Annotated in this window: 61 protein-coding genes (1 of these 61 running past the window's edge); 20 read left to right on the plus strand and 41 right to left on the minus strand. The window is 62.7% G+C overall.

Annotated elements, in window-relative coordinates; genetic code table 11:
* Both FJ941_RS29205 and FJ941_RS12515 read right to left on the minus strand, forming a co-directional pair.
* Positions 1-208: hypothetical protein (locus FJ941_RS29205; RefSeq protein ID WP_210242220.1), on the minus strand; the 208-nt coding region annotated here is incomplete at its 3' end.
* Positions 174-1,037, minus strand: a complete 864-nt coding sequence (locus tag FJ941_RS12515; RefSeq protein ID WP_140505921.1) for a LysR substrate-binding domain-containing protein — start codon at positions 1,035-1,037, stop codon at positions 174-176. The genes FJ941_RS12515 and FJ941_RS29205, both read right to left, overlap by 35 nt.
* Positions 1,038-1,148: 111 nt before the next feature.
* Between FJ941_RS12515 and FJ941_RS12520 the strand changes: the two genes are divergently transcribed.
* The 4 genes from FJ941_RS12520 to FJ941_RS12535 all read left to right on the plus strand — a co-directional run bounded on the left by FJ941_RS12520 (position 1,149) and on the right by FJ941_RS12535 (position 5,559).
* Positions 1,149-1,556, plus strand: a complete 408-nt coding sequence (locus FJ941_RS12520; RefSeq protein ID WP_140505923.1) for a 4-oxalocrotonate tautomerase family protein — start codon at positions 1,149-1,151, stop codon at positions 1,554-1,556.
* A gap of 103 nt (positions 1,557-1,659) precedes the next feature.
* Positions 1,660-3,882: an AMP-binding protein gene (locus FJ941_RS12525; protein ID WP_140505925.1), complete on the plus strand. Its 2,223-nt coding sequence runs from the start codon at positions 1,660-1,662 to the stop codon at positions 3,880-3,882.
* A 204-nt stretch (positions 3,883-4,086) separates the two neighbouring features.
* Entirely contained in the window at positions 4,087-4,887 is an 801-nt protein-coding gene (locus tag FJ941_RS12530; protein ID WP_140505927.1) for an NAD(P)H-binding protein, read from the plus strand.
* Between the two features lie 78 nt (positions 4,888-4,965).
* Positions 4,966-5,559, plus strand: coding sequence for a TetR/AcrR family transcriptional regulator (locus FJ941_RS12535; RefSeq protein ID WP_140505929.1), 594 nt, complete (start codon positions 4,966-4,968; stop codon positions 5,557-5,559).
* Here FJ941_RS12535 and FJ941_RS12540 read toward each other — a convergent pair.
* The 4 genes from FJ941_RS12540 to FJ941_RS12555 all read right to left on the minus strand — a co-directional run bounded on the left by FJ941_RS12540 (position 5,556) and on the right by FJ941_RS12555 (position 8,515).
* Positions 5,556-6,374, minus strand: a complete 819-nt coding sequence (locus tag FJ941_RS12540) for a phosphatidylcholine/phosphatidylserine synthase (RefSeq protein WP_027144146.1) — start codon at positions 6,372-6,374, stop codon at positions 5,556-5,558. The genes FJ941_RS12535 and FJ941_RS12540 overlap by 4 nt on opposite strands.
* 2 nt (positions 6,375-6,376) lie before the next feature.
* Positions 6,377-7,075 carry a phosphatidylserine decarboxylase gene (locus FJ941_RS12545; protein ID WP_140505931.1) on the minus strand — a complete coding sequence of 233 codons (699 nt, stop codon included), beginning with the start codon at positions 7,073-7,075 and terminating at the stop codon, positions 6,377-6,379.
* A gap of 170 nt (positions 7,076-7,245) precedes the next feature.
* A complete protein-coding gene (locus tag FJ941_RS12550; RefSeq protein ID WP_140749396.1) occupies positions 7,246-8,124 on the minus strand; it encodes a hypothetical protein in 879 nt (292 codons plus the stop codon).
* Complete coding sequence (locus tag FJ941_RS12555; RefSeq protein ID WP_140505935.1) at positions 8,090-8,515, minus strand: DUF4375 domain-containing protein; 426 nt, start codon at positions 8,513-8,515, stop codon at positions 8,090-8,092. Before FJ941_RS12555 ends, FJ941_RS12550 begins: the two co-directional genes overlap by 35 nt.
* A 237-nt stretch (positions 8,516-8,752) precedes the next feature.
* Here FJ941_RS12555 and FJ941_RS12560 point away from each other — a divergent pair, with 237 nt between their 5' ends.
* Positions 8,753-9,619 carry an SMP-30/gluconolactonase/LRE family protein gene (locus tag FJ941_RS12560; RefSeq protein WP_140505937.1) on the plus strand — a complete coding sequence of 289 codons (867 nt, stop codon included), beginning with the start codon at positions 8,753-8,755 and terminating at the stop codon, positions 9,617-9,619.
* On the opposite strand, the gene FJ941_RS12565 is transcribed toward FJ941_RS12560, so the two are convergent.
* From FJ941_RS12565 to FJ941_RS12580, 4 genes are all read right to left on the minus strand, one after another.
* A complete protein-coding gene (locus tag FJ941_RS12565) occupies positions 9,616-9,969 on the minus strand; it encodes an antibiotic biosynthesis monooxygenase (protein ID WP_181169772.1) in 354 nt (117 codons plus the stop codon). The genes FJ941_RS12560 and FJ941_RS12565 overlap by 4 nt on opposite strands.
* A gap of 90 nt (positions 9,970-10,059) precedes the next feature.
* Positions 10,060-11,943, minus strand: coding sequence for an ABC transporter ATP-binding protein/permease (locus tag FJ941_RS12570; protein ID WP_140505939.1), 1,884 nt, complete (start codon positions 11,941-11,943; stop codon positions 10,060-10,062).
* 25 nt (positions 11,944-11,968) lie between these two features.
* On the minus strand, positions 11,969-12,316 hold the full coding sequence (locus tag FJ941_RS12575; protein ID WP_181165971.1) for a metalloregulator ArsR/SmtB family transcription factor: 348 nt from the start codon (positions 12,314-12,316) through the stop codon (positions 11,969-11,971).
* Between the two features lie 77 nt (positions 12,317-12,393).
* Entirely contained in the window at positions 12,394-13,866 is a 1,473-nt protein-coding gene (locus FJ941_RS12580; RefSeq protein ID WP_140505941.1) for a LysM peptidoglycan-binding domain-containing protein, read from the minus strand.
* 126 nt (positions 13,867-13,992) lie between these two features.
* Between FJ941_RS12580 and FJ941_RS12585 the strand changes: the two genes are divergently transcribed.
* The 4 genes from FJ941_RS12585 to FJ941_RS12595 all read left to right on the plus strand — a co-directional run bounded on the left by FJ941_RS12585 (position 13,993) and on the right by FJ941_RS12595 (position 16,968).
* Positions 13,993-14,604 (plus strand): TIGR00730 family Rossman fold protein, encoded by a 612-nt coding sequence (locus tag FJ941_RS12585; protein ID WP_140505943.1) that lies wholly within the window; start codon positions 13,993-13,995, stop codon positions 14,602-14,604.
* A 154-nt stretch (positions 14,605-14,758) separates the two neighbouring features.
* Positions 14,759-14,926, plus strand: coding sequence for a hypothetical protein (locus tag FJ941_RS28950; protein ID WP_181165906.1), 168 nt, complete (start codon positions 14,759-14,761; stop codon positions 14,924-14,926).
* 153 nt (positions 14,927-15,079) lie between these two features.
* Positions 15,080-15,862: a glucose 1-dehydrogenase gene (locus tag FJ941_RS12590; RefSeq protein WP_140505945.1), complete on the plus strand. Its 783-nt coding sequence runs from the start codon at positions 15,080-15,082 to the stop codon at positions 15,860-15,862.
* A gap of 107 nt (positions 15,863-15,969) precedes the next feature.
* Positions 15,970-16,968: a transporter gene (locus tag FJ941_RS12595; protein WP_140505947.1), complete on the plus strand. Its 999-nt coding sequence runs from the start codon at positions 15,970-15,972 to the stop codon at positions 16,966-16,968.
* On the opposite strand, the gene rarD is transcribed toward FJ941_RS12595, so the two are convergent.
* The 8 genes from rarD to cysS all read right to left on the minus strand — a co-directional run bounded on the left by rarD (position 16,946) and on the right by cysS (position 23,755).
* On the minus strand, positions 16,946-17,872 hold the full coding sequence (gene rarD / locus FJ941_RS12600) for an EamA family transporter RarD (RefSeq protein ID WP_140505949.1): 927 nt from the start codon (positions 17,870-17,872) through the stop codon (positions 16,946-16,948). The genes FJ941_RS12595 and rarD overlap by 23 nt on opposite strands.
* An 83-nt stretch (positions 17,873-17,955) precedes the next feature.
* Complete coding sequence (cimA, locus tag FJ941_RS12605; RefSeq protein WP_181169774.1) at positions 17,956-19,578, minus strand: citramalate synthase; 1,623 nt, start codon at positions 19,576-19,578, stop codon at positions 17,956-17,958.
* Positions 19,575-20,525, minus strand: a complete 951-nt coding sequence (pip, locus tag FJ941_RS12610) for a prolyl aminopeptidase (RefSeq protein WP_140505953.1) — start codon at positions 20,523-20,525, stop codon at positions 19,575-19,577. The genes cimA and pip overlap by 4 nt, the downstream gene beginning before the upstream one ends.
* Complete coding sequence (locus tag FJ941_RS12615) at positions 20,522-20,998, minus strand: GFA family protein (protein WP_027144160.1); 477 nt, start codon at positions 20,996-20,998, stop codon at positions 20,522-20,524. Before FJ941_RS12615 ends, pip begins: the two co-directional genes overlap by 4 nt.
* Positions 20,995-21,486: a GFA family protein gene (locus FJ941_RS12620; protein ID WP_027144161.1), complete on the minus strand. Its 492-nt coding sequence runs from the start codon at positions 21,484-21,486 to the stop codon at positions 20,995-20,997. Before FJ941_RS12620 ends, FJ941_RS12615 begins: the two co-directional genes overlap by 4 nt.
* Positions 21,487-21,492: 6 nt before the next feature.
* A complete protein-coding gene (locus tag FJ941_RS12625; RefSeq protein WP_140505955.1) occupies positions 21,493-21,879 on the minus strand; it encodes a VOC family protein in 387 nt (128 codons plus the stop codon).
* Positions 21,876-22,289 (minus strand): endonuclease domain-containing protein, encoded by a 414-nt coding sequence (locus tag FJ941_RS12630; RefSeq protein ID WP_246673795.1) that lies wholly within the window; start codon positions 22,287-22,289, stop codon positions 21,876-21,878. Before FJ941_RS12630 ends, FJ941_RS12625 begins: the two co-directional genes overlap by 4 nt.
* 14 nt (positions 22,290-22,303) lie before the next feature.
* Positions 22,304-23,755, minus strand: coding sequence for a cysteine--tRNA ligase (cysS, locus tag FJ941_RS12635; protein ID WP_140505957.1), 1,452 nt, complete (start codon positions 23,753-23,755; stop codon positions 22,304-22,306).
* A gap of 167 nt (positions 23,756-23,922) precedes the next feature.
* On the opposite strand from cysS, the gene FJ941_RS28955 reads away from it, so the two are divergent.
* Together FJ941_RS28955 and FJ941_RS12640 are read left to right on the plus strand one after the other, a co-directional pair.
* On the plus strand, positions 23,923-24,063 hold the full coding sequence (locus FJ941_RS28955) for a hypothetical protein (RefSeq protein WP_181167474.1): 141 nt from the start codon (positions 23,923-23,925) through the stop codon (positions 24,061-24,063).
* A 111-nt stretch (positions 24,064-24,174) separates the two neighbouring features.
* Complete coding sequence (locus FJ941_RS12640; protein WP_140505959.1) at positions 24,175-24,330, plus strand: hypothetical protein; 156 nt, start codon at positions 24,175-24,177, stop codon at positions 24,328-24,330.
* A 79-nt stretch (positions 24,331-24,409) separates the two neighbouring features.
* On the opposite strand, the gene FJ941_RS12645 is transcribed toward FJ941_RS12640, so the two are convergent.
* Positions 24,410-25,171, minus strand: a complete 762-nt coding sequence (locus FJ941_RS12645; RefSeq protein ID WP_140505961.1) for an SOS response-associated peptidase — start codon at positions 25,169-25,171, stop codon at positions 24,410-24,412.
* Positions 25,172-25,290: 119 nt separating this feature from the next.
* Between FJ941_RS12645 and FJ941_RS12650 the strand changes: the two genes are divergently transcribed.
* From FJ941_RS12650 to FJ941_RS12665, 4 genes are all read left to right on the plus strand, one after another.
* Positions 25,291-25,713, plus strand: a complete 423-nt coding sequence (locus FJ941_RS12650) for an NUDIX hydrolase (RefSeq protein WP_140505963.1) — start codon at positions 25,291-25,293, stop codon at positions 25,711-25,713.
* 111 nt (positions 25,714-25,824) lie between these two features.
* Positions 25,825-26,202 (plus strand): TIGR02301 family protein, encoded by a 378-nt coding sequence (locus FJ941_RS12655; protein WP_027144167.1) that lies wholly within the window; start codon positions 25,825-25,827, stop codon positions 26,200-26,202.
* A 353-nt stretch (positions 26,203-26,555) separates the two neighbouring features.
* The gene (locus FJ941_RS12660) at positions 26,556-26,813 is read left to right on the plus strand and encodes a hypothetical protein (RefSeq protein WP_140505965.1); all 258 of its coding nucleotides are present in this window, start codon (positions 26,556-26,558) and stop codon (positions 26,811-26,813) included.
* Between the two features lie 70 nt (positions 26,814-26,883).
* A complete protein-coding gene (locus FJ941_RS12665; protein ID WP_181169776.1) occupies positions 26,884-27,672 on the plus strand; it encodes a hypothetical protein in 789 nt (262 codons plus the stop codon).
* A 71-nt stretch (positions 27,673-27,743) separates the two neighbouring features.
* Here FJ941_RS12665 and FJ941_RS12670 read toward each other — a convergent pair whose 3' ends face one another.
* Together FJ941_RS12670 and FJ941_RS12675 are read right to left on the minus strand one after the other, a co-directional pair.
* On the minus strand, positions 27,744-28,175 hold the full coding sequence (locus tag FJ941_RS12670; RefSeq protein ID WP_246673796.1) for a nucleotidyl transferase AbiEii/AbiGii toxin family protein: 432 nt from the start codon (positions 28,173-28,175) through the stop codon (positions 27,744-27,746).
* 100 nt (positions 28,176-28,275) lie between these two features.
* Complete coding sequence (locus tag FJ941_RS12675; RefSeq protein WP_181169792.1) at positions 28,276-29,607, minus strand: dihydroorotase; 1,332 nt, start codon at positions 29,605-29,607, stop codon at positions 28,276-28,278.
* A 75-nt stretch (positions 29,608-29,682) separates the two neighbouring features.
* Between FJ941_RS12675 and FJ941_RS12680 the strand changes: the two genes are divergently transcribed.
* The 3 genes from FJ941_RS12680 to FJ941_RS12690 all read left to right on the plus strand — a co-directional run bounded on the left by FJ941_RS12680 (position 29,683) and on the right by FJ941_RS12690 (position 33,379).
* A complete protein-coding gene (locus tag FJ941_RS12680; protein ID WP_140505971.1) occupies positions 29,683-30,543 on the plus strand; it encodes a folate-binding protein YgfZ in 861 nt (286 codons plus the stop codon).
* Entirely contained in the window at positions 30,543-31,178 is a 636-nt protein-coding gene (locus FJ941_RS12685; protein WP_140505973.1) for an HD family hydrolase, read from the plus strand. Before FJ941_RS12680 ends, FJ941_RS12685 begins: the two co-directional genes overlap by 1 nt.
* A 65-nt stretch (positions 31,179-31,243) precedes the next feature.
* A complete protein-coding gene (locus tag FJ941_RS12690; RefSeq protein ID WP_140505975.1) occupies positions 31,244-33,379 on the plus strand; it encodes an EAL domain-containing protein in 2,136 nt (711 codons plus the stop codon).
* A 15-nt stretch (positions 33,380-33,394) separates the two neighbouring features.
* Here the strand turns inward: FJ941_RS12690 and FJ941_RS12695 are convergent, their stop codons facing one another.
* Positions 33,395-34,285: a fatty acid desaturase family protein gene (locus FJ941_RS12695; protein ID WP_140506239.1), complete on the minus strand. Its 891-nt coding sequence runs from the start codon at positions 34,283-34,285 to the stop codon at positions 33,395-33,397.
* A gap of 113 nt (positions 34,286-34,398) precedes the next feature.
* On the opposite strand from FJ941_RS12695, the gene FJ941_RS12700 reads away from it, so the two are divergent.
* Entirely contained in the window at positions 34,399-35,316 is a 918-nt protein-coding gene (locus FJ941_RS12700; protein WP_140505977.1) for a LysR substrate-binding domain-containing protein, read from the plus strand.
* Positions 35,317-35,332: 16 nt separating this feature from the next.
* Here FJ941_RS12700 and FJ941_RS12705 read toward each other — a convergent pair whose 3' ends face one another.
* From FJ941_RS12705 to rpoZ, 19 genes are all read right to left on the minus strand, one after another.
* On the minus strand, positions 35,333-35,605 hold the full coding sequence (locus FJ941_RS12705; protein ID WP_027144175.1) for a DUF3303 family protein: 273 nt from the start codon (positions 35,603-35,605) through the stop codon (positions 35,333-35,335).
* 16 nt (positions 35,606-35,621) lie between these two features.
* Complete coding sequence (locus FJ941_RS12710) at positions 35,622-37,085, minus strand: RimK family protein (protein ID WP_140505979.1); 1,464 nt, start codon at positions 37,083-37,085, stop codon at positions 35,622-35,624.
* A complete protein-coding gene (locus FJ941_RS12715; RefSeq protein WP_140505981.1) occupies positions 37,085-38,182 on the minus strand; it encodes a GNAT family N-acetyltransferase/peptidase C39 family protein in 1,098 nt (365 codons plus the stop codon). Before FJ941_RS12715 ends, FJ941_RS12710 begins: the two co-directional genes overlap by 1 nt.
* Before the next feature lie 208 nt (positions 38,183-38,390).
* A complete protein-coding gene (locus FJ941_RS12720) occupies positions 38,391-39,182 on the minus strand; it encodes an anti-sigma factor (protein ID WP_140505983.1) in 792 nt (263 codons plus the stop codon).
* Positions 39,179-39,697: an RNA polymerase sigma factor gene (locus tag FJ941_RS12725; RefSeq protein ID WP_140505985.1), complete on the minus strand. Its 519-nt coding sequence runs from the start codon at positions 39,695-39,697 to the stop codon at positions 39,179-39,181. The genes FJ941_RS12720 and FJ941_RS12725 overlap by 4 nt, the downstream gene beginning before the upstream one ends.
* A 172-nt stretch (positions 39,698-39,869) precedes the next feature.
* Positions 39,870-42,608 carry a DUF2339 domain-containing protein gene (locus FJ941_RS12730; RefSeq protein WP_140505987.1) on the minus strand — a complete coding sequence of 913 codons (2,739 nt, stop codon included), beginning with the start codon at positions 42,606-42,608 and terminating at the stop codon, positions 39,870-39,872.
* An 82-nt stretch (positions 42,609-42,690) separates the two neighbouring features.
* Positions 42,691-43,209: a PaaI family thioesterase gene (locus FJ941_RS12735; protein WP_140505989.1), complete on the minus strand. Its 519-nt coding sequence runs from the start codon at positions 43,207-43,209 to the stop codon at positions 42,691-42,693.
* Complete coding sequence (recO, locus tag FJ941_RS12740) at positions 43,206-43,982, minus strand: DNA repair protein RecO (RefSeq protein ID WP_140505991.1); 777 nt, start codon at positions 43,980-43,982, stop codon at positions 43,206-43,208. Before recO ends, FJ941_RS12735 begins: the two co-directional genes overlap by 4 nt.
* A 134-nt stretch (positions 43,983-44,116) precedes the next feature.
* Complete coding sequence (locus FJ941_RS12745; protein WP_140505993.1) at positions 44,117-45,289, minus strand: porin; 1,173 nt, start codon at positions 45,287-45,289, stop codon at positions 44,117-44,119.
* Between the two features lie 511 nt (positions 45,290-45,800).
* Positions 45,801-46,691: an aminoglycoside phosphotransferase family protein gene (locus tag FJ941_RS12750; RefSeq protein WP_181169778.1), complete on the minus strand. Its 891-nt coding sequence runs from the start codon at positions 46,689-46,691 to the stop codon at positions 45,801-45,803.
* A gap of 40 nt (positions 46,692-46,731) precedes the next feature.
* Positions 46,732-47,652, minus strand: coding sequence for a GTPase Era (gene era / locus FJ941_RS12755; RefSeq protein ID WP_027144185.1), 921 nt, complete (start codon positions 47,650-47,652; stop codon positions 46,732-46,734).
* A complete protein-coding gene (gene rnc, locus FJ941_RS12760) occupies positions 47,649-48,374 on the minus strand; it encodes a ribonuclease III (protein WP_140505997.1) in 726 nt (241 codons plus the stop codon). Before rnc ends, era begins: the two co-directional genes overlap by 4 nt.
* Before the next feature lie 4 nt (positions 48,375-48,378).
* The gene (gene lepB / locus FJ941_RS12765; protein WP_027144187.1) at positions 48,379-49,128 is read right to left on the minus strand and encodes a signal peptidase I; all 750 of its coding nucleotides are present in this window, start codon (positions 49,126-49,128) and stop codon (positions 48,379-48,381) included.
* Between the two features lie 78 nt (positions 49,129-49,206).
* Entirely contained in the window at positions 49,207-49,620 is a 414-nt protein-coding gene (acpS, locus tag FJ941_RS12770; RefSeq protein ID WP_015318576.1) for a holo-ACP synthase, read from the minus strand.
* On the minus strand, positions 49,617-50,216 hold the full coding sequence (locus FJ941_RS12775) for a DUF2062 domain-containing protein (protein ID WP_140505999.1): 600 nt from the start codon (positions 50,214-50,216) through the stop codon (positions 49,617-49,619). The genes acpS and FJ941_RS12775 overlap by 4 nt, the downstream gene beginning before the upstream one ends.
* A 261-nt stretch (positions 50,217-50,477) precedes the next feature.
* Positions 50,478-50,858, minus strand: a complete 381-nt coding sequence (locus FJ941_RS12780) for a VOC family protein (RefSeq protein ID WP_181165874.1) — start codon at positions 50,856-50,858, stop codon at positions 50,478-50,480.
* A 10-nt stretch (positions 50,859-50,868) separates the two neighbouring features.
* Entirely contained in the window at positions 50,869-51,447 is a 579-nt protein-coding gene (pyrE, locus tag FJ941_RS12785; RefSeq protein WP_140506003.1) for an orotate phosphoribosyltransferase, read from the minus strand.
* 24 nt (positions 51,448-51,471) lie between these two features.
* Entirely contained in the window at positions 51,472-53,700 is a 2,229-nt protein-coding gene (locus FJ941_RS12790) for a bifunctional (p)ppGpp synthetase/guanosine-3',5'-bis(diphosphate) 3'-pyrophosphohydrolase (protein WP_027144191.1), read from the minus strand.
* 133 nt (positions 53,701-53,833) lie between these two features.
* Entirely contained in the window at positions 53,834-54,235 is a 402-nt protein-coding gene (rpoZ, locus tag FJ941_RS12795) for a DNA-directed RNA polymerase subunit omega (RefSeq protein ID WP_027144192.1), read from the minus strand.
* 282 nt (positions 54,236-54,517) lie between these two features.
* Here rpoZ and FJ941_RS12800 point away from each other — a divergent pair, with 282 nt between their 5' ends.
* A protein-coding gene (locus tag FJ941_RS12800; protein WP_140506005.1) for an NYN domain-containing protein crosses the window boundary here: on the plus strand, positions 54,518-55,019 show its 5' portion. Its footprint extends 80 nt past the window's final position; the window shows 502 of its 582 coding nt (coding positions 1-502); it begins with the start codon at positions 54,518-54,520; its stop codon lies beyond the right edge, outside the window.

Genomic DNA, 55,019 nt, shown 5'->3' on the forward strand with positions numbered 1-55,019 from the left:
CCCCAAACCCCTCGGCCCGTCTCACTCCCAAGCCGACCGCAAGGTCGGCTTTTTCTTTGCAATAGACCGGCCCGACCGCAAGGTCGGCTTTTTCTTTGCAAAAGACCGGCCCGACCGCAAGGTCGGCTTTTTCTTTGCCAACAGGCTGATGACGGAATGTGGCCTCGTTGAATTCAACCAGGCGATCCGGAGAGAGCCAGGTTGGCACCCAGCAACGCCGCCAGATCGCTCGCGGACGCATCGGCGCCGGCGCGCAGCCGGATCGCGAACTCAGCCATCGGCACCTGCGGCAGGCCAAGCTCGCGCGGTGCTTCGACAATGCCGGAATGGGCAAAGCGTGAAGTTCGCAAGGTCAGCGCCACGCCGGCATTCACCGCGGTACGCAGGCCGGCCAGGCTGGCGCTGCCGGCAGCGATGCGGTAGTGGCGGCCGGCGGCATCGAGCGCGGCGAGTGCCGCCTCGCGAAACCCGCAATAGGGATCAAGCAGCGCCAGCGGCAATTCTTCCTGCCGCGAGGCCAGCCCCTTGCTCGAACACAGCCATATCATCGGCTCACACAGGACCCCGACCTCGTCTGGTGCCGCCGTCTGGCGCATGACGATCGCCAGATCGAGGCTGCCGGCCTGCAGCGCCTGCGCCAGCTCGGCGGAGCGGCCGACACGCAGTTCGATCCTGACGCGCGGATGGCTGGAGGCGAAGGCACGCAGCAGGTCCGGCAGGCCGCTATCGGCGAAATCCTGTGTCGTGCCGATGGCGACGCGCCCGGCAGCGCGTGCGCCTTTCAGCGCCAGCCACGCTTCGCGATGCACGGCAAGAATGCGCCTGGCATGGCCGACGAGGTCCTCGCCTGCCAGGGTCAGACCGCGACCTCTGCCCTGCGGCGCCAGAAGCAGCTCGCCTACAATCTCTTCCAGACGCTGCATCTGGGCCGTTACCGCGGACGGCGAGCGGCCGACACTGGCCGCCGCCCGCGCCAGCGAACCGCTGTCGACGAACGCAAGGAAGGTTCTGAGCAGGTCGGGATCGAGCGTTTCCATAATTCGATATTATCGAATCTTAAGTTGAAAACAATTCGTTTTTTTTGATTCTAGAATGATGGCACGGTCTCTCCAACGGCGACCGACGCCGGTCAAATCAGGAGAAGAAAAATGCCCATCGTCAATGTCAGCGTCACCGGCAAGCCAGACGCCACCCTGTCCGCCGAGATCGCCAGGGAAATAACCGAAATCACCGCCGCGCACCTGCGCAAGGACCCGACGATCACCGCGGTGGCCGTGTCCTATCTCGATCCGCAGCACTGGTTCGCCGGCGGCAAGTCGCTCGCCGAGCACGGCACCAACACGTTCTGGCTCGACATCAAGGTGGTCGACGGCACCAACACCAAGCTCGAACTGGAAGCGTATCTCAAAGCGATCTTCGACGCCTTTGGCCGCCTGTTGGGCGGCGTGCACCAGGAAAGCTATGCTTTCGTGCACGAGGTTCCGGCAGCCGCCTACGGCTATGGCGGCAAGACGCAGGAGTTCCGTTTCATCAGCGGACGGCTGAAGCCGGCGTGAGGGCGCCCCTTTCGCATTGACCTTGCCCCGACTTCCGTTAGGCTCTGCTCCCGAAGCGGCCGTACAAGAGCCGCAATGACAAAATCGTTGGGAGAGACGCGGCATGGTCCTGACACTGGCGCTGCTTGCGGGTCTGGTTGTGGCCTGGCTGCTGATCGGCGTGATGGAGAAATTCCGCCTCGGCCTGCGCTTCACCCAGACGCTGCTTTACGTGCCGTTCAAGCTCGCCTACCGGATCAGCGACAATCGCATCAGGCTCGCCCGCAGGGCGCAGGTGCCGGTCATCTATGTCATCTCGCACCAGTCGCGCTTCGAGCCGGCGCTGATGCTGTCGCTGCTGCCCGACGACACGCTGCATATACTCGACGAGGTTTCGGCGCGCTCGCCATGGCTCGAGCCATGGCGCGAACTCGGCCGCACCATTGCCTTCAACGCTGAACATGTCTTCGTCAGCCGCCGGCTGGTACGCGTGCTGAAGGGCAAGGGCCGGCTAGCCGTCTATCTGCCGGACGCGGTCGAGCCCGACGTCAAGACGTTTCGGCTGTTTCGCGCCGTTACCCGCATCGCCATGCAGGCCGATGCCCGCATCGTGCCGATCTTCGTCGCTGGCGCACGCAACCTGCCGGTCTCGTTGACGCCTAAGGACAAGGCACCCCGTCACTGGTTCCCACGGCTGTCGATCAGTGTTCTGGAGCCGATGACGATCGCCGAACTGGTGGCGCGCAATCCAGACCAGGCCTCGAACACCAACGCGCTGTTCGACCGGGTTGCCGAAGCCCGGCTTTTCGGCACCGACCTCGACCGAGGCCTGTTCCTGGCCATGCGCGATGCCGCTGATCATGTCGGCGCCTCGCATACCATCATCGAAGATGTCATCTCGGGGGCCCTGAGCTACCGCAAGATGTTCATCGGCGCCCGCGTGCTGGGCAGGCGCTTCGAGGCGGTGACGGCGCCGGGAGAGGCTGTTGGACTGATGCTGCCCAACGCCAATGGTGTCGTGCTGTCATTCGTCGGCCTTCTCTCGGCGAGCCGGGTGGCGGCGATGATCAATTACACGGCCGGGCCGGCAAGCGTCACCGCAGCGGTGCGCACGGCCGTCATCCGCACCGTTGTTTCTTCGCGCGCCTTCGTCGAGAAGGCCGATCTCGCCGATATCGTCGCCGCGGCCGAAAAGGGCGGCGCCAGGCTGCTGTGGCTGGAAGACGTACGCCAGAGCGTCACCGCGCTGGACAAGCTTGCAGCCGCCTTGCTGTGGCGTCTGCCGCTGCAGCGACAGGATGCGGCCAAGCCGGGCGTGATCCTGTTCACCTCGGGTTCGGAAGGCACGCCGAAGGCGGTCGTCCTGTCGCAGAAGAACCTTTTCGCCAATGCCATGCAGGCCGAGGCGCGGATCACCATCTCGCCGGCGGACATCCTGCTCAACGTGCTGCCGGTGTTCCATTCGTTCGGCCTGACGGGCGGCACCATTCTACCGCTGGTCACCGGGGTGAAGCTGTTCCTCTATCCCTCGCCTCTCCACTACAAGATCATCCCCGAGATTGCGCGCAAGGTGAAACCGACCATCATGTTCGGCACCGATACGTTCCTCGCCAACTATGCCCGCACCGCCAAGGACGGAGATTTTTCCAGCCTGCGCTTCATCGTCGCCGGCGCAGAGGCGGTGAAGCAGGATACCCGCCGCGTCTATCGCGAACGCTTCCAGGCCGAGATCATCGAAGGTTTCGGGCTTACCGAGGCGGCGCCCGTGGTTGCCGTCAACACCGCGATCCACGGCCGCGACGGCACGGTCGGGCGGCTGCTGCCGGCCATGCGCATGAAGCTGGAGCCGGTCGAAGGCATCGATGATGCCGGCCAGTTGTGGCTCGACGGGCCGAACATGATGATGGGCTACATGACCGCGGACCGACCCGGCGAGCTACAGCCGCTGACCGGCTGGCATGACACCGGCGACATCGTCGCCGTCGACCGCGAAGGCTTCATCACCATTCGCGGCCGCGCCAAGCGCTTCGCCAAGATCGCCGGCGAGATGGTGTCGCTGGGCGCGGTCGAGATGCTGGTGCAGTCGCTTTGGCCGGAAGAACGCCATGCGGCGGTAGCGGTGCCGGACAAGAGGCGCGGCGAGCGCATCGTACTGGTCACCACCGCAGACGAGGCAAGCGCCGAGGAGCTGCGACAGTTCGGCAAAAAGGCTGGAGCGGCCGAACTGATGGTGCCCAACGACATCGTCAAGGTCGAAGAAATCCCGGTGCTCGGTTCGGGCAAGACCGATTATGTATCGACCAGGAAGCTGGCGATCGACCGGCTGGGGCTTGGCGTGGCGGCTTAGAGCCGTTCAGAGTTTGATACAATCGCTGAATAAACTACTCCTTTCGAGATCGCCCGACCCATGATTGCGCCGTCGTGCCGCAGCGATTCAGATGGACAAATCATAGGTGAGAGAGTATTCACTCACGATGGAAAGAGACGCTGAGCATGCCTGTTTCCAGCCAGCGCGATATGACACCTCCTTTGCACGGCAAGGAGATCCTGAATGGCAAAAATCCTCGTCACCGGCGGCACCGGACATCTCGGACGCGATCTCGTGCCGGCACTGACCGCTTCCGGGCACGCCGTCACGTTGCTGGCCAGGAAAGCTGGGCTGGACCGCTCCGTGGAATGGGCGCTCGGCGATCTCGCAATGGGCGAAGGCATCGATGAAGCCCTTGGCGGCATCGATACGGTCATCCATGCGGCGACGCTGTCGCCGATCGCCAGGCGCGGTATGCGGCCGATCGATTTCTTCTCCAGTCCATCCGATGTCGACGTCGAGGGCACGCGGCGGCTGCTTGCCGCATCGCAGCGCGCAGATGTCTCGCATTTCATTTTCGTGTCGATCGTCGGCCTCGACTTCAGCACCCTGCCCTATAGCCGCGTGAAGCTGGCCGGCGAGCAGCTTGTGCGGACGTCGCCGCTTTCGTGGTCGGTCATCCGCGCGACGCCATTCTTTTACCTTCTGGCGCAGATGCTGGCCGGGCTGAAATGGCTGCCGGTCTGGCCGCTGCCGACCTCGCCCTCAAATCCCGTCGATACGCGCGACGTCGCCAGCTATCTGGCCCAGGCTGTCAGCGATGGGGAACGCGGCGTCCGCCCGCAGATCGGCGGACCCGAGGTGATGCCGTTCTCGACATTCGCTAGACAGTACCGCGATGCGCTCGGGCTGCGGCGTCTCATTCTGCCGTTGCCAGTCAGTCAAAAGATAAGCCTTGGCCTGGGTCTGGTTGAAACCAGCGAGCGGCTGGGAGAAAGAACATGGAAGGCATGGCTTTCCGAGCAGGGTGGAAGCGCGCGGTGAGCGAGCCCTGATTTCGCACCGGGATGGTGTTGTCGAGCGCTAACCCCCGCCGCCAGGATCGGGTGAACAGGAATAGCCATGAGGCCGCCATCCGCAGGACGCGAGCGCATTTTACGCGAAGCCATCCGCCTGTTCGCCGAGCGCGGCTATGACCGGACCAGCGTTCCCGAAATTCAGGAGGCCGCCGGCCTGTCGCGTGGCTCGGGTGCGCTCTATAAGCACTTTCCCTCGAAGGAAGCGCTGCTTGCCGCGGCTATCGACCGGTTTGTTGGAACGGCACGGGAGGGACGGGCCGAACTGGGCGAACAGGTGCTTCCTGCCGATCAGGGGGCACGGCGGATCGTGGAGGGTATGCTGGAAAAACTCGGCGCGAATCGCGACATGCTCAGAATCCTGTGGCGCGATCTCGAGCACTTCCCGGAATTGAAAGCCTCGGCGCGTGGCGAGATCATGCAGAGCACCTACCACGCAGTCGCCGAATGGCTGCGGGAGCGCCAGCGCCAAGGCGAACTGCGCTCCCATGACAGCGACGCGGTCGCCGCCGTCATCGTCGGCAGCGTCGCCATGTTCCGCGTCTTCGAAGCGATCTGGACCGAGCGCTCGATCGAGGTCAGCGACGAACGCTTCGCGTCCGCCTGGACCGATTTGCTGATCCGGGGCCTGCGGCCCTAACCTATATCCGAAGGCGGCACCTTCTCGCCTTCCAGCTTGGCGCGCTTGGAGTAGGCGCGCACGGAAAACGGCAGGAAGATCAGGTAGCCCGCGACCGATGCCGTCAGCGTGTACCAGGGATAGGTCATCAGCAGGAGGACGTATAGGACGACGGCGAGGATGACCGGCAGCACCCTGTCGCCAGGGATCTTGACGTTCTTGCCGGAATAAACCGGCAACCGGCTGACCAGCAGGAAGGCGACCAGGATGGTGAAGCCGGTGGCGACGAAGGCGGCCGGCCGGCTGGGCTCAACCCCAAGGCGAAGGAAATAGAGGTAGAGCGGCAGCATCACCAGCACGGCACCCGCCGGCGCCGGCACACCGACGAAATATTCGGTCTGCCATATCGGGCGCTCGGCTTTCTCGTCGTCGAGCACGTTGAAACGCGCCAGCCGCAACCCACAGGCGATCGCAAACAGCAGTGCCGCGATCCAGCCCGGCGAGCCGGCACGGTCGAGCAGGAAGGCATAGAGCACCAGTGCTGGCGCGACACCGAAATTGACGATATCGGCCAGCGAATCCATCTGCGCGCCGAATTTGGAGGTCGCCTTCAGCATCCGCGCCAAGCGGCCGTCTATGCCGTCGAGGAAAGCAGCCAGCAGCACCATCACCACCGCCGGCTCGAAACGCCCCTCGAAGCCGAAGCGGATGCCGGACAGGCCGGCGCAGATAGCGAGCACGGTGACCAGGTTGGGCAACACCATGCGCATCGGGATCTCGCGGATGCGCGGACCGCCGCTGGCATGGGCTTCGAATTTTTTATACTGCGTGCCCACCGTCAGGAAATCCGCACGAGGGGCGTGCCGACGACGCCGCCGAACTCGGCCAGCACGGTTTCGCCGCCGACCGCCGTCTGGCCAACGGCAACACGCGGCGTGGCGGCCAAAGGCAGGAATACGTCGACGCGCGAGCCGAAACGGATCAGGCCGAAACGCTCGCCGGTGCCGATCGAAGCGCCGGCCTCGGTCCAGCAGACAATGCGGCGCGCCACCAGGCCGGCGATCTGGACTGCCGCCACCGTGCCGTTGGGGCTCTCGATGACCAGGCCGTTGCGCTCGTTTTCGGTGCTCGCCTTGTCCAGTTCGGCATTGAGGAACTTTCCGGGCCGATGTTCAATCTTGGTGATGCGGCCGCGAACCGGAGAGCGGTTCACGTGGCAGGAAAAGACATTCATGAACACGGAGATGCGGGTCATCTCGACATTGCCGAGGCCAAGCTCGCGCGGTGGCACGGCCGGCCCGACCGCCGAGATTATGCCATCGGCGGGGCTCACCACTAGGCGGTCGTCGACAGGCGTGACGCGCTCGGGGTCGCGGAAGAAATAGACGCACCAGGCGGTCAGGATCAGGCCGATCCAGAACAGGATCGAGGAGAAATAGCCGAGGAAGAGCGTCGCCGCGCCAAAGGCCGCGATGAAGGGATAACCTTCGCGATGGATCGGTACGAACGCGTTCTTGACCGTGTCGACAAGGCTCATGGGGCGGTCCCTGTTTCAGGTCCGGCCTCAATAGCGGAAACACCCCCTGCCCGCAACGCGACAATGGGCGGCGCGGGTTCGTCTTCAGCTTCCGCCGCGATGGCGGGCGCGCTGGCCGTCGAGCAGAGCGGCATCGGCAAGGACGATCGCGCAGAGCCGCCACAAACAATCTATTCGCCAGCTGCTACCGTGAGGTCAAAATACTCCTCAAGCTCATTTCGATCAGCCTCTGCCAGACTTTCCTCGTTATCGCCGCGGAGCAGCACACCACGCTCCGGATACGACTGGAAGAGAAAAGCGTGACCACCAGCCATCACCACCCACTTCACAACCGGCCCTTCCTCGCGCTGGGCAACGGAATTCGCCGATACGACAGCCTTCATCGGATCGAGCCCAACCTTTCGCAACAGGAGATCGACGGCAACCGGCGCGTGGTACTCCTCCGCCAGCTCAATCAATTTTGCCACCAATTGCCCGTCCACCTGCCCGAGCCTGCGGCCAACACGAGGCGCGCCGGCCGCTAATATATTTTCACCTGGGCGAGCAATCGACGGTGTTTCGGGAGCTCCGCATTCATAAACAGCCGCATGGCTTTCCGTAGCCACGCACAGGCGAGGCTCATTCGCATTGGTCAGCAGTTGAAAAACCAGTTGCTTCTCGCCATCGACATCCAACATCCTCACCATGCCAATCGATAACTTGACTTCGGGTGGCGCTGCATTGGCGCAAGCGAGACCTACGCCAACATGGCGCTTGCTGATCATCTGGCCGACGAGCTCGGCGACCGACCGGTGGAGAAGCCGAGATTCGCGACGGGGATTGGCCATTGCCAACTGAAGTATGGCTTCATCGCAGACCTCGTCTTCCACAACTCGAAGGTCAGGCCATGACACGATCCAGCGCGCCAGCAGGTCGCACATCGGCGAAGCTTCGTCGGCGACGTAGAAGGCATCGTCAAGTGTGTCGAGAAAATCGGCGCGGCCACCCTCGAAGCCAGTCTGTTCCTCGGCCTCGTCAGGGTTCGGAGACCCAGGTGGACATCTTTTCAAGAGTCGCCAACTGCCCTTTTGCTCCAATGGCCGTGAGACCGGCACGAGCGTTTGCAACCATAGTGTCGAACGCCCCGCCGGCATTATGAATGAATTGACTATGGCCGCCGTTCGCTATCTCCGTCGAATACAAATCAGCATGCGAGACCTGCATCGCCTTCGGGTTGAGCTCCGATTTGCGGTAGAGCCCCTCCGAAACAATGCTGTGGATGAATTTCTGGACAGCAAAAACGATTTCAAAAGGCTTTTCGTTCGCCTGATCCACAGTCGACCGAGGCACGATCACCGGCAACAAGGACTCGGCGCGCGATTCATGCGCCGCAGCGGGAGATTGAACTCCTGAGGGAATTTTGGGACTTCTCTTGGATTTTCGCGAGAAGAAGTCAAACATCCAAAAATTTTCCTAGGTGCCACGAGTAAGTTTCAGTGAATTATTGTGATGAAACAATATCAGCAGCACAAGGGATAATGGACCTAGAGCCTGATCCATCGCACTTCGCCATAGAAAGGAGTGGACAGCATTCCGGTGCATAAAAATTGCCGTGATCATGTCGGGACATTCGTCCCTTACTCGTCCTTGGGAGGCGGCGACGTCCGGTACGACTGTCGCGCAACAAGGAGTCTCGCCATGCAGAACCAATCTCCTCCCCCAGCGCGTGTCGTGGTTGACGGTCTCGCCTTCGGCGAATCGCCGCGTTGGCACGACGGACGCCTTTGGGTCTGCAACTGGGGCACCGGCGAGATCATTGCCGTCGATGCGCACGGCAACAGCGAGGTCATGCTCAGGGTTCCGGCTGTCCTGCCCTACTCCATCGACTGGCTGCCGGATGGTCGTCTGCTGGTTGTCTCAGGCCGCGAGGGCCTGCTGTTGCGGCAGGAAGCCGGTGGCTCGCTCGTCACTCATGCGGATCTGCGCGGCCTCTCGAAAAGCCCGTGGAACGAGATCGTCGTCGATGGGCGGGGCAATGTCTATGTCAATGGCGGCGGGCCGGCTCCGGCGGCGGGCCAGCATTTCGGCCCCGGCACCATCGTCTTGGTCACACGGGATGGAAAGGTCAGGCAAGTGGCGGACGCTATCGCCTTCGCCAACGGCATGGCTGTGACCCCTGATAACAAGACGCTGATCATTGCCGAATCCCATGCCAACAGGCTGACCGCTTTCGACATTGCCTCCGACGGCTCCTTGTCCAACCGACGCATCTGGGCCGATCTCGATGGATACCCTGACGGCATCTGCCTCGATGCCGAGGGGGCGGCCTGGTATGCCGACGTTCCCAACAAGCACTGCGTGCGGGTGCGCGAAGGCGGTGACGTCTTGCAAACCGTCGCCGCCGATCGCGGCTGTTTTGCCTGCATGCTGGGCGGTGCGGACAGGAAAACGCTGTTCATCACCGCCGCCCAGTGGCGCGGCTTCGAGCACATGACAAGCGACGCCCGCACCGGCCAGGTGCTCGGCATCGAAGCGCCGGCACCTGGCGCGGGTTGGCCTGGTTAGAGTCCAGGCACGCGCTGATAGTTGGCGATATCAGCCCGAACTCCGAGCCGGGCGATCGTCTCCTGCGGGTTGAAGGCTATGCGCTCGTGCGCCGCCTTGACGATCGGCACGACCTTGTCGACGGCAGCCTGGCTTTCCCATTCGACGATGGTGACGAGGTTGAACTCGCCCGGCCCGGAGAATTGCTCAAGCAGGAAGTCCTGGACGAAGCCTTGCTGCAGACGCAGCAACTCATGCGTCGTCTTCACCTTTGTGAGGATCTCGTCGCGGGCATCGGCGGGTACGACGAACTTGTCGACCCTGAACACGCTGCCGCCATTAACGTCTTGATTCGTAAAGCTGATATCCATTTGATTCCGTCCTCGAGGAGGCTGTCTTTCGGCTCTCGGGCGACGGTCTACAATCTCAACTTAGGTTGAGGTCAAGCGGCTTTTTATGAGCTACGACATCTCCGACGTGCGCCTGCGCACGACGACACCCAGTTCGTCGCTTTCGCGGGCAATGCGCAGCCGCTCCTCGGCTTCGGTCGCCTCGCGCTGGCGGTCCCACATCGAGGCGTAGAGGCCGTGCTTTCGCATCAGCTCGACATGGGTGCCGCGCTCGGCGATCTGCCCATCCTTGAGCACGATGATCTCGTCGGCCGAAATCACCGTCGACAGGCGGTGGGCTATGACGATGGTGGTGCGGCCCTTGCTGACCAGGTCGAGCGCGGCCTGGATCTCCTGCTCGGTGTGGCTGTCGAGCGCCGAAGTGGCTTCGTCGAGCATCAGGATCGGCGGGGCCTTCAGGATGGTGCGGGCGATCGCCACGCGTTGCTTCTCGCCACCGGAAAGCTTCAGCCCGCGCTCGCCGACCATCGACTTGTAGCCGTCGGGCAGCTTCTCGATGAACGGTCCGATCTGGGCGAGTTCGGCGGCCTTGCGCACCTCCTCCTCACTGGCGCTGACACGGCCATAACGGATGTTATAGGCGATGGTGTCGTTGAACAGCACCGTGTCCTGCGGCACCATGCCGAGCACCGCGCGCAGGCTGTCCTGCGTCACGTCCTTGATATCCTGGCCGTCGATCAACACCTGGCCACCCTGTACGTCATAGAAGCGGAACAGCAGCCGCGAAATGGTCGACTTGCCCGCGCCCGACGGCCCGACAATGGCAACCGTCTTGCCGGCCGGCACTTCGAAGGAGACGCCTTTCAGGATCTTGCGGTTCGGATCATAGGAAAAGTGGACGTCGCGGAACTCGACCTTGCCGGCGCTGACGGCCAGCGGCTTGGCGTTGGGCTTGTCGACGATCTCCTGCGGAACGTCGAGCAGGTCGAACATGTGCTCGATGTCGGTCAACCCTTGCCGGATTTCGCGGTAGATGAAGCCGATGAAGTTGAGCGGCACCGAAAGCTGCACCAGCATGGCATTGATGAAAACGAAATCGCCGACGCTCTGGGTACCGGCCTGCACCTCCAGCGCCGACATGCACATGACGACGACCGTGCCGACGCCGAAGATGAAGCCCTGGCCAAAGTTCAGCCAGCCGAGCGAGGTCCAGGTCTTGGTGGCGGCGATCTCGTAACGCGCCATCGAGCGGTCGAAGCGCTCGGCCTCCATGCGCTCATTGGTGAAATATTTGACCGTCTCGAAATTGAGCAGCGAGTCGATCGCCTTGGTGTTGGCGTCGGTGTCGCTGTCGTTCATATCGCGGCGGATCGAGATGCGCCAGTCGCTCGCCTTGACGGTGAACCAGACGTAGACGCAGACGGTGATCGCCACGACGGCCACATATTTCCAGCCATAGGTGAAGCCGAATATGCCGGCGGTCAGCGCGAATTCGAGGATCGTCGGCGCCGTGTTGAGCATGATGAAGCGCACGATCGTCTCAATGCCCTTGGTGCCGCGCTCGATGATGCGCGACAGGCCGCCGGTGCGGCGCTCCAGGTGGAAGCGCAGCGACAGCTGATGCATGTGCACGAAGGTGCGGAAGGCAAGCTGGCGTACCGCATGCTGGCCGACACGGGCAAACAGCGCATCCCGCAGTTGGTTGAAGCCGAGTTGGACGAGCCTCAGCACATTATAGGCAACGACCAGCATCACCGGGGCGAGCATGAACGACGGCAGCGGCGGGGGTGTTTTGAAGCCGCCCGCCAGCGCATCGGTTGCCCATTTGAAGAAATAGGGACCGGCGACCAGCGTCACCTTGGCCACGACCAGCAGCAGCGTCGCCCAGGTCACCCGTGCCCTGAGGTCGGCGCGGTCGGCCGGCCACATATAGGGCCAGAGATTGCGCAATGTCGCGAGTGTCGAGGTGTCGGCGGAGACGGTTTTTTCGGCCACTTTTCTTGCCTTTTGGGTGAGAGGGTCAGCGGCCGGAGCAGCAGGAATTGATGAGTGCGCCCAGCGATGCCGATACGTCGGCAAGTGCCGCGCGATCGACCGCATAGCGCGATCGCTGACGGTCGGGCTCGAACCGGACAAGGCCGGCCTCGACCAAGATTTTCAGATGCTGTGAGATGGTCGACTGCGCCAGATCGAAATGATCGACGACCTCACGGCAGCAGCAGGAATTGCTGGCGGACAGATGCTTCAGTATCTCGATCCGGGCCGGATGCGAAAGCGCTGCGAACCGCGCCGCGACAGCGCGACTGTCCGGCATGCGGCCGGACGGTGCCGAGACGGCGTGGTCTGGTATGGGGAAGCACTCTGTCATCGTTCATCGGCGATAGACGATGACCGATGACAGGGCAAGCTAGGCCGATGGGTAGATCGCCGGAATTGCCGGTCTCCCTACTCCGTCCTCGTCGCGGTGGTCGCCTGTTTACCCATCGCCTTGAAATCGGCGGCTTCGCCTTCCTTCGACTTTTCCGGGACTTTGAACACCTGCCCCGGCCAGATGCGGTTCGGATTCCTGATCTGGTCCTGGTTGGCGAGGTATATGGTAGAGTAGCGCGTGCCGTGACCATAGACCCGCCGTGAAATCCGCCACAGTGTATCGTTGCGACGGATGATGACGGCGCCATCGGCATGTTCGAGCTTGGGCCATACGATTTCGGGCACTTCGCTTGGCGGCGTGGCTGCTGCGACGACGGCCGGAGCCTCGGTGGCCGGTGCGGTCTCCGCTGGAGCAGCGGCGGCAACAGCAGGCGCCGGAGCGGCTGGTGCTTCCGCAGCAGGTGCAGCGGGCTTGGCCTCGGCGGGGGCAACAGCGGCGACCGCCTCGCCCGGCTCGCGCTCGAAGGGCACGGCGGCGCGAGCCACCACCTTCACGCCATCGGCATCGAGGCCATCCACATGAATGGTATAATTGCCGACCGGAATGTCGCGCGTCGCCTCGACCAGGAAATGGCCGTCCGACGAGGTCTGTGCGTCGCCGAGCAGAATGTCGTTGGCGTAGGCGCGCACCTTGCGGCCCGGATCGGCGAGACCGGCGACAAAGATCTTGTTGCCTTCGATCTCGACCGCCTCGACGACGATCTTAGGTTCGGTCACAGCCCCCGCGGGCGCGGCCGGTGCCGCCGGATCCGGTTTTTCTTCAACCACGGCTGGCGCGGTCGCCGCCGGCGCGGCGGTCGCTGGAGCGACCGTCGCGGGTGCTTCAGCAGCCGGAGCGGCGGCCTGGTCGCCGGTTGCCGGCGCAGGCTTTGTCTCGGGCGCCGGGACCGTCAGCAGTTCGGCCGGCTTGCCTGGCTCCTCGACCATGGCCAGCACCTGGCCAGCCGCATTCGCGGGCACCGAGACCACGGCGGTCTGCGTCGAGGCGGTCACGACCGTGCCGACCGTCGAACGCAAGGCGATTGTATAGTCGCCGGGCTTCAGCGGATCATCGAGCACGATGACAAAGGCACCATCGGGGCCAGCCACCGTCGAGCCGATCACCATCGTGCCGTCGAGGATTTCGACCTTCGAGTTGGGCGCCGCGTTGCCGGCAATGACGATCGAGCCGTTGCCCTCAACGCGAACGACGTCGAAAGTCGGGGCGATCGGACCCGCCGTCGCGGGCGCCGCAGGCGCCGCATCGGTTGCGGGCGCTGACGGAGCTGTCGCCTGGGGTGCTGTGGCCGGAGCGGCCGGCACCGCCGGAGCCGGCAGGCGCCCTTCCGTGGCCGGCTTCGGCGCCGCGGGCGGCGTCAAGGCCGCGACTTCCGCCGGCGGCGTTGGATGAAGATACGGGTCGAGCGCGCCCGATACATAGGCGGTTCCCACGGCCGCGACGGTCCCACCCGCCGCGAACAGGAACGCCTTCAGTGGATTGATTGCCATATTTCCCTACCCCTTAGCCACCTAACGCCGGTCTAGCGTGTTTTGCCATGACCGACAAGAAAAAGCCCGGCCTTCTCAGCCCTTGGGGCTTGACCGCGCTTTCAGACCCAATCACCAATCATCGGCATGAACACGATTCGATCCGTCTGCGTCTATTGCGGCTCGTCTCCGGGCCGCGATGAAATCTATGCCAAGGCCGGTCACCTGCTTGGACGCTCAATTGCCAAGGCAGGACTGCGGCTGGTCTATGGCGGCGGCACCAAAGGCATCATGGGCGCCGTCGCCGAAGGCGCACTCAAGGCCGGCGGCAAGGTGACGGGCATCATTCCGCGCTTCCTCATCAACAAGGAAGCAACCGAAACCGCGCTTGACCGGCTCGACGAGTTGTTGATCACCTACAACATGCACGAGCGCAAACATAAGATGTTCGAGAAATCCGACGCCTTTGTGGCGCTGCCTGGTGGCATCGGCACAGTCGAGGAGATCGTCGAGATCATGACCTGGGCGCAACTTGGCCATCACCGCAAGCCGATCGTCTTCGGCAATGTCAACGGATTCTGGGACCCGATGACGGCGTTGCTTGATCACATGGCGGCAGAGGGCTTCATTCACACCGCGCAGCGTGTGAAGCCGCTGGTCGTCAACGATCCCGAGGCTATCGTCGCCGCCATCATGGTAGCCGGGTCCTCGGTCGATTCACCGACGGAAGGCGTCCAGTCGGTGATCGACAAGATGTAGAGTCACGGGAGTAGGGCAGTAGGTTTGCAGTCTCCGGAGTGTACACTTTTCCCCTACTCCCCTACTCCCCTACTCCCCTACTCCCTCCCTCCGGGCAGCCTCCCGCAGGTCAGTGATCACCACGCGCCGGTCCTGCCGCCGCCAGGCGAGGTGGATGGAAACCATGCGCCCGAACCATGGCATGTCGCGGAACAGGATCGAGGGCGGCGCGGCGGATGTGCGCGGCCATCTCGCCACCTTGCCGCTGATCAAGGCCGGCATGATGGACATTGCCGCGATCGTGCCGCTCAACCCCTATCCGGGGTTTGGGCCGAAACGCTGAGGCTGACGGCCGCGACAACCGAGGCCGTCAGCCAGGCGCGACAAAGCGCCTTGCATGTCATCAAGCCACGCGGCAGGCTGGTGCTGCCGCTTGCCGAGGTCAGACGAGCCTTCGCGCTGGCGGCGATAAATCGCAATCGATGAAGGTGCAAAATTGCATTCGACTGACTATCTCAGCCGCCTGTTCGGCCTCGAGGGCAAGTATGCCTTCATCACCGGCGCCAGCCGCGGCCTGGGCCTGGCCTTTGCGGAAGCGCTTGCGAGCGCGGGCGCTCGCGTCACGATCGGCGGCCGCAAGGCCGACGATCTGAAAGCGGCCGCAGACAGGCTGCGCGCCGCGGGCCATTCGATCGCTGAAGCAGTGATCGACGTAACCGACACGAAGTCGGTCGACCAGGCGATCGCAGCGGCGGAAACCGGCACCGCACCGATCGACATCCTGGTCAACAATGCCGGCATCCAGCGACGGGCGCCGCTGGAGACCTTTAGCGACGCCGACTGGGACGCGCTGATGGCCACCAACCTGGACGGCGTGTTCAAGGTGAGCCGGGCCGTCGTAAAGGGCATGATCGCCCGCCAAAGGGGGGCGATCATCAATGTCTCCTCGGTGCAGAGCGTGCTCGCGCGCGCCTCGATCGCGCCTTACGCGGCGAGCAAAGGCGCCATCACCATGCTGACCAAATCGATGGCCGGCGAATGGGGCCAGCACGGCGTGCGCGTCAACGCCATCGCGCCGGGCTATTTCATGACCGAGCTCAACTCCGCGCTGGTCGCCGACGAGACATTCTCCGCCTGGCTGACCGGCCGCACACCGATGCGGCGCTGGGGCGAAGTGAGGGAACTCGCGGGGGCCGCCGTATTCCTGGCATCCGACGCCGCCAGCTTCGTGAGCGGACAGACGCTGCTGGTGGATGGCGGGATCACCAGCGTCCTGTAGGCGGCACGCCGTCACCAAACAGTCACACCAAATCGGGCATGCCATGCTAGAAATCGCGCTTGGCCGCCCCCGCGACCCCGACCGCATCAGAGACCGGCGAAGCCGCCATGAACATCGCCCTCCCCTCCGAAGGCACTGACCTGTCGCCTTATCTGCCCGATGAACACGGGCTGTTCTTCATCTATCACTTTACCACCGAGGGTGTGCGTACCAGGGATGCCGCCGCCGCGCACTGGACATGGCGCAGCTACCAGCTTTCCGACATGCGCGCCCGTCACGAGATCGGCGCCGATCAGGCGTTGCCGGCGCCGGTGCGCGAAGCCTTCCTGAGCGCCAGCCATGGCTGCCACATCGATCTCGAGGATGACTGGCTCTATGGCGATCTGCCGGACCTGCGCCATGACTATTCGGCGGAAGCCGGCGGGCTTGGTCATTTCCGCTTTGCTCTCAACGATACGATGCTGGTCGGCGCCCGCAAACAACCGCTGCAATCGGTCGACAACATCCGCAAGGCGATCGAGAACGGATCGCGCAAATTCCGCTCTCCGGCCGAGCTGATCGAGGCTGTCGTCGGCCAGTCGTTCGACGGAATGGCCGCCGAACTCGCGACACTCAGCGACAGTCTCGACGGCATCGAGGACCGTATCGTCTGCGACGCATGGCACAATGAGCGGCAAGCGCTGGTCGATGCACGCCGGCACCTGGTGGTCATCCATCGGCAGATGGCGACGCTGACCAATCTGTTTCGCCATCTCGACCATTCGCACCGCAACGACCTGCCGGATTCGATCAACGACATGGCGGCGCGGCTGTCGCACCGCGCCCAGACGTTGCACTATGATGGCGAGCAGCTGCAGGCGCGCACGCGGCTGCTGCAGGACGAGCTGATGGCCAAGCTGACGACGCAGTCGAACCGGCTGCTCTATGTGCTGTCGGTGATGACGGCGGTGCTGTTGCCGATGACCATCATCTCGGGCCTGTTCGGCATGAATGTCGGCGGCTTGCCGCTGGTCAACACCCCATTGGGCTTTTGGGTGGTCACGGCCGTATCGCTACTGATCGCGGGCGTGACCTATCTTTTCGTCAGGCGGCTCGGACAGATGTAGCCCGACGCGCCGTCGCCAGCATGGACCATGAATAGATCGCAAGCGCCGTCCAGATCAGGGCAAAGGCGATGGCCTGCGTGGTGCCGAACGGCTCGTCGAAGATCAGCACGGCGATCAGAAACACCATGGTTGGCGCGATGTACTGCATGAGGCCGATGGTCGATAGGCGCAGCAGCTTGGCGCCGAAGGCGAACAGCAGCAGCGGGACGGCGGTTACCGGCCCGCAGCCGATGAGCAGCGCGGTGTCGGTGCCACTGCCGGAGACGAAATGATCCTGTCCGGTGGCGATCAGGAAGATGATGTAGCCCAACGCCGGCACCGACAGCAAAAGCACTTCGAGCAGGAAACCCTGGCTGGGACCGATCGGCAGGGTCTTGCGGAAGAAGCCGTAGGCGGCGAAGGAAAACGCCAATGCCAGCGACACCCAGGGCAGCTTGCCGCCCTCGATTGTCAGCACGCCAACGGCAACCGCAGCAAGCGCCACCGCCGCGATCTGCAGCCGATTGAGGCGCTCACCGAGCAGCAGCGCGCCGACGACGACGCTGACCAGCGGGTTTATGTAATAGCCCAGCGCGGTCTCGACGGTGCGATCGACGGCGATCGCCCAGACATAGATGCCCCAGTTGACCGAGATCAGCGCCGCCGTCAGCGCCGCCATGGCGATGGTGCGGGGCGAACGGATTGCCGCCTTGAAGTCCGCCGTGCGGCCGGCCCAGATCAGGACCGCCGCGGCAATCGGCACCGACCAGACGATGCGATGTGCAATCACCTCGGCAAGCGGCAGATGCGCCACCGCCTTCATGTAGAAGGGCAGCAACCCCCACAAGAGATAGGCACCCAGCGCCAGCAAGAAGCCGCGGCGGGCTTTTGAATCTGCATCGGGGGTAATTGCTTCTGCGGCCATGGCCCTACGCTATGGCCCAGTAACCTTGGCAAGACCATCGCAAAGTTCTGATGGATCAATGGACTTTCGCTGATGGTTCAAACTTACTCCGCCGCCACCAGCCCCGCCATCTCGCGGTTCTTCATCAGCTTGTAGATGATTGAATCCATCAGCGCCTGAAACGAGGCATCGATGATGTTTTCGGAAACGCCGACCGTCCACCAGCGGGCACCGGTGCCGTCATGCGATTCGATGAGCACGCGAGTGATGGCCTCGGTGCCGCCATTGAGGATACGCACCTTGAAGTCGGCGAGTTCGAGATCGGCGATCTCGTTCTGGTATCTGCCGAGATCCTTGCGCAGCGCGATATCGAGCGCGTTGACAGGGCCATGGCCCTCGGCCACCGACATCTTCTCCTCGCCTTCGACCAGCACCTTGACCACCGCTTCCGACACGGTCTTCAACTGGCCATTGGCATCGAACCGGCGCTCGATCATGCAGCGGAACGAGGTGACGTGGAAGAACTCGGGCAGGCCATGTAGCATCTTGCGCGCCAGGAGCTCGAAGGAGGCGTCGGCGCCCTCATAGGCATAGCCCGACGCTTCACGCTCCTTGACCACGGATATCAGGGCATCGAGCCGGTGATCGTCCTTCGGCACATCGATGCCGCGCCGCTTCAACTCGGCGAGGAAATTGGCCTTGCCGCCCTGGTCGGAGACCATGACACGGCGTCGGTTACCGACCGATTCCGGCGGCACATGCTCATAGGTCGCCGGCTCCTTGGCCAGTGCGGAAGCATGGATGCCGGCCTTGGTGGCGAAGGCGGACGAGCCGACATAGGGTGCCTGCGCTTCCGGGGCGCGGTTCAGCAATTCGTCGAAGGCGCGGGACAGCCTAGAGATGCCGGTCAACGCTTCAGCTGAAATTCCAGTCTCGAAGCGGTCGGCGAAAGCCGGCTTCAACGCCAGTGTCGGCACGATCGAGATCAGATTGGCATTGCCGCAACGTTCGCCGATGCCGTTCAGCGTACCCTGCACCTGGCGCACGCCGGCCTCGACGGCGGCAAGGGAATTGGCCACCGCCTGGCCGGTGTCGTCATGGGCGTGGATGCCGAGATGCTCGCCCGGAATGCCCGCGGCGATGACCTTTTCAACGATTAGCCGCACTTCCGAGGGCTGCGTGCCGCCATTCGTGTCGCAAAGCACAATCCAGCGCGCGCCCGCATCATAGGCGGTCTTGGCGCAGGCCAGCGCATAATCGGGATTGGCCTTGAAGCCGTCGAAGAAATGCTCGCAGTCGACCATCGCTTCCTTGACCGAAGCGCCCGCCGCTTCGACCGAGGCCTTGATGGATCCCAGGTTCTCCTCGTTGGTGCAGCCGAGCGCCACGCGGACATGATAGTCCCAGCTCTTGGCGACGAAGCAGATGGCGTCCGACTTCGATTGAACGAGCGCCGCCAGCCCCGGATCGTTGGAGGCCGATACCCCTACGCGCTTGGTCATGCCGAAGGCGACGAACTTTGCGCGTGCGGTGCGCTTTTCCCGGAAGAAGGCCGTGTCGGTCGGATTGGCGCCGGGATAACCCCCTTCGACATAGTCGAAGCCGAACTCGTCAAGCAATTTTGCAATCGCGATCTTGTCCTCGACCGAAAAGTCGATGCCCGGCGTTTGCTGGCCATCGCGGAGCGTGGTGTCGAAGAGATAGAGACGCTCGCGGGGCATGGTCATTTGCCTGCAAACTTGTCCGTCGCGCAGATCAGTCGGTCGAGGATGCCCGGCTCCGAATAGGCATGGCCGGCGCCTTCGATCAGATGAAAGTCGGCCTTGGGCCACGTCTTGTGCAGCGCCCAGGCGTAGCGCGCCGGGCACGGCATATCGTAACGGCCATGGACGATGGTGCCGGGGATGTCCTTGAGCTTCCCGGCATCGCGCAGCAACTGCCCCTCCTCCAGCCAACCGGCGTGGACGAAATAATGGTTCTCGATGCGGGCGAAGGTGACGGCGTAGTCATCCTGGCCAAACGGACCGCTGGTTTCAGGCTCCGGCAGCAGGGTGATCGTCTCGCCTTCCCACAGGCTCCAGGCGCGGGCGGCCTCTATCTGAGCCTTGCGATCGGACCCGACCAGCCGCTTGCGGTAGGCACCCATCATGTCGCTGCGCTCGGCCTCCGGGATCGGCGCCAGGAAGCGCTCCCATTTGTCTGGGAACATCTCTGAGACGCCGAACTGATAGTACCATTCGAGCTCCGCGCGGGTCAGCGTATAGATGCCGCGCACCACCAGTTCGCTGACGCGATCAGGGTGTGTCTCGGCATAGGCGAGCCCCAGCGTCGAGCCCCAAGAGCCGCCAAACACCAGCCATTTATCGAAGCCGGCCATTTCGCGCAGGCGTTCGATGTCGGCAACGAGATGCCAGGTCGTGTTGGCCTCCAGCGAGGCGTTCGGCGTCGACTTTCCACAGCCGCGCTGATCGAACAGGATGACATCGTAAAGCTTGGGGTCGAACAGCCGCCGGTGTTTTGGCGAGATGGTGCCGCCCGGCCCGCCATGCAGGAACACGGCCGGCTTGGCGCCTTTGGTGCCTGACCGCTCCCAATAAACCCTATGGCCATCACCGACGTCGAGCATCCCCGAGTCGAACGGTTCGATTTCCGGATAGAGGGTGCGCAAGCTCATAGTTTCAGGCCCTGTTGCGGCCAATTGGCCGTTTCGTGATCAGGATGTTGGAAGGAGATGATCTGCTCCTGCCGCGCGTAATAGTCGGGATCATCGTGGACAGGCTGATCGAAGATCGTCTCCACCCAAGGCAGCCGTGCCGCGTAGTTGACCTGGATTCGCGGCGCCAAATCCGAGCGGTCGTCGAAGGCGCCGATGGCGATCTCGAGCCCGCCGGGCTGGCGATAGGTAAGCGGCGTGCCGCAACGGGCGCAGAATCCGCGATCGATGTTGACCGAAGACTGGAAATAACTTGGTTCTTCATGGGTCCATTCGACGCCGTCCTTGGGCACCGTCACCAAGGCGCCGAAGAAGGAGCCGAACTGTTTCTGGCACATGCGGCAATGGCAGATGGACGCGCGTCCAAGCGCCCCCTTGATGCGGAAGCGCACGGCGCCGCATTGGCACCCGCCGGTTCGGACGGTCTCGGTCATGGTCTCTCCTCCGGCGGCCATTGGTCGGTGTCGTGGTCGGGATGCTGATAGGAGACGAGTTCGGCGAGATAGGGGGCCGAGCCAATATCCGCCATCGTATCCTCGCCCGGCAATCGCGGAATGGAATCCACATAGGGCAGTTTTGCTTCCGTGCCCCATTGAATGGTCGGCGCGATACCAGCCGGATCGTCGAAGGCCGCGATCGCCAGCGCCATGCCGTCGGGCGCCTCGAAGGTCAGCGGCGTGCCGCAGTCGGCGCAGAAGCCGCGCCAGGCGGCATTGGAGGAACGGAAACGCTTGGGCTCGCCGCGCGTCCAGTCGACCTTGGCGCCCCGCACCGAGACCAGCGGCAGGTAGAAATTGCCGCTCGCCTTCTGGCACATGCGGCAGTGGCAGACCGAGGCGTCGCCAAGCGCGCCTTCGACGCGGAAGCGCACCGCGCCGCACTGGCAGCCGCCGGTGTAGACCGGCCGGTTGTCGAGGCTCATCGGTTTTCACTCCGGATCATGACAGACCGCCTCGACATTGTTGCCGTCGGGATCGAAGACGAAGGCGCCGTAGTAGTTGGGGTGATAGTGCGGACGCAGGCCCGGCCCGCCATTGTCCCTGCCGCCAGCTGCAAGGGCGGCGGCATGGAAGGCGTTGACCTCGGCGCGGCTGCGCGCTGTGAAGGCGACGTGCTGGTGATCCCGGGGCTTTTCCCTTGCCGCGCTCAGCCAGAACACCGGCCGGTCGCGGCCATAACCGCCGACCTCGGTGCCGCCGGTATATTCCTGCGGCACCATGTAAAGCAGCGAGGCGCCCAATGGCGCCATCGCCTTGTCGTAGAAGGCCTTGGAGGCATCGAAATCGGAAACGGCGATGCCAAGATGATCGATCATGGAACGAGCTCCTCCGTTGCTGGTTGGCTTGCCGGCATCACAGCATCGGCCAAACCGGCCACGATCACGACGTGCTGGCAGACATTGTCGATATCCCGGATGACGTCGTCATTCCAGAAGCGCAGGATGGTCCAGCTCAGCGCTTCAAGCTTCGCGGCACGTGCCGCATCCATCTCCGAGGCTTTGGCCGTTGCATGTTGGGAGCCGTCAATCTCGACGATCAGTTTTCTGGTCGGGCAAGCAAAGTCGACGATGTAGCCAGCGATCGGCATCTGGCGCCTGAAAGCCAGCCCCATAAGGCGATGTGCACGTATCTCATTCCAAAGTTTGAGTTCGGCATCGGTCATTGCCTTGCGCATCTTGCGCGCATTGCCACGATTAAGGGGAGATACGAGATGATGGATCTCCATTCCCGCCATTAGCCTCACCGCTTGATCTCCCACGTCGTCACGCGCTCGCCGGTGACCGGGTCCTTGCCGTCCTTCAACTGTACACCTTGCGCCAGAAGTTCATCGCGCACGCGGTCGGCCTCTGTCCAATTTTTCGCAGCGATAAGCGTCAGGCGCTCGGCAATCGCTTTGGCGACCACGGTGTCGTCCACCTTGGTCGCGCCAATATCGAAGCCAAGGAAGGTGAGCGCGGTCTTTAATGCGACGGCGGCGGCGTTGTCGCCGCTACCGTCAAAGTCGGTCGCCTCGCCGGCAAGCTGGGTGAGTTGCTGGAAGGCCGCGTAGGTCGCAAGATCATCCGACAGCGCCTCCACGACTTCAACCGGCAACTGACTTCCCGCGGCCGGCGCCAGATCCGCCGCGCGTTTCCATTTGCGCAGCGTGTTTTCCGCCTCCTCCAGCTTGCGCACGGAAAAGTCGATCGGTTCGCGGTAATGCGTCATCAGCATCGCCAGCCGCAGCACATCGCCGGGCCATTTGCGACCACCAAAAGTGTCGGTCTCCAGCAACTCGTGGATCGAGTAGAAATTGCCGAGGCTCTTCGACATCTTCTGGCCCTCGACCTGCAGGAAGCCATTGTGCATCCACACATTGGCCATGACCGACGTGCCGTGGGCGCAGCGCGACTGGGCGATCTCGTTCTCATGGTGCGGGAAGATCAGATCGAGGCCGCCGCCATGGATATCGAAGACCTCGCCGAGATAGGCGGCCGACATGGCCGAGCACTCGATATGCCAGCCGGGCCGGCCCCTGCCCCATGGACTTTGCCAACCGGGCTCCTCCGGCGACGACAGTTTCCACAGCACGAAATCGCCGGGGTTCTTCTTATGCGCGTCGACGGCGATGCGGGCGCCGGCCTGCTGCTCGTCGAGATTGCGTCTCGACAATTGCCCGTAGTCCGGCATCGACGCCGTATCGAACAGCACTTCGCCTGCCGCGACATAGGCATGGCCGCGCCCGATCAGGCTTTGAATCAAGGTGATCATGTCAGCCTTGCCGTCGGCGCGGGGCTCGACGAATTCGGTGGCGCGCGGCTCGACCGTCGGCTCCAGGCAGCCAAGCGTCGCGACATCCGTATGGAACTGATCGGCCGTTTTTTCGGTAACCCGCCGAATCGCTTCGTTGAGCGAAAGCGCCCCTGAAGCGATCTCGCCGCCGAAGTCCCGCAAGGCGCGCGCGTTGATCTTGTCGTCGACGTCGGTGATGTTGCGCACATAGGTGACGTGCGTCTCGCCATGGAGATGCCGCAGCAGACGAAACAGCACGTCGAAGACGATCACCGGCCTGGCGTTGCCGATATGGGCGAAGTCGTAGACGGTCGGGCCGCAGACATACATGCGCACATTTCGCGGATCGATCGGCACGAAGTCCTCTTTCGTGCGCGTCAGCGTGTTGTAGAGGCGCAGGCCCTGCGATGCGTCAGACATTCCATGCCTTCCCGGTTTCAGAACTTCTTGTCTGGATGGAGCCAGCCCAGCGCCGAGGCGCAAATCTGGCTCCAGCCTGCTGGCCGGGGCGTTTGTCCAATCTGGGGAAAGATGAGGCGAAAACGTCCGGACCAGCGCGAGGCTAGCCAATAATGCAAATGCCACAAATGGCGAAAGACGTTTTCATGGGCGGCTTTATCGCCTTGGCCGGTGTTGCCGTCAAGTCGCTGATCCCGGGAAAAACGTCGCAAAGACTGGCAAACGCATCGCCCGATCACACGGAATCAGCCAATGAAACATTTTATTAAACATGTCGGCACAGTCATGAAACATTCGCCGGCTAGATCACCAAGCGTCACGATTTGGTCTGATTCAGCGACCAAATCGCATACACGAAAACGTTATCTGGGAAGAGAAACATGCCTCGAAGCAAGCAGGAAGCCAACCGCGCCAAGCAACCGGCGCTGACCAACCACTATCGTGCGATCGGCCCGGCAGCTATCGTCGCCGCCCTTCTTCACACCGCCAAGAAGAACAAGCCGGCGCAGAAGATCGTATCGCCCCGCGCCGCCTGAAACGGCGCTCCAGCCGACGCAATTGCCGGCACCGAGGGGCACGAACAAGCGCCCTGATTTAAGTCCTCGACGGGCTTCGCTAGAACAGCGTCATTTGACTGTCGTCCGCGCCGGGTTTCTTGCACCTGGCTTTCTCGGGCTCAGGTCCGATCTCGCCCCTCTCTTGTATCTCCGGTCCGGTGTTGGCGACCTTGTTGACGAGGTCGGAGACAGGAATCGCCTCGAAGAAATCGGGCCGCGCCGGCCGCAGCAAATCGGCGATCTCGCGCGGTTCGCGAGTGCGGCAATCCAGCCAGCGGGCAAAGTCGGGGATATCGATCACTACCGGCATCCGGTCATGGACATGGGCGATGTCGGCATTGGCGTTCACGGTCAGGATTGCGCCGGTGTCCATCTCCGAGCCGCCCGACTCGGCATAGGTTTCGATCAGACCGGCAAAGGCGACCAGCCCGCCATGCCGCGGCCGGATCCAATAGGGTTGCCCCTTCTTGCCTCCGGTCTGCCGCCACTCGTAAAAGCCGGATGCCGGCACCAGCGCGCGCCGATGGCGCATGGCGGCCTTGAACGAGGCCTTTTCGATCGCACCTTCGGAGCGCGCGTTGAACAGCAGCGGAAATTCCCTGGTGTCCTTGACCCAGGCGGGAAGGAGGCCCCAGCGCACCAGCATCGGCTGCCGGTCCGGCAGGTTAGAGCCTGGAGCCCGGGGCACGCCGGCGGTCGCCATCAGGACCGGCTGTGTCGGCGCGATGTTGTAGCGGGCCGGGAAATCCTCCAGCTCGGCAAGGCCCAGGAAGGCGGCGGTCTGGTCCGGCGTGGCGGTCAAGGCAAAACGTCCGCACATAATGGAGCCTTTCGAATGGTTCGGCTTCGAACGTGGCTATGGAACCGGTGTTGCGCAACCGGTAATGCTTCCCCTTACTGGGCGGTCCACAACAGACCGGTCCTCGAATGAGCCTGATCATGAACAAAGCACGCAAGACACTTCCCGCCGTCTCGGTCGCCGTCGTGCGCGGCGACAGCTTACTCCTCGTGAAACGGGCACGGCCGCCTTCGCAAGGGTTCTACGCCTTTCCCGGCGGCAAGGTCGAAGGCGACGAGACACTGGAGGACGCGGCACGGCGTGAACTGATGGAAGAGACCGGCTTGCGTGCCACCGGTTTGCGCCCGCTTCGGGAAATCCACATCGACGGCAGGGATGACGGCCACCCGGTCGACTATCTCCTCACGGTGTTCGGCGCCGCCTATGCCGGTGGCGAGGCCGTGGCCAGCGACGACGCCGAGACAGCTGCCTTCTACACACTTAAAGAGATGACCCTGTTGCCGCTTGCCGGCTCGGTGTTGGCGGTCGCCGAGGAACTCCTCGGTCACATTCAAACACGCTGACGCAGCACTGAAAAATCGCCTTGCAGGCGACAAATTGTTTCGTCACAACGCTTATGTTGTCTCGCCATCCACGATTTAGGCCGTTCGGCGGACCATATCGGCTTTGGGCTTATGAACCGTCCGTCAATACTCCTCGCCATTTGCCTTGCCGTCAGCGCGGCCGTCCCGGTACGGCCCGCGTTCAGTGCCGAGTCGCCGTTCGAGCCGGGGCTGATGCGACTGGCGGAGGTTCTGGGGTCGCTGCATTTCCTGCGCAATCTGTGCGGGGAGAAAGGCGACCAGTGGCGGGGCGAGATGGAAAAACTGCTCGATTCGGAAAATCCCGATCCAGAACGCCGCGCCCGCTTCATCGCCAGCTTCAACCGCGGCTATCGCTCCTTCGGCGGCACCTACACCCAGTGCACCGCTTCGGCCGCTGAAGCCATCAGCCGTTATATGAAGGAAGGTGAGACGCTGTCGCGCGACATCGCCTCGCGTTATGGCAACTGAGCATCCATCAACAGATATTAGGCGCGTCGGCAAGGATCGTCGGCATATCCTACTTGTGCCTGTCCATGTCTTGGTGCAATTCTGATGTTGCACTTCTGCAACAGCGTTAATCAAACGTTACCACGCGAATGCGGAATTAACTCAAACTGAAGGTTTTCGCCCCGCAGGCCGGCCTAATCGGCTAAGTTTGATCCGGGTTGAAACGCAGCTTCGCCAAACACAATTGGCCCCTGTAAAACGCGACCAAAAAAATGTCGTATTTACAGATACTTACTTGGCGCTGCCTATGAATGGAACAGATCAAGCCTGATCCACCACTGATGGGTTGCCGCTTGAAAGGGTGGACATCGCTTATGGAACATGCTGCCAACGACATCGACGCGCTGGTCAGGGAAGAGAAGCGCCTGACGGCGGTTGAGAGCCACAGCGAAGCCTGGGCGGAAGGCCTTTCGGCCGGCATCGAGCCCGAGATCATTGCCGAGGCGGCGCTCGAAACGGCATTCGGCGAAATGCTGCGCGCCAATGGCGAAACCTCGGCCCTTGCCCTGCTGGACCGTATGCGTGAAAAGGTGATTGCTGGCGCCTTCGAACCCGAGCGGCCGCGGCACTGAACCAACATCAGGTTCTTTGACGAGTAGATGCCGACCGGGCACCATGCCCGGCAGCAGGGAGATAGGGGCAGTGAATTTTCCGATGTCAGGCAGGCCGAAGGGCCTTGTCCTCTACATCCGCCTCGCTGCTTGCTGTGGCGCGATTGCCTTGGTGACGTGCCTGGCCAGCAGCCCTGCCTATGCGCTGAGCGAGATCAAAAGCGAAGAACTCCCCTCGCCGGTCACACCCTCGACTGACGACGACACGTCGTCGCCTGGGGGCGCGATTCCCGTGCCTGGCCCGCTGGGAACGCCGCCTTCGGCCAGCCAACCGGCCGCTCCCGACGCCGCGGAACCGGACATTCCGTCGGATGGCGGCAGCAACAGGCCGCGTGTCGATCCCCAGGCGCCCTTGCCCGAGGTCGTCTATGACCTCGGCAAGCTGCCCGAGTCCGTGCGACGCATGCATGACCTCATCATCGAAGCTTGCAAGAGCGGCGACATCGAGAAGCTCAGGCCTCTAATCGGCAAGGGCGACAGCATGACCCAGCTGTCGCTGGCCGACATCGATGGCGATGCCATCGCCTTCCTCAAAGCGCTGTCCGGCGACCCTGACGGCCAGGAGATCCTGGCCATTCTGGAGGAGGTGCTTAGCGCCGGCTACGTCCATGTCGATGCGGGTACGCCACAGGAACTCTATGTCTGGCCGTATTTCTTCGCGCTGCCGCTCGATAGGCTCGACGCCAAGCAGCGGGTCGAGCTGTTCAAGATCGTCACCGCCGGCGATTTCGACGACATGAAGCAGTTCGGCGCCTACATCTTCTACCGCGTCGGCATCACGCCTGCCGGGCAATGGACCTTCTTCGTCGCGGGCGATTGAAGGTGCCTGCCTGCTCGCGGCAGGATGCGAGCAGCATTGTAGACAATGTTGCCATTAAGTGGGCTGGCGGGCTATGCAATGATGTCAGCATTCGACCAAATGCGAATGCTTTCGTTTCGAAGAAACGAGATGGCACCGCTAGCCTTATCAGCCTGCATCTGCAGAATCTCGGCTGCGTAACTCAGCTCTACCGTTTCCCGAAGCTTGTTGACCACCCACGCAACCTTGTGCTGGACATCCTGTCCATATGCAGCCTGAGCCTTCGCTACGGCGTCGTTCGGGATCTCCCGACAGGCACTGACCAACATCCCAAGATCAATAGCATCGCGATAGCCGACAGCACGGTCTTGGCATCGGTCGGCATTCGCCAATAACTTCTCGGCGAACATGTCCGAGGGGATCAAAGAAGGTACGTTTAGATCTTCATCGAAACGACCTTGCAATGGGATGCGGGCTTCACGAACGATTGCTTGCAGCTCTGGAAACTCGGCGGGGTCAATCATAGGCGCGAATTGTGCCTTCATCGTGCTCTGAACATAGTGCAGAGCGCTTAAAAATCAAAGACGTGACGCGTCGGCGACCTGACGCGTCGGCGATGGCCGTCTAGCCGGGCAATGCCTCGGAAAACTCCACCGCCCTGCCCTGGCCGGGCGTAACGATTTCGCCCTCCCACATGACACGCTGACCGCGAATGACCGTGCCGACCGGCCAACCGGTCACCTCCTTGCCGTGATAAGGTGTCCAGCCGGCTTTCGAGCCGGCTTGCGCGTTGGTGATGGCCTCGCGCCGCTTCATGTCGACAATGGTGAAGTCGGCGTCATAGCCGGCGGCGACACGGCCTTTTCGGGCCATGCCGAAGATGCGCTGCGGGCCATGGCTGGAGAGATCGACGAAGCGCTGCAGGGTCAGCCGGCCGGCGTTGACGTGGTCGAGCATGATCGGCACCAGCGTCTGCACGCCGGTCATGCCCGAGGGCGAAGCCGGATAGGGCTTTGCCTTCTCCGCCAATGTGTGTGGCGCGTGGTCGGAGCCGAGCACGTCCACAATGCCCTGCGCAATACCATGCCAGACGCCGTCGCGATGGCGCTTGTCCCGCACCGGCGGGTTCATCTGGATCAGCGTGCCGAGCCGCGCATAATCGTCGGCGCTCAGCGTCAGATGATGCGGCGTGGCCTCACAGGTCGCGACATCCTTGTGCTGTTCGAGGAACAGGATTTCCTCGACGGTCGAAATGTGCAGGACATGGATGCGGGCCCGGACGTCGCGCGCGATGCGCACCAGCCGTTCGGTGCAGCGCAAGGCGGCGATCTCGTCACGCCAAACGGGATGCGATGACGGGTCGCCCTCAATGCGCTCGCCCAGGCGCTCGCGCAGCCGGAACTCGTCCTCCGAATGAAAAGCGGCGCGGCGGCGGGTATTCCTCAGGATCGAGGCGACGCTTTCGTCGTCCTCGACCAGCAGGTCACCGGTGGACGACCCCATGAAGACCTTTATTCCCGCAGCTCCCGGCAAACGCTCGAGGTCGCCGACATCCCTGGCGTTATCGCGGGTACCGCCAACCCAGAAAGCAAAATCGCAATGCATGCGGCCGCTGCCGCGCCGGACCTTTTCGGCAAGCGTTGCCTCACTGGTGGTCAACGGGTTGGTGTTGGGCATCTCGAAGACGGCGGTGACACCGCCGAGCACAGCAGCCCGCGATCCCGTTTCCAGGTCTTCCTTGTGCTCCAGTCCCGGCTCGCGGAAATGCACCTGGCTGTCGACGACACCAGGCAGGATATGAAGGCCCCGGCAGTCGATCGTCTCGCCGGCCGAGGCCTGGCGCAGATCGCCGATCGCGGCGACGCGACCGCCCTTCACGCCAATGTCGCGCAACCCCTCGCCGTCATGATTGACCACTGTGCCGCCTGTCAGGATGAGGTCATAGGTCATGGTGATGCTCTCTTGCGGGGGGAGTGTCAGCGGCTTACGTAATGACCAACCGTTTTGCAAGATCAGGCTTCTATCCGCTCCATGCCCTTTGCCCTGCTGAAAGACCGCGCGCTTATCTCCGTCTCCGGCCCGGATGCCGAACATTTTCTGCAAAACATCCTGACCACCGATCTCGAGGCGCTTGGCAATGGTGAGGCCAAGCCGGGCGCGCTGCTGACGCCGCAAGGCAAGATACTGTTCGACTTCCTGATCTCACGGGCAGGAGAAAACGCCTTCCGCATCGAATGCCGTGCCGACGTTTCAGACGATTTCATTCGCCGGCTGATGCTCTACAGGCTTCGCGCCAAGGTCGAGATTGCCAAGTCGGAACAAACGCTTGTCACTGTCGCATGGGGAAAAGAGTCAATCGCCTCAGAAAGTGATTCAACCGCAGTTGCCGACAGGCGCTTTGGCGACGAAGGCGTCACGCGCTTCCATGCCGGCACAGCGGAGGCCGGCGACATCGCCGCGTGGCAGGCCTTCCGCATAGCCCACGGTATTGCCGAGAGCGGGTCCGACTATGCACTCGGCGATGCGTTCCCGCATGACGTGTTGCTCGACGAGATGGGCGGTGTCGGCTTCAAGAAGGGCTGCTATGTCGGCCAGGAGGTCGTGTCGCGCATGCAGCATCGGGGCACAGCCCGGCGGCGCGTGCTGATCGTCCAGGCTGGGCTTCCTCTGCCCGCCGCGGGTGCCGAACTCACCGTCGGCGGGCGACCCGTCGGCACGCTCGGCTCGACCGTCACCCTGACCGGGCTCGCCATCGCCCGCATCGACAGGGTCAAGGCGGCGCTCGACGCCGGCCAGCCGGTCCTGGCGGACAACGTGCCAGTGACGCTCACCATCCCCGCCTGGGCCAAATTCAGTTTCCCGCAGGAAATCGCCGGCGCGGAGGAAGCCTGATGGCGGCAGACCGCGCCGGTGCGCCACCACGCGCCTGGCAGCGCATGCTGTCCGGCCGCAGGCTCGACCTGCTCGACCCCTCGCCGCTCGACATCGAAATTTCGGACATCGCCCATGGGCTTGCCCGCGTCGCGCGCTGGAACGGCCAAACCAGCGGCGAGCACGCCTTCTCGGTGGCCCAGCATTCACTGCTGGTCGAGACGCTGTTCAACGAGCTGGTGCCGCAGGCTTCGGCCGACGACCAGTTGGCGGCACTGCTGCACGACGCGCCGGAATATGTCATCGGCGACATGATCTCGCCATTCAAGTCGGTGATGGGCGGCAGCTACAGGGACTGCGAATTGCGCCTGCAACGCGCCATCCATCTCCGTTTCTCGCTGCCTCCCGAACCGGCCGCTGCCCTGCGCAAGGAGATCAAGCGCGCCGACCAGATCGCCGCCTATTTCGAGGCTACGCTGCTCGCCGGCTTTTCGACCGCCGAGGCGAGCGAGTTCTTCGGCCGCCCGCGCGGTTTTTCAGCCGAACGTTTCGACTTCACGCCACGCTCGGTGATCTGGGCACAGAATGCGTTCCTGAAGCGGTTTTCGGCGATCGAGACCTCAAGACATCACGTTGCGACATCTGCGCTAGGGTAGAAAACGCTAAATTAACCGAAAGCGTCAACAGTGTGGTGTTCGATCAAACACCGCAGGGGCGCCTCATGCCCGTCGTCAAGGATGGTTCGATCGTCCCGGAACGGGTGGCCGGAGGCGTGGAGCGGTCGCGCCGCATTGAAGATGAGCTGCGCGAGCAGAACGAACGTTTTTCAGCCGCTGTCGAAAACATGTCGCATGGCCTGTGCATGTTCGACGCCGATGAACGCATGATCATCTGCAACCGCAACTACATCGACATCTTCCACCTCGACGCCAAGCTGATACGGCCAGACATCCGCTTCCTCGATATCCTGCGGCACAGCGTCGACCTCGGCGTCGCCTCGCAAAGCGCCGACGAGCTCTATGCCATCCGCAAGCCCTATATCGACCAGGCGAAGCCTTCGACCTACGAAGAAATCCTGTCGGACGGCCGCATCATCCTTATCTCGCACCGGCCGCTGGCTTCGGGCGGGTGGGTCTCGATCTACGAGGATATTACTGAACAGCGGCGCGCCGAGCAGGATCTCAAGGAGCAGCATCGCCGCTTCGACGCAGCGCTCGCCAACATGTCGCAAGGCCTGCTGATGTACGACGCCGACGGCAAAATGATCGTGCGCAACGGGCGTTTTCTGGAACTGTACAACGTCACGGCGGCCGACTTCCCGCTTGGAACGACGCATCGCGACGCGCTCGAACGACTGCTGGAACTCGGCATCTACACGAAGATCGACGTCGACAGCGAAGTCGCCAAGACCGAAGCCTGCCGGCGGGCGGGAAAAACGCATTCGACCTATCGCCATCTTGCCGACGGCAGGACATTTCTGGTCGTGCGCCAGCCAATGAGTGGCGGCGGTTGGGTGGCGACGTTCGACGACGTCACGGAACGCCGCCTGGCCGAAGAGCGCATGACCCATCTCGCGCATCACGACATGCTGACCGGACTGCCCAACCGATCGATGTTTCGCGAGCGGCTCGACCTTGCGCTGGAGGATGTGGCCGCTACACCGCTCGCGATCTTCTCGCTCGACCTCGACCGCTTCAAGGCGGTCAACGACACCTGGGGACACCCCGCCGGCGACTGGCTGTTGAAGAGTGTGGCCGAAAGACTGCAGCGCTGCCTGCGCAATGATGCAGATATGATCGCCCGTTTCGGCGGCGACGAGTTCGTCGTCATCCAATCCAACTCCGTGGGCATTGCCGATGCCGAGAAACTGGCGAAACGCATCGTCGAGGCAATCGCAAAACCATTTCGCGACAAGGGCCGGGACATGCATGTCGGCGTCAGCCTGGGCATCGCCGTTTTCCCCGCCGACGGCCGTGACGCCGACACGCTGCTGAAGAACGCCGATACGGCGCTCTATCGGGCAAAGAACGATGGGCGAAACCTCTATCGCTTCTTCGAACCTGGAATGGACGCCGTGGTGCAGGCCCGCCGGGCGCTTGAAGTCGATCTGGAGGCGGCACTGCCGCGCCAGGAATTCGATCTTGATTTCCAGCCCATCATGAACATCGCCTCGGGCGAGATCATCGGCGCGGAGGCCTTGATGCGCTGGCATTCACCAGCGCGCGGCAGGGTGGCGCCGGACGACTTCATTCCGGTCGCCGAAGAGACAGGACTGATCGTGCCGCTTGGCGAATGGGCGCTGAGGAAAGCCTGCGCGGTGGCGGCTAGCTGGCCGCCGGGTTTGCGCATCGCGGTCAATGTCTCGGCGGTGCAGCTCAAAAGCAGCGGATTTGCCCGCAGCGTCATCTCGGCGCTGGCTTTTTCCGGCGTGCCGGCCGGACAGCTGGAACTGGAGATCACCGAAACCGTGCTGATGGACGAGAGCAAAGCCGTGCTGAAAACGCTGCGCCAGTTGCGTGAACTCGGTATCCGCATTGCGCTGGACGATTTCGGCACCGGCTATTCCTCGCTCGGCTACCTCAGACGGTTTCCGGTCGACAAGATCAAGATCGACCGATCATTCATCCGCGACATGGGCAACCGCGACACGGCGGCGATCGTTCGCACCATCATCGGGCTGGGTGCCGAGCTTGGCATCGTGGTCACGGCAGAGGGCGTCGAAACCGAGAGGCAACTCGACATGCTGCGCGACAATGGTTGTGTCGAGGCGCAAGGTTATCTGATCGGCGTGCCATCGAAGCCGGCCGAGATCCAGCGCCTATTGAAGTCACGTGCGACGCGCAGCCAAACCGGCTGACGGCATCGGGACATGTCAGCTCAATGTTTCCAGGTATTTCTCGTGGAAGCTGACGTAGCCGGGCTCGACCACCTTCAGATGCCGCTCGATCAGCGCGTGAAACCGCGGCAATTGGTGAAACGGCACTCCGGGATAGGCATGATGCTCGGCATGGAACGGCATGTTCCAGGCAAGCTTGCGCACCACCCAATTGGTCAGCGTGGTTCTTGTGTTCTCCAGCATGTTGGCGACGAACGGACAGCGGCCATGCTCGGCCAGCAGATACAGGCGCAGGAATGGCTGCCCGAGTAGTGCGGGAATGATCCAGACATAGAGCAGCACGGTGAGCCGGAAATAGACAGTGAGCAGAATGACCACAGCGTAGAAGGCAATCATGGCGCGCGCCTCGGCCCGTACCTTGGGTCGACCTTTCGGCGGCACATAACTCTCCTGACTGCCACCACCTGCATTGATGTACAGCGTCTTGACATGCCCCCACCACACCGGGAGGCCCGAGACGTGGACAATGTATTGCCGCAAGGTCTCGGGTTTGGGGAAAGCGAGCTCGGGATCGTTCTCCAGATCCTGCGTGTATCGGTGGTGAGCGAAATGAAAGTAGCGGAACCAGTCGGCCGGCAGCGCGATCGCCAGGCTGCACAGCCGCGCCACGCCGTCGTTCAGCCGCTGTGTTTCGAAAGCCGTGCGGTGAACCGTCTCGTGCAACAGCGTGAACAGGAACACGATCAGAATGCCCTGCGGCAACACCAGCAATGGCCAGAACGGCACCTTGGCCGCGATCAACGATCCGATGATGACAATCGCGCCCAAGTGAGCGCCGAGCTGGAACAGGCCCGCTACATCGGATTTGGTCGTCAGGCGATTGCGCTCTTCCGGTGTCAGTGACGCGATGATGTCGCGATGGTCCATCGGCTTCGATCCAGGCTGGATATTGACGACGACCATCCTAGTTGGCAAAAAAGCTTTCCAAAAACGACGATTCCTGCGATTTGGATAAGGTAAGCTTATCTTATTGGGCGGCAATGGTCACATCTCCATCCCTGAAAGGGCTTCAGGCTTTCGAGGCCGCGGCACGTACGGGCAGCTTTGCCGCGGCGGCGGAGGAGCTGTCGGTTTCGGCCGCCGCCGTCAGCCAGCTTATCCGCATCTTGGAGGAGCAGATGGGCCGCAAGCTGTTTCAGCGGGTCAACCGGCGCGTTGTCCTCACCGAGGCCGGCGTGGAAATGCTGCCGCGGCTGACCGTGGCCTTTCAAGAGATCGGCAGCGTCTCGCGCGAGCTTGCCGGCGACGCATTCCGCCCGCGCCTCGTGGTATCGGTGCCGCCATCCATGGCCATGGGTTGGCTTTCGCAGCGTCTGGCCGGCTTCGTCGCAAGCCATGGCGCCGCCGACATATCGCTCCGGGGCGATGACGACCCGGTGCCGTTCGACCGCGAGCTGATCGACATCAGGCTCTCCTACGGCCCGCATTATCGCGAGCATCCGACCAAGGACATTGCCAGGGATGCGGTCTACCCCGTCTGCGCACCAAAGCTTGCCGGGATGATCAAGGCGGGCGGCGAGCCGCTCGCCGGGCTGCCGCTCATTCACACGGATTGGGGACCGACCGGCGCATCGTTTCCGTCCTGGCGCAACTGGTTCGAGGCGGCGGGCGCCCAATCTGGCCGGGCGGTACGGCGCGGGCTCTCGGCCAATTCGTCGCGCGCGGCCCTCGACCTCGCCATTTCAGGGCTGGGCGTGGCACTGGCGCAAGGAATCTACTGTGCCGAGGCGGTGGAGGACGGCCGGCTGGTCCGCCCCGCCAAGAGCGCAATTGCCCTGCGACAGCCCTATTGCCTGACCGTCCCGGAGCGAAGCGCGAGGCGCGACGTCGTGGCCGCGTTCCGCGATTGGCTGATCGATGAATGCCAGCGCGCCGTGGGCTCGCCGGCGCTGCGCTGACCGGGTGGGGCCATGGTCAGAGGTGCGCGCTCAAGGCCGCCACCATGTCCTTGTTGGCCGCCACGGGCACGATCTCGAACTCGACCAGATCAGCCCATTCGATGACCCATCGCTGCAGTAGCGTGACGTCATCGGTCTCCACCAGCAGGAAACAGCGGCTCATATCGGCCGCGATCCAGCTATGATGCACAACAAGCTCCTCCGGCTTCAGGCGGCCGCGGTCGCGGAACCGGCGATAGATTTCCTTGCGGTCGCAGCCGGTGAAATCCTCGATGACGATGAACTGCATGTTTCCCCTCGGTTGATTACCGTCCCGGCCTGTCCAGCCGCTCCAGGAACCACTGCGTCAGCCGCACCCAGACCTCATCCTTCTCGCCGGAATCCTCCCAGCCATGATCGAGGTTGGGGTTGTCGTTGACCTCGATGACGAAGACGCCGTCCTTGGTCTCCTTGAGGTCGACCCCATAGAGACCATCGCCGATACAGCGCGCAGCCTTCACTGCCGTCTCGACGACATGAGGCGGCGTCTCCTTCAGCGTGAAGGTCTTGATGCCGCCTTGGTCGGGCTTGCCATTGGCCTTGTGGTTGACGATCTGCCAGTGCTTCTTGGCCATCAGATAATGCACGGCAAACAGCGGCTGGCCACCGAGCACGCCGACACGCCAGTCATATTCGGTCGGGATGAATTTCTGCGCGATCAGAAGATCGGAATCCTCGAGCCATTCGGTGGCAAGCGTCTTCAGCTCCTCGAAATTGGCGCATTTCTTGACACCGCGCGAGAATGACGAATCCGGGATCTTCAACACCAGGGGAAAACCCAGCGTCTGCGCCGCGAGTTCGAGATCGGAGGCGCCGGCGATCATCACCGTCGGCGGCACCGGCACCTTGTTGTAGGCCATCAGTTCGTTGAGATAGACCTTGTTGGTGCAGCGGATCATCGACAGCGGGTCGTCGATGACAGGCATGCCTTCCTGCTGGGCGCGGCGGGCGAAACGATAGGTATGATTGGAGATCGAGGTGGTCTCGCGGATGAACAGCGCATCGTAATTCGCGAGCTTGGCGAGGTCCTTCCTGGTGATGGGCTCGATTTCGACCCCCATCTTTTCGGCGATCTTGGCCCAGTAGCGCAGCGAGGAGATTTCCGAGGGCGGCAATTCCTCATGCGGGTCGACGAGCGTGGCGAAGGTGTACCGCGCCGGCGTGCGGCCCTTGGTGTCGCGCCACTCACGGTTGGTGTAGGTCTCCAGGCACTGGATGAAGCTCTTTTCCGCGTCCTCGGTCATTCGCGCCAGCGGGTGGAAGCCGATCTTGCGGATCGAAGCCCATTCGGCGCTGTCCTTGATGTGGACTTCGAGCGCCGGCGCCCGGAACCAGTCGAACAACAGCTTGGCAAAACGGTCCCAGACCTTGGACGGGCCGATCCCGAAGAAGATGCAGACCTTCGCCGGGAATATACCGCCGAGATCCTTGCGGCATTTGTTGAGCGCCAGTTCCAGTTCCGGCAAGGCGTGCTCGTAGAGCTTGCGCTCCGACAGGTCGATCATCGTTTCGACGGTCGGGATGACCTTGTGGCCGCGCGAACTTGCCAGCAGTGACGCATAATAACCGCGGCTCTGGTAGCCGTAGTTGTTCGACAGGTTAATGACCTTCGGCCGCTGGCCGCGGAACAGCGAGGGATGCGCGAGATAGTCACGATTGGTGATGATCTTGTGCGGTGTCGCCACCTGGTCGAGATCGCTCTGCCTGCCGGTAAGAATGACCCAGGTCATTATCTCTTTCCCAAAGTGATGGCGGCACGCAGTCCGTCGCGACCGAACTGCGCCATGTTCATAAAGATGCCGTAAGGCACGGGAATGTTGGCGGCATCAAGGATGGTTTCCTGCCTTTCATCCTCGACCCACGGATCGTGGATCAGAATATGATCGCCATCATCGCCGATGGCCAGCACCCAGTGCGGCACCTTCTTGCCAAACATCAGGAAGCCGCTGATCAGCACCAGAACCAGTTTGCCACCAGCGAGAGCCGCCCTGATATCGTCGATGGTGAACGGACGGTAATTCACCGGGATGCCGTAAAGTTCCGCGCGGCGGCGAAAGTCGACCTGTGCCAGTTCCATGACCCGGCGCTTCTCCTCGCTGCGCACCGATTGCAGGAACAATGCGCCGTAGAAGGAAACGTAAATCTCCGCAGCAAGCCCGCTTTCGTACCCCGAAACGGCCAGACCGAATGGTTCGCAGCCGCCTGGTCCAGACATCATGAACACGGTCGTTGCCTCGCGCCAGAGGCGGATTTCCATCACCGGGTCGGGTACGAAGCCACCATCGAAATTGGCCATGGCCATCATCAGGCAGCATGGACCGCAGGTGAACTCGCAGGTCTGCTGGTAGAACGGCACCCTGGTGGCGACCGGAAGGTCGCCGCGCAGGGTTTTTTCATAGCGTAGCGCCGTCGCGCCGTCTTCGTAGTACCCCGGCTCGCGGCCAATCTTGCGGTAGCCGGCCTGCTCGTAGATATGGATGGCGCGGCCATTGTCCTCGCGCGCTTCGAGACGCAGCATCATGCGGTCGTGTTCGAAGGCTGCCTCTTCGGCCGCGGACAGTAATTGGCGGCCTATGCCGAGCCCGCCGAAGAACGGTCCGACGGCTATGGAATAGAGCCGCGCCACGCCACTGCCCTTGCGAAACAGCACGATCGCATAACCGCCTACGCGGCCATCGATTTCGGCGACCAGCGTCTCGGCGGTCTCCCGCTCGATGAACTGGCGGAAGGAGCGGCGGGAAATGCGGTCGCTCGAGAACACGGCTTTCTCGATGGCGGCGAGATCATCGACGTCTGACGCGCGGGCCTTGCGGATCTCGGCAGGCATGCGGCTTGAGAAAACCTCGATTGCGTTGCGGAAAACGGCCCCGGTCAAAAGCGTCGCGAACACCGGCCGAAGCGCCGGTATTCATCAAGCGCTATCGCTCCTTGATTAGGGCCGAATTGTGACAGTTTCCGCGACGACAGGGAAGCTGGCAAGCTTTGAACGCAATCGCTGTTTTCAAGTCAGTCGGCCGCGCAAGTTCGCAACCGGCTCAACTGGCCAGCCCGGCTAAAAGCTGGCCATACGCGCTCTTGGCCACGGCCGCCAATTGCTCGCGCGGCAGCGAACCGACGACGGCACAGCCATAGCCCTTGTCCAGCCAGTAGACGGCCTGCGGACCGTCCTGCGCCGAAGCGTAGGTACCCTTGGCATTCTCGGTCGATTCAGCCGTCACGAAGAGGGATATGCGCTCGCCCTTGTCGTCTTCGTAAAGCAGCATCGCGGCCTTGCTTTCGCCGGCCGGCAGCAACCGGCCACCAACCAATTGGAAGCCGTTCGCGCTCAGGTCCGGCACCACCAGATTCAGGCCGATCCGGTTGGACAGCCAGGTCTGCAAATGATCCTTGTCGCTGGCCGGAACTTCCACCGCATGCCGCTTCTCGGCGGCATAGATGACGTGGGCGGCGATCGCCTGTTCGGCGAGCTGATCCTCCGCCGGATCCTCCTGCCCGAGGCCGCCGATGCCGGCAAAGTAGCCGCCAAATCCGCCCGTGGCGAGAAGCACGGCCGCAGTGGCGGCAAGCCACCAGCGTGAGCGTGGCACCACAACCTTAACAGGCGCTTCGCCGAGCACCACCTTGCGCAGGCGCACTGGTACAGCCTCATCCAGTACGCCGGCAAAAGCCGAGCGCAATGCCTCCCGGTCGGCGGTGAAGCGGGCGCTCCTGGCCTTCATCTCAGGATTGGAGTCGAGCCAGGCATCGTAGGCGGCACGTTCATCGGGCGGCAGTTCGCCGTCGAGCGCCATGTGGATGTCCCGTTCGGAAAAATCGCGGCGGATCATTTCTCGACGATCCTTATGGCTCGGCGGCGTGCTGTGTCGTCCAGCAACCCACGCAGTTCCTCACGGCCACGCGCGATGCGCGACATCAGCGTGCCCGCGGGCACACCCAGAATGTTGGCGGCTTCGGCATAGGAAAAGCCCTCAATGGCGACCATGACCAGCGCCGCGCGGCGATCCGGGCTGATCGCCTGCAATGCGTCGATGATCTCGCGCGAAGCGATGCCCTCCAACTGTTCGGGCGGCTGGGCAACCGTCTCGCCCGCCTCCAGCGGCAGCATCGACGCTTCGCCGCGGCGATTCACCTTGCGCATCTGGTCGATGAACAAATGATGCATGATCGTAAACAGCCACCTCCTGGGGCTTTCTCCTGTCTGCCAATTGTCGAGCCGCAACAGCGCGCGCTCAAGGCAGTCCTGAACGAGATCGTCGGCAGCATCGCGGTCGCGCAAAAGCGAGCGTGCGTAGCGTCGCAGGCGCGGTATTTCGCCAAGGATTGCTGCCTTCTTTTCGTTCATGACCGCTGGTTCTGAGGTCGCCCTTGTTGATCTCGATTGAACGCGCCTTCCCGGCACGGCGCAAGCGGCCAGCGCGAAGCGGTCCACCGCTCCGGTCACCCAAGCAACGAGATAACGCCGGCGGGTGCCGGTTTATTCCCGACCGGCAAGGAAAACCAATGATCGCAGGCGATTATCTTTTTTCCTTCGCCGCCCGCGTCAAAAGCCGCTGGTAGAACAGGCCAATGCCGATCAGCACCGCACCCAGACCGATAAAGGACAGCGCCCTGAGCACACCCTCCAGTTCCGACATGTCGAAGAGGAAGACTTTCAGTACGGCAACCGCGATCAGCCCGGCCGAAGCAATGCGCAGAACCTGCGATTTCAGCCAGACGCCAGCCGTGAGCAGCGCCACGCCGATCACCAGCCAGAGTGCCGAATAGGTATAGGTCTCCAACTGGCCAAGGCCACTCCACAAGCCGATGAACTCACCCTTGAACAGGCGCCTCACCGACAGCGTGGCATAGGCGAAGGCAAGCAGCGCCGCCACCAGCGCCAGCATGGCCGAATACCATTTCGGCCGCTTGCCCCTGCTATAGAGCGCTAGACCGCCGGCGGCGACGGCCGGCAGGAGATAGGCCAGGAACAAAAGATTTAAGACCGGAATCCGGCCGGTCGATTCGTCGGTGAACAACGGATTGAGCACCAGGAAATGCTGGATGACGACGAAGGCGACCGAGACCACGCCCACCGCCATCGAACCATAGCGCAGCACCGAGCTTGGCGAGCGCCTGTCGATGGCGATCAGGATGGCGCCGGCACCGATGGCGATCAGCGTGTAGATCGCTTGTTCGGCGAGCGTCGGCGCATCGCTGTTGATGACGCCGCCATGCATGGCGTGACGCACCAGCATGGCGAGCGTCAGCAGCGCGAACAGTGCCGCCGCCGCCTCCATGGCGAGGCGCGGTCGGCCATCGGTGGTGTTGGCGAGCTGCCAGGCCGCGAAGCCGAAGGCGAGCGCCGGCACGCCATAGCCCGGCAGCAACCAGTTGAAGACTGGTGTCATTGACAGGAACTCGGCGCCGACGATCGTCGGGTCGAAGGCGACGCGGCCAAGCACCGCGATGACGGCGGCGACTGAAATCCAGCCGAGCACAGGATAAGAGCGCCAGCGCGTGGCGAGCGCCGGCACGATTGCCGTGGCACCGAGCAAGGTGGTGGTCCAGCCGGAATCAAAAGCCATATGCAGCATCAGGAGGCCGGCGACCGCTGCGCCACCCAAGGCAAATGACACTGCCACGCCGCCCCTGAGCGGCGGTTCCTCAGCCCGCGCGATGCACTCGCCGCCGGCGGCGAAGACCACGACCAGCAGGGCCGCAACGGCGGCATAGACAAAGTCACGGTCGAGATTGCCGAAGGTGAACCAGAGCGCCAGCAGGATGACCAGAGGTGCGATGACACCCCATGCAGCCCACGAGGCTGCTCGGATCTGCGCCGAGGCGGCGAAACGGCGCGCGGCCCAGAGACCGGCGGCAATGAAGACTACGCCAAGGCCGATGCCAAGGCGCAAGCTCAGCACGTTGGCCGTGGCCAAAGGCACCCCATCAACACCCAGAGCGCCGCTCGAAAAATCGGAAGCGATAGAGGTCGGCGGGATAATGCCGAGATAGATCAGCACCGTCGCCAGTCCGGCGGCATAAAGCAGTGGCAGCGCCAGCGGGCGGTAGAGCGCGACCGCTACCATCACCATAAGCAGCACCGCGCCCGGCAAGGCATCACCGGCAGCGGCGAAGACCAGGTCAACCGAGAGGCCCAGCGCCGAGAAGGCGACGAACAGTCCAGGCACGATGGACGGCCAGTCAAAGGATCTTGCTGGTCCGGTTCCGTCGCCGCGACTGCTCAGCCAGACAAGGGCCAGCACAGCCAGCGTCACAGTGTCGATGAACAGGATCGCGGAGAGGTTCGCGCCCGGTGCGTCGGTCATGTAGAGGATGGTCCAGATGCCGGTGCCGAAAAAGGCGGCCGCCATCAGCGCTTTCCAGTCGCGCATGCGGGCGATAACGCCGGTGGCGGCGAGCACGATTGCGAGATAGCCGAACAACGCCCAGGGATTGGGCGCCTGCGAAGCGATCAGCACCGGCGTCACCATGGCGCCGACGAGACCGATGCCAGCCAGCGCCTGGCCATGGACGAGAGCGGCGGCGATGGTGGCAATGCCGATCGCACCAAGCAACGTGAAGGCAAGCGCCGGGCCGATGAAGCCGTAAACACCATGGGCGGCATAGACGGTGCCGAACAGGATGAAGGCACCGGCTGCCGTGAGGATCGCCGGAATATAAGCGCCGGCAGCACCTTGCACCGGCACCTTGAATCCGGTGCGACGAATGAACTCGCCGGCGGCGACCAGCACCAAACCGAGCACGGCCGCCATGGTGAGCCGCACGCCGGGACCGAAAATGCCGGCCTCGATGGTGTAGCGGACCAGGAACAGGCCGCCCAGAGCAAGCGCAATGCCACCGACCCAGACCGCCCAACGCGTGCCGAGCGCGGTTTCGACGTCGGACTGGCGAGCGGCTTTGGCGACCGCGGCCGGCGCGACCTCTGACGTTTTCGGTGTTGCCTCGGGGGTGCTCCAAGGACCGGGCACACTCTCTGCGGCCGGGATTTCCGCCTGCGTGGCCTGTACCGGCGCGGGCTCGCTGATTGCTGCCGGGGCGATATCGACCGCAGGCGCGGCCACCGGTGCCGTGTAGGCCTCGCCTTCGGCCGCTTCCTGTTCCGACGGCCTGGCCGCGAACGGCACCGCGCCCGAAAGCACGAGACTGCGCAACGCGCCAAGTTCGCGCTCGATCAGGCCGATCCGGCTCTGCTGGCGCGAAATGATGACGAACAAGGCGATGATGGCGACAAGGCCGATCAGGCTTTCAAACATGGCGGTTCCCCCAAACCAGGCCAGTGTTCACTGACGTTTCGTCTCATTGACATTCAAATGCGGCGGCCAAACGGCTGAAAACTCAACGTGCCGCCAGATTGGCGGCTGGAAATATCGAACATGTCTCGGTGCCGAAAGCCAGCAGTTTGCCGCCGGCGTCCTTCAGCGTCGCTTCCGAAACGGCAAGCGTGCGGCCCTTGTGGACCACCTTGCCTTCGCAGACGACCTCGCCGGTACTGGGCGTTATCGGCCGCGTAAGGTTCACCTTGAACTCCGCGGTCGTGTAGGCCTCGCCCTTGTCGAGCAACGTCTGTACTGCGCAGGCCAACGCCGAATCGAGCAGCGTCGCCGCCCAGCCGCCATGAACGCCACCCAGCGGGTTGAGGTGGCGTTCGCTCGGCATGCCGCGGAATACGGCGCGACCTTCCGATATTTCGGTCAACGCGAAGCTGAGCTGGAAGGAGATCGGCGGTGCTGGATATTTGCCGTCGATGATCCGCTGAAGCAATTCCAGGCCGGTGTATTTCAGGATATCGGCGTGAGGAATGGTGCCGAGGCCAAGCGGCGAGACCCGGCCCGGATAGAGTTCGACTTCGCTCATCTGATGACTTCCCTGGCCGCGTTCTCTCCGGCGATGGGCTTGTGCGCTGCGTGGTGCTTCCGCAACGCTGCAAGAAAGCCGGCGCGCGCGTCGGGCTGATCGATGCCGCGCGGCTCGTAGACATGGCGGGTGAAGAAGAAACCGGTCAAGCGGAAGGCGTCCGCGATCGCCGCATGATTTGCGCGCAGGCCGGAGCCGCGCTGCAGAAATGCAGGCAGCACCAGCATCTTGTCATGCCACGGCGCCCCGGCTTCGCGCGACACCGCGCGTCCCGATTTCGGCGAGACATAGGCAAGGTCCTGTTTGGTGCCGGTGGCGGCGCATTGGCTGAGATCGAGGCCAAAGCCGAGTTCATCGAGGATCAGAAGTTCGAAACGCGCCACCAGCTCGCCGGCGGCGTCGGCATCGTCCAGGTGGACGATCATCACCGAAAGCGCCTCGTAGAGGCCGCCATGGGCGTCACGCTCGGGCAGCAGGCGCAGATGCGCCGCCATCGTCTGAAGGCCGTAGACGGCGATGGCACTGTCCATCAGCCGGGAGGCGTTCATCTCGATCGCTTCGGCCTGGAAGGTGCCCAGATGCTCGTCGAGGCGCGCGCGCCACAAGAGATCGACGCGATTGCCGGGCTGGAGAACGGGTTGCAGCTTGCGCGAGCGGCCGCCGCGCACGAGGCCGAGATGGCGGCCATGGGCACGCGTCATCACCTCGAGAATGGCGCTGGTTTCGCCATGCTTGCGGGTGCCGAGAATGATTCCCTCGTCGCGCCATTCCATATCAGGAGCTTTTCACCGATCGGGTGGCGAAATCAAGGTATGGGCCTGCCGCCTTGGCCGGCTCTCGCAACAACGCGTAAAAAAGCCGCCCGCAGCGATGTGCTGCGGGCGGTCTGGTAAGGTCAGTCGATCCGTTAGAACGAGCGCTGGAAGCGGAGAATGCCGCCGACACTGCTCTTCTTGTTGGCCTTGGTCCAGTTGCTGAAATCTGCGTCGTCGAACTTTCCAGCATTGAGGTAATCGACTTCAGCCGTGACCGTAAAGCCGGGCACAACGGTATAGGCAACGTTCGCGGCGATGCCGAGATTCTTCCAGTCGTCATAGGAGATCTGGGCGTTGAACGAGGTCTTGTCGTTGAACTTGTAGGTGCCGCCACCCCAGATCGCCCAGTTGCCGCCCCACTGTTTGTAGAAGCCGCGACCGTGTGCATCGATGGCGTTGTTCGCATCGTCGGTGAGATTGTCGTCGGTGCCGTAGCCACCCATGATGAACAGCGACAATTCGTTGGTTGCCTTGACGTCGAGGCGAACCTTGCCAGCGACTTCTTCATAGTTGCTGTCATAGGCCACGACGCCGGTGAGCGAACCCCAGTCGCCCTTGTACTTCAAACCGCCGACGACATGCGGAACATAGCTGTCGATGGTGCCGACCTTGCCAGCACCCTCTTCGAGCGAGACCAGCCCCGAGAAGCCGTTGCCGGCGTCGAAGTAGTACTGAACGACGTTGCTCTCCTGCCCGCCATACGGAACCAGCGTGTCCTGGATGACGTTGCCGGCATAGCCGATGAACGTATCGAAAGCCGTATCGTCCTTGCCGACGCGCAAGCCGCCGAGCTGAATCCAGGCGAAACGCAGCGAGAGCGACTTGTTACGACCCGTCCAATCGTCGGCGCTGGAGGCGGCTTGATTAGTATAGTCACCGGAGCTGTTGCCGTAGTTGAAGCGGGTCTCGGTGTAGGTCTTCAGGGTACCGAGCTCGGTCTCCTGACCGGTCCAGGTCTTCAGCGTGAAGCGGGTGTTCTTGTAGTAGGTCGAATGAGTGGTGCCGGCGTCCTGATGATCCGGGACGTGGTTGACGCCATCGAGCGAGCCGGCATCGCCGACACCGATGTCGTAACGGACATAGCCGCCGATGCGCAGGCAGGTCTCGGTGCCCGGGATGTAGAAATAGCCGGCGCCGTAGACGTCACAAATCTTGACGTATTCGGCCGGTTCCGGTTCGGCGACGACGACAGCGTCCGCGGCGCGTGCGCCGGACACCGCGATCAGTGCCGCGGCTGAGCCGAGAAGGAGGCTCTTGATGTTCATTTTCTGACCTCTCCAGTCAAGTTAATAAAATGGCTTCCGAATTGTGGCTGGCGGATATGTTTTCCCGCCTCACCCCCACAATGAAAAAAGGCTCGCACTGCGTCCCCTTTTCGCGGCGAACATACCCACCAATCTTCCGCCTTCAATGACAATTCCGCGAATATGCCGGATTCACGCCACAGATTAAATCGGTGTTGCACAAATAACACTAACCGGCTCATGTCGATTTTCAAATCGGCACAAATGGCACATCGTCTTTTTTATGTAATAATCCCGGATATCTTTTACTTTATACTGTAAAATTTTCCAGTTTATTCCATTATTTTCAAATCAATTGCGTGCGCTGTCTAACAAAATGTCGAATGAGTTATTTTTCAACATCAGATTCTCAAGTCAAATCTTGTCAATTTCTTGAGCGCTCGGCCGACGAGAGGCCCACGCGAAAGCTGCCGGCGACAGCAGGTTTTTTGATCCATCAGCGCCGCCCGATGACGGCGCCACGCGTCTCGCCTCACGCCTGGCGCTCGCGATCGATCAGCACAGCATCGATCACTCGCCACGATTCTTCGATCTCGGCCGAGGCCACGTCTATGTGCCCGGCGGCGGTGATCAATGCCTTCCATAGCGCCCAGCCGCGCCCGCGCGCCCAGGTCGCTTCGTCTGCCGCGAGGCAGGCGCGAAAAGTGTCCCGGCTTTCGCCTTCGAACAGCGTCCAGGCAATTGCCAGATCGCAGGATGAATCGCCGACACCGGAGGTGCCGAAATCGATCACGGCGCTCAACCTGCCCTTTTCGACAAGGAGGTTGCCCCGGCTGACATCGCCATGGAACCAGACGGGCGGACTTTCCCAGGCCGCGGCAAGGGCTATCTCCCAGACGGCGGTGGCGGCGCCGGCATCGATGCGGCTGCCGAGTGCCGAGATCGCTTGCCTTGTCTCGCCGTCATAGACCGTCAGCGGTCCGCCGCGAAAGAAATTGTGGCGCCCAGGCGCTGGCCCATCGGTCGCGTCCACCTGTTTCAACGCTACCAGGAACCGAGCCAGGTCCGCCGCGAATTCCGACAGATTTGCGATACGTTCCCGTTTCGCGATCTCGCCCTCGATCCAGCCATAGACTGACCAGTGCCAGGCATAACCCTCGGCCGGAACGCCCATCGCCAGCGGTACGGGAATGGGCAGTGGCAGCAGCGGCGCCAATCTCGGCAGCCAGCGATGTTCCTTTTCCACTTGCAGGGCATAGGCGGCGGCGCTCGGCAATCGCACGGTCATCTCGTCGCCGAGATGAAAGGTCCTGTTGTCCCAGCCGCCAAAATCAACCGGCCTGACCGCAAGATTCTTCCAATGCGGGAATTGCGCGGCAATCAGCCGGCGCACCAAGGCGGCATCGATCGCTACCTCAAGCATGATCTTTCCCGAAAACGGCGCTCACTTCTCGGGATCACGCCTAGTGTGGAAACTCCAACCCCATCTCGCGATAGCGCTCGGGGTCGTCGCCCCAATTCTCGCGCACTTTCACGAACAGGAACAGGTGCACCTTCTGCTCCAATATGCCTGATATTTCCATCCGCGCGGCCTGCCCGATGGCACGGATGGTCTCGCCCTTGTGGCCGAGCACGATCTTCTTCTGGCTGTCGCGCTCGACAAAGATGGTCTGGTCGATGCGCACCGAACCATCCTTCTTCTCTTCCCATTTCTCGGTCTCGATGTGCGAGGAATAGGGTAGTTCCTGATGCAGCCTGAGATAGAGCTTCTCGCGGGTAATCTCGGCCGCCAGCTGGCGCATAGGCAGGTCGGAAATCTGATCTTCCGGGTAGTACCACGGGCCGGCCGGCAGCGCCTGGGCCAAGTAGTCGAGCAGGTCCTTGCAGCCGGAGCCGGTCAGCGCCGAGACCATGAAGGTGCGCTGGAACGGCACTTTCTCGTTCGCTGCCGCGGACAGGGCGAGCAGCGCCTCATGCTTTACCCGATCGACCTTGTTGAGGATCAGCACCATCGGCTGGCGCACATCCTTCAGCCGTTCGAGGATGGCATCGGCGTCGCCTCTGATGCCGCGCTCGGCGTCGATCAGCAGCAGCACGATATCTGCATCCTTGGCGCCGCCCCAGGCGGTGGTCACCATCGCGGTGTCCAGCCGCCGCTTGGGCTTGAAGATGCCCGGTGTGTCGACAAAGACGATCTGCGCGTTGTCGTGCGTGGCGATACCGCGCACGATGGCGCGTGTCGTCTGCACCTTATGGGTGACGATCGAGACCTTGGCGCCGACCAGTTGGTTGACCAGCGTCGACTTGCCGGCATTGGGCGCGCCGATCAGCGCGACGAAGCCGGAATGCGTGACAGGAGCGGCTGCGGTGTCTTCGGCGGTCATGCCGCACTCCCTTCATGAACCCAGACGCCCTCGCGAACCAGAAGGGCAGCAGCGGCGGCCTGTTCGGCCTCGCGCTTGGAGCGGCCGCTGCCGGTTGCCGGCTGAAACGCGCCGACCTTGACGCTGACGGTAAACAGCGGATCGTGATCGGGGCCTTCCCGGCCGTCGATCTGATAGGCGGGAACAGCACTCGCCGCCTGATGCGCCCATTCCTGCAATTCGGTCTTGGCGTCGCGGCGCGCGGCACCCGAGGCCCGCGAACGCGGCTGCCAGTATCTATGGATGAATGCGCGGGCTGCTTCCAGACCACCATCGAGATACAGCACGGCGATCAGCGATTCCAGTGCGTCGGCGCGCAGGTTGACGCGCTTGCGTCCCTCGAGCCCGCGCACATCCGACCCGGCACGGATCAGGTCCGGCAGCCCGATATCTTCGGCGATATCAGACAGCGCCTCGGCATTGACCAACGCATTGAGCCGCAGCGACAACTCCCCTTCCGCGGCATCGGGAAAGGCAGCCAGCAGCATATCGGCGACAACAAGGCCAAGAACCCGGTCGCCGAGGAATTCGAACCGCTCATAATCGGCGCCCGCATTGGCGCCTCGCGCACTGGCATGGGTAAGCGCACGCTGCAGGCGCTGGCGGTCGGCAAAGGCATGGCCCGTGCGTTCCGCAAGCGCTTCGGCGAGCGCATCGGCGGTCAACCTTTTTGGTGCCGCCATGACCCTAGTTGACGAAATGGAACAGGCGCGAGGCGCGCATCAGCGACGGCCATTTCCAGATTTCGAGCGGGCTTGCCTTGCCGGCGATCGAGAAGAAGACAAGGTTGGCGCGGCCGACCAGGTTCTCGGCTGGAACGTAGCCGACGGTGAAGCGGCTGTCGGCGGAATTGTCCCTGTTGTCGCCCATCATGAAATAGTGGCCGGGAGGCACGTCGAATTCGCGGGTGTTGTCGCCAATCGAGTTCGGCGACAGGTCCAGCGTGTCGTAGCTGACGCCATCGGGCAGCGTCTCGCGATAGACATCGATCGGATAATCCTTTTCCGTGATGTCGGGATTGTCGATCTGGCCGGTCTTGACGCGCGGCACGCCGACGCCGTTGATGAAGACTTGGCCATCCTTCATCTGGATCTTGTCGCCGGGCAGGCCAATGACGCGCTTAATATAGTCGACGGACGGATCCGGCGGGAACTTGAATACCACCACGTCGCCACGCTTGGGCTCGGAGCCCCAGATGCGGCCCGAGAAAATGTCCGGTCCAAAAGGCAGCGAATAGCGTGAATAGCCGTAGGACCATTTGGTGACGAACAGATAGTCGCCTTCCAGAAGCGTCGGCCGCATGGAGCCCGACGGGATTGAGAACGGCTGGAACAGCAGCGTGCGAATGACCAGGGCGAGCAAAAGCGCCTGGACGATGACGCTGACGGTTTCGCCAAGCCCGCCGGATTTCTTCTGGGATTTTTCAGCCACGCTCATGTCGTCCTCGATTGTGCGTTGGATGGTATAGAGTCTCGGCGCGCGCTGGGCAACGTCAATGCCGGTCGTCAGATGCAATCAATGTGGCGCTTCTTCGACCGGTAGCGCTTCTATGATCACAAAGGCTTGAGCGAGCGGGAAATCATCCGTGATGGTGAGGTGGATCGCTGCCCGATGACCTTGCGGCAGGATCTTCTCCAGCCGCGCCAGCGCTCCGCCGGTCAGCGCCATCGTCGGCGCACCGCTGGGCAGGTTGACGACACCCATGTCACGCCAGAAGACCCCTTGCGCCAGACCGGTGCCCAGTGCCTTGGCGCAAGCCTCCTTGGCGGCAAAGCGCTTGGCGTAGGAAGCCGCGCGGGCGCGCCGGTTCTCCGAACGCGCCTGCTCCACCTCGGTGTAGATCCTCTGGATGAAGCGCTGGCCATGACGCTCAAGCGATTTCTCGATGCGTGTGATGTCGATCAGGTCGCTGCCGATGCCGATGATCATTGGGTGGCGGAACCGATGCTTCCGCCGGGATGAGGCGGATGCTCACGGCGTCTCGCGCGCTCTGCCAGCCGCTTGCGCCTCTGTTCGCGGAAGACATTCATGCCCCAGCGCGTGATGCCGTAGAATACCAGGCCGAACACGAGCCCGAGCGGCACCGCCCCGATCAGCATGGGCTCCAGCACGGGATGCCATAGTTTGGCGAAGGAAAGCTTGTGCATCATCTCGCCCAGATGCGCCGGCGGGCCATGCGTAGGCAGGCGATCGTGCAAGATGAGCTTGCCGGTTTCCCAGGACGCGCCCCACAAGAGCGGAAAGGTCAGCGGATTGCCGAAAAACACGGCTCCGAGAGCCGCTGCCACCAGATTGCCGGCGATCACCCAACACAGAACGGCGGCGATGATGAAGTGGAAACCGACGGGGAAGAACGAAGCAAAGACACCTGCCGCGACGCCAGCCGCCACCGCATGCGGGGTGGCCTTCAGCCGCAGGATGCGCTTGGAGAAATATTGAAGCGAGCGCGAAAACGAACGGCGCGGCCACAGATAGGTGCGCACCCGCTCGAAAAGACCATCAGGTTTGCGACGACGAAAAAGCACTCTCTTCCTATTCCCGACAATTCACAGCTTACAGGCCCGCTGTTTCCAGCCGGGCTTCGACCACCACATCTTGCGCTTTACGGTCGCCAGAAGGCAATCGTGACTTTGATATAGCTATCCGCAACCCCGACAACAACTGGAGGCCGTCCGCGCAGCGGCCGCACCGCCAAATTCGGGTAAGTCCGTCTTCTCCAACATCGGACAATCGCGGCGAATTTGAGAAGTGGTTTCGGCTAATTGTCGCAGCCAATGATCGCTATGCTACCGCAGGTATTGGCTGACTTCGACAAGGTTGCCATCCGGATCGCGGAAGTAGACCGACATCATTGGCCCCTGCGCGCCGATGCGTTCGACCGGCCCGAGTTCCACCGTTACGTGATTGGCCTCGAGGCCGGCAAGGAATTCATCGAGCGGCCGGTCGGTGATCAGGCAGAAGTCACCGGATCCGGGCGTCGGCGACTTCGCCTTCGGCTCGAAGGTGCGGCTGATCTCGTGGACATTGATCTTCTGGTTGCCGAAGGCAAGTGCCGTAGGCCGGCCCGGCGTGTCGATGCGTTCGAAGCCCAGCACGCGCTGATAAAAGGCGCAGGTCGCGTCGAGCGATGCCACCGTCAGCACGAAATGATCGATACCGACGATCAATGCGACCTCCTCAGATGTTGCGGCTGCCGGGCTTGATGGCCGGGATGGCGGCAAGCTCCGGCGGCAATCTGTCCGGCGGATAGGCTGGGACCTCATATTCGGCAAGCGCGATCAGCGGCACGCCGACATGGGTCTTGCCGGCCGATCGGTCGATGATGCAGGCGGCCGCGACCACCTCTGCACCAAGGGCGCGCAGGCAATCGATGGTTTCGCGGATCGACAATCCGGTGGTGACGATGTCCTCGACGATGACGACGCGCGCGCCCCGGTCAATCTCGAAGCGCCGCAGGCGGAACTCGCCCCCTTCCCGCTCCACCCAGATCGCCGGCACGCCAAGGTGGCGCGAAGTTTCGTAAGCCGGGATCAGCCCGCCGATCGCCGGCCCGACGATATAGTCGATCTTGCCTGGGATCGCGGCGCGGATCTTCTCGGCCAGCGCCTTGCACAGCCGCTCGGTCTTGTCGGCATGCATGAACACCCGTGCCTTCTGCAGGAAGACTGGACTGCGCAGGCCCGACGTCAGGATGAAATGACCCTCCAGAACAGCGCCAGCCTCACGGAATATGCCCAGCACTTCGTCGGTATTCATCTCGTCCCCCATGGTCGGCTATCGCTAGCCGTTGACGCGCCGCGCATCGCTGACGCTCGAATTGTCCTTGAGCTGCGACAGCAGCCGGTTGAGATGCTTCAGGTCCCAGACTTCGAGATCGATCAGCATTTCGGTGAAATCGGGCGCGGTGCGCACCATCGACAGCGTATGGATGTTGGCGTCGTTGGAGGCAACGACTTGGGCGATGTCGGCAAGCGAGCCCGGCGCGTTGATGGCGGTGACCGAGACGCGCGCGGGAAACCGTTCCTTGGTGCGTTCGTCGATGTCCCAACGTACGTCGATCCAGCGCTCCGGCTGGTCGTCGAAAGCCTGCAGCGCCGGCGACTGGATCGGATAAATGGTGATGCCGGTGCCCGGCTGGACGATACCGACGATGCGGTCGCCAGGGACCGCGCCTTCCGGCGCGAAGCGCACCGGCAGGTCGCCGCGCACACCACGGATCGGCACCGCGCCGGCGCCTGGCTGGTCCTTGTCCTTGCGCGCGGCCCGGCCCGGAATCTGGAACAGCATGCCGGCGGCGTTGCGGATCTTCGACCAGCCCTCCTCGCGCTGTTTGGGAGCCGCGGGGGTGACGCGCTCGTCCTTGTAGTCAGGGAAGACCGCCTTCATGACATCGGTGGAAGCCAGTTCGCCGCGACCGACGGATGCCAGCACATCCTCGATGTCCTTGCGCGCCAACCGGTGCAGGACGGGCTTCAGGCTTTCCTTGGTGAAGGTCTTGCCGGCTCGTTCGAAGGCACGCTCCAGGATACGCGCGCCAAGGCCGGAATACTGCTTGCGGATCGCATTCTTGGTAGCGCGGCGGATGGCGGCGCGCGCCTTGCCGGTGACGACGACCGATTCCCACGCGGCCGGCGGCACCTGCGCCTTGGAGCGGATGATCTCGACCTCGTCGCCATTCTTCAATTCCGTCATCAGCGGCATGATGCGGCCATTGACCTTGGCGCCGACACAGGTATCGCCGACATCGGTGTGGACGGCATAGGCGAAATCGATCGGCGTGGCGCCGCGCGGCAAGGCAATCAGCATGCCCTTCGGCGTGAAGCAGAACACCTGGTCCTGGAACAGCTCCAGCTTGGTGTTCTCGAGGAAATCTTCCGGGTTGTCGCCCTCTGCCAGCTGCTCGATGGTGCGCCGCAGCCAGGCATAGGCATTGGTCTCCTTCGAGATCGCGTGCACGGCGCCGTTCGTCTTGCCGCCAGTGTCCTTGTAGATCGAATGGGCGGCGACACCATATTCGGCGATCTTGTTCATCTCGCGGGTGCGGATCTGCAGCTCGACGCGCTGGCGCGAAGGACCGACGATGGTGGTGTGGATCGAACGGTAGTCGTTCTGTTTCGGCGTCGAGATGTAATCCTTGAAACGGCCGGGCACCATCGACCAGGTGGTGTGGATGGCTCCCAGCGCGCGATAGCAGTCTTCGACAGAGTCGACCACGACGCGGAAGCCGAAAATGTCGGACAATTGCTCGAAGGACAGCGCCTTGGCCTCCATCTTGCGGAACACCGACCACGGCTTCTTCTGCCGGCTTTTGACGCCGGCCTTGATGGCGTGTTTCTCGAACAGGCCCGAAAGAGCCTTCTCGATCTCGGACAGCACATCCTTGTTGCGCTCGAAGATTTCGGCGAGCCGGGCGGTAACGGCGCGATAGGCTTCCGGATTAATGAAGCGGAAGGCTATCTCCTCCAGCTCCTCGCGCATGCCTTGCATGCCCATGCGCCCGGCCAAGGGCGCATAGATGTCCATCGTTTCCTCGGCGATGCGCAGGCGCTTGGCCTCCGGCATATGGTCGAGGGTGCGCATGTTGTGCAGGCGGTCGGCGAGCTTGACGAGGAGCACGCGGACATCTTCCGAGATCGCCAGCAGAAGCTTGCGCAGGTTTTCCGCCTGCTCCGCCTTCTTCGACACGAGGTCGAGCTTCTTCAGCTTGGTCAGCCCTTCGACCAGCTTGCCCATTTCTGGACCGAACAGCTCATCGATCTCGGCCCTGGTCGCCGTGGTGTCCTCGATGGTGTCGTGCAGCAGGGCGACGGCGATCGTGGCCTCATCCATATGCATTTCGGTGAGGATGGCTGCGACTTCGAGCGGATGCGAGAAATAGGGGTCGCCGGAAGCGCGCTTCTGGTGGCCATGCTTCTGCATGGCGTAGACATAGGCCTTGTTGAGCAACGCCTCGTTGACGTCAGGCTTGTAGCGCTGGACGCGCTCGACAAGCTCATACTGACGCATCATGGGCTAAATCTCTCGGCGATGAAATGAATCATGCGCCGCACTGCTGTACGGCGCATGTCATAGATAGCCACGAAACCGCCGGGACGGAAGTGCCGGAAGATTGTTCCAGCGACCGCCCGGAACGGAGGCCGGCTTAGTAGTCGTCGCTCTTTTCCGGGGGAACCAGACCTTCGATGCCGGCCAGCAGGTCTTCCTCGGTCATGCGATCGAAGGTGACGTTGTCCTCGGTGTCGTCCGCGTCGGCGGCGGCAACGGCACCGCCAGTCTGGTCGGCGATCACTTCACCATCGGCTTCGGGCTCGTCGACCTCGACATGCTTCTGCAGCGAATGGATCAGATCTTCCTTGAGATCGTCGGGCGACAGCGTCTCGTCGGCAATCTCGCGCAGCGCGATGACCGGGTTCTTGTCGTTGTCGCGCGGCACGGTGATCTGTGCGCCCTGGCTGATCTGACGAGCGCGGTGGCCGGCTAGAAGCACCAGCTCGAAGCGGTTGTCGACCTTGTCGATGCAATCTTCAACGGTTACGCGGGCCATGGATTGCCCCTTTCATGCCTGGATGTAATGGAAAACAGGCGCGGTCCATAACCCGAACAGCGCCAAAATACAAGCATCATGGCAATGCGTACCCACAGGGCAGCCCGCGTCCACGGTTCGGCGCCGCGATCACAATTGCTTGCAGTGCGCCACGCGCCCTTGGATTGCCACCAAACTGGCGTTATCTCGGTTGGTCCAAGGTCGGCCGGTTTATTATGGGCCTGCCCGCTAGTCGCTACCGCATTTCGTTAGACGGCCGTTATTTCGAAAAGGACTATTTCCATGTTCGATCCCCGTGAAAAAATCGCCCTGTTCATCGACGGCGCCAATCTCTACGCCACCTCACGCGCGCTCGGGTTCGACATCGACTATCGCAAGCTTTTGGCGAGCTTCCACAACCGCGGTTACCTGCTGCGCGCCTATTATTACACCGCGCTGGTCGAGGACCAGGAATACTCCTCGATCCGGCCGCTGATCGACTGGCTCGACTATAACGGCTTCAAGGTGGTGACCAAGCCGGCCAAGGAATTCACCGACTCGACCGGCCGCCGCAAGATCAAGGGCAATATGGACATCGAGCTCACCGTCGATGCGCTGGAACTCGCCGACGTCGTCGACCACTATGTCATATTCTCCGGAGACGGCGATTTCCGCACGCTGGTCGAGGCGCTGCAACGGCGTGGCCGCAAGGTGTCGATCGTCTCGACCATGGCCTCGCAGCCGCCGATGATCTCAGATGACCTGCGCCGCCAGGCGGACCATTTCATCGACCTGGCGACGCTGA

This window comes from Mesorhizobium sp. B2-3-13 (assembly GCF_006442195.1).
Taxonomy (GTDB): Bacteria; Pseudomonadota; Alphaproteobacteria; order Rhizobiales; family Rhizobiaceae; genus Mesorhizobium; species Mesorhizobium salmacidum.

Coding starts and splice junctions, on each gene's coding strand:
- FJ941_RS12750 (WP_181169778.1), bottom strand. CDS start 46,691: ATGCTTGAGGTAGCGATCGATGCCGCCTTGGTGCGCCGGCTGATTGCC.
- cimA (WP_181169774.1), bottom strand. CDS start 19,578: ATGACCATGCCCCGCGAGCGTCTCTATCTCTTCGACACCACGCTCCGC.
- FJ941_RS12705 (WP_027144175.1), bottom strand. CDS start 35,605: ATGCAGTTCATCGTCATCGAGGATTTCACCGGCTGCGACCGCAAGGAA.
- FJ941_RS12790 (WP_027144191.1), bottom strand. CDS start 53,700: ATGATGCGTCAGTATGAGCTTGTCGAGCGCGTCCAGCGCTACAAGCCT.
- FJ941_RS12650 (WP_140505963.1), top strand. CDS start 25,291: ATGAACAAAGCACGCAAGACACTTCCCGCCGTCTCGGTCGCCGTCGTG.
- FJ941_RS12520 (WP_140505923.1), top strand. CDS start 1,149: ATGCCCATCGTCAATGTCAGCGTCACCGGCAAGCCAGACGCCACCCTG.
- FJ941_RS12660 (WP_140505965.1), top strand. CDS start 26,556: ATGGAACATGCTGCCAACGACATCGACGCGCTGGTCAGGGAAGAGAAG.
- FJ941_RS12620 (WP_027144161.1), bottom strand. CDS start 21,486: ATGAGCCTCGACAACCGGCCGGTCTACACCGGCGGCTGCCAGTGCGGC.
- FJ941_RS12695 (WP_140506239.1), bottom strand. CDS start 34,285: ATGGACCATCGCGACATCATCGCGTCACTGACACCGGAAGAGCGCAAT.
- FJ941_RS12720 (WP_140505983.1), bottom strand. CDS start 39,182: ATGATCCGCCGCGATTTTTCCGAACGGGACATCCACATGGCGCTCGAC.
- FJ941_RS12585 (WP_140505943.1), top strand. CDS start 13,993: ATGAACACGATTCGATCCGTCTGCGTCTATTGCGGCTCGTCTCCGGGC.
- FJ941_RS12725 (WP_140505985.1), bottom strand. CDS start 39,697: ATGAACGAAAAGAAGGCAGCAATCCTTGGCGAAATACCGCGCCTGCGA.
- cysS (WP_140505957.1), bottom strand. CDS start 23,755: ATGTCTGACGCATCGCAGGGCCTGCGCCTCTACAACACGCTGACGCGC.
- FJ941_RS12530 (WP_140505927.1), top strand. CDS start 4,087: ATGGCAAAAATCCTCGTCACCGGCGGCACCGGACATCTCGGACGCGAT.
- rnc (WP_140505997.1), bottom strand. CDS start 48,374: ATGGCGGCACCAAAAAGGTTGACCGCCGATGCGCTCGCCGAAGCGCTT.
- FJ941_RS12630 (WP_246673795.1), bottom strand. CDS start 22,289: ATGGAGATCCATCATCTCGTATCTCCCCTTAATCGTGGCAATGCGCGC.
- FJ941_RS12645 (WP_140505961.1), bottom strand. CDS start 25,171: ATGTGCGGACGTTTTGCCTTGACCGCCACGCCGGACCAGACCGCCGCC.
- FJ941_RS12580 (WP_140505941.1), bottom strand. CDS start 13,866: ATGGCAATCAATCCACTGAAGGCGTTCCTGTTCGCGGCGGGTGGGACC.
- FJ941_RS12535 (WP_140505929.1), top strand. CDS start 4,966: ATGAGGCCGCCATCCGCAGGACGCGAGCGCATTTTACGCGAAGCCATC.
- FJ941_RS12565 (WP_181169772.1), bottom strand. CDS start 9,969: ATGGATATCAGCTTTACGAATCAAGACGTTAATGGCGGCAGCGTGTTC.
- FJ941_RS12730 (WP_140505987.1), bottom strand. CDS start 42,608: ATGTTTGAAAGCCTGATCGGCCTTGTCGCCATCATCGCCTTGTTCGTC.
- rpoZ (WP_027144192.1), bottom strand. CDS start 54,235: ATGGCCCGCGTAACCGTTGAAGATTGCATCGACAAGGTCGACAACCGC.
- FJ941_RS12670 (WP_246673796.1), bottom strand. CDS start 28,175: ATGATTGACCCCGCCGAGTTTCCAGAGCTGCAAGCAATCGTTCGTGAA.
- FJ941_RS12545 (WP_140505931.1), bottom strand. CDS start 7,075: ATGAGCCTTGTCGACACGGTCAAGAACGCGTTCGTACCGATCCATCGC.
- recO (WP_140505991.1), bottom strand. CDS start 43,982: ATGGAATGGCGCGACGAGGGAATCATTCTCGGCACCCGCAAGCATGGC.
- FJ941_RS12715 (WP_140505981.1), bottom strand. CDS start 38,182: ATGCCTGCCGAGATCCGCAAGGCCCGCGCGTCAGACGTCGATGATCTC.
- acpS (WP_015318576.1), bottom strand. CDS start 49,620: ATGATCATCGGCATCGGCAGCGACCTGATCGACATCACACGCATCGAG.
- FJ941_RS12560 (WP_140505937.1), top strand. CDS start 8,753: ATGCAGAACCAATCTCCTCCCCCAGCGCGTGTCGTGGTTGACGGTCTC.
- FJ941_RS12690 (WP_140505975.1), top strand. CDS start 31,244: ATGCCCGTCGTCAAGGATGGTTCGATCGTCCCGGAACGGGTGGCCGGA.
- era (WP_027144185.1), bottom strand. CDS start 47,652: ATGACCGCCGAAGACACCGCAGCCGCTCCTGTCACGCATTCCGGCTTC.
- FJ941_RS12700 (WP_140505977.1), top strand. CDS start 34,399: ATGGTCACATCTCCATCCCTGAAAGGGCTTCAGGCTTTCGAGGCCGCG.
- FJ941_RS12735 (WP_140505989.1), bottom strand. CDS start 43,209: ATGAGCGAAGTCGAACTCTATCCGGGCCGGGTCTCGCCGCTTGGCCTC.
- FJ941_RS12655 (WP_027144167.1), top strand. CDS start 25,825: ATGAACCGTCCGTCAATACTCCTCGCCATTTGCCTTGCCGTCAGCGCG.
- FJ941_RS12615 (WP_027144160.1), bottom strand. CDS start 20,998: ATGACCGAGACCGTCCGAACCGGCGGGTGCCAATGCGGCGCCGTGCGC.
- pip (WP_140505953.1), bottom strand. CDS start 20,525: ATGAGCTTGCGCACCCTCTATCCGGAAATCGAACCGTTCGACTCGGGG.
- FJ941_RS12625 (WP_140505955.1), bottom strand. CDS start 21,879: ATGATCGATCATCTTGGCATCGCCGTTTCCGATTTCGATGCCTCCAAG.
- FJ941_RS12595 (WP_140505947.1), top strand. CDS start 15,970: ATGAACATCGCCCTCCCCTCCGAAGGCACTGACCTGTCGCCTTATCTG.
- rarD (WP_140505949.1), bottom strand. CDS start 17,872: ATGGCCGCAGAAGCAATTACCCCCGATGCAGATTCAAAAGCCCGCCGC.
- FJ941_RS12515 (WP_140505921.1), bottom strand. CDS start 1,037: ATGGAAACGCTCGATCCCGACCTGCTCAGAACCTTCCTTGCGTTCGTC.
- FJ941_RS12525 (WP_140505925.1), top strand. CDS start 1,660: ATGGTCCTGACACTGGCGCTGCTTGCGGGTCTGGTTGTGGCCTGGCTG.
- lepB (WP_027144187.1), bottom strand. CDS start 49,128: ATGAGCGTGGCTGAAAAATCCCAGAAGAAATCCGGCGGGCTTGGCGAA.
- FJ941_RS12575 (WP_181165971.1), bottom strand. CDS start 12,316: ATGACAGAGTGCTTCCCCATACCAGACCACGCCGTCTCGGCACCGTCC.
- FJ941_RS12710 (WP_140505979.1), bottom strand. CDS start 37,085: ATGACCTGGGTCATTCTTACCGGCAGGCAGAGCGATCTCGACCAGGTG.
- FJ941_RS12745 (WP_140505993.1), bottom strand. CDS start 45,289: ATGAACATCAAGAGCCTCCTTCTCGGCTCAGCCGCGGCACTGATCGCG.
- FJ941_RS12685 (WP_140505973.1), top strand. CDS start 30,543: ATGGCGGCAGACCGCGCCGGTGCGCCACCACGCGCCTGGCAGCGCATG.
- FJ941_RS12555 (WP_140505935.1), bottom strand. CDS start 8,515: ATGTTTGACTTCTTCTCGCGAAAATCCAAGAGAAGTCCCAAAATTCCC.
- pyrE (WP_140506003.1), bottom strand. CDS start 51,447: ATGAATACCGACGAAGTGCTGGGCATATTCCGTGAGGCTGGCGCTGTT.
- FJ941_RS12680 (WP_140505971.1), top strand. CDS start 29,683: ATGCCCTTTGCCCTGCTGAAAGACCGCGCGCTTATCTCCGTCTCCGGC.
- FJ941_RS28950 (WP_181165906.1), top strand. CDS start 14,759: ATGGAAACCATGCGCCCGAACCATGGCATGTCGCGGAACAGGATCGAG.
- FJ941_RS12640 (WP_140505959.1), top strand. CDS start 24,175: ATGCCTCGAAGCAAGCAGGAAGCCAACCGCGCCAAGCAACCGGCGCTG.
- FJ941_RS28955 (WP_181167474.1), top strand. CDS start 23,923: ATGGCGAAAGACGTTTTCATGGGCGGCTTTATCGCCTTGGCCGGTGTT.